At 65.6% G+C, this 56,023-nt stretch carries 52 protein-coding genes (1 of these 52 cut by a window edge); 22 read left to right on the top strand and 30 right to left on the bottom strand.

The genetic code is table 11. The annotated features are described in order from the left end of the window. Positions 1–50 precede the first annotated feature (50 nt). Positions 51–1,253, top strand: coding sequence for a DegT/DnrJ/EryC1/StrS aminotransferase family protein (locus tag KUG41_RS05625; protein WP_216901950.1), 1,203 nt, complete (start codon positions 51–53; stop codon positions 1,251–1,253). Between the two features lie 22 nt (positions 1,254–1,275). Here the strand turns inward: KUG41_RS05625 and KUG41_RS05620 are convergent, their stop codons facing one another. From KUG41_RS05620 to folK, 3 genes are read right to left on the bottom strand one after another with little or no spacing between them, the layout of a single operon-like run. Next, positions 1,276–2,790, bottom strand: a complete 1,515-nt coding sequence (locus tag KUG41_RS05620) for an FAD-binding domain-containing protein (RefSeq protein ID WP_216901948.1) — start codon at positions 2,788–2,790, stop codon at positions 1,276–1,278. Then, entirely contained in the window at positions 2,790–3,350 is a 561-nt protein-coding gene (locus tag KUG41_RS05615; protein WP_216901946.1) for an NUDIX domain-containing protein, read from the bottom strand. Before KUG41_RS05615 ends, KUG41_RS05620 begins: the two co-directional genes overlap by 1 nt. Before the next feature lie 52 nt (positions 3,351–3,402). Further along, positions 3,403–3,996, bottom strand: a complete 594-nt coding sequence (gene folK / locus KUG41_RS05610) for a 2-amino-4-hydroxy-6-hydroxymethyldihydropteridine diphosphokinase (RefSeq protein WP_216901944.1) — start codon at positions 3,994–3,996, stop codon at positions 3,403–3,405. Positions 3,997–4,283: 287 nt separating this feature from the next. On the opposite strand from folK, the gene KUG41_RS05605 reads away from it, so the two are divergent. Together KUG41_RS05605 and bchD are read left to right on the top strand one after the other, a co-directional pair. After that, positions 4,284–4,976: a class I SAM-dependent methyltransferase gene (locus KUG41_RS05605; protein WP_254216871.1), complete on the top strand. Its 693-nt coding sequence runs from the start codon at positions 4,284–4,286 to the stop codon at positions 4,974–4,976. Positions 4,977–5,021: 45 nt separating this feature from the next. Beyond that, entirely contained in the window at positions 5,022–7,100 is a 2,079-nt protein-coding gene (gene bchD / locus KUG41_RS05600) for a magnesium chelatase ATPase subunit D (RefSeq protein ID WP_216901942.1), read from the top strand. Here bchD and KUG41_RS05595 read toward each other — a convergent pair. Next, a complete protein-coding gene (locus tag KUG41_RS05595) occupies positions 7,087–8,109 on the bottom strand; it encodes an MlaD family protein (protein ID WP_216901940.1) in 1,023 nt (340 codons plus the stop codon). The two genes, bchD and KUG41_RS05595, sit on opposite strands and share 14 nt — an antisense overlap. Before the next feature lie 4 nt (positions 8,110–8,113). Further along, positions 8,114–8,872, bottom strand: coding sequence for an ABC transporter ATP-binding protein (locus KUG41_RS05590; protein WP_254216882.1), 759 nt, complete (start codon positions 8,870–8,872; stop codon positions 8,114–8,116). 272 nt (positions 8,873–9,144) lie between these two features. On the opposite strand from KUG41_RS05590, the gene yvcK reads away from it, so the two are divergent. Then, positions 9,145–10,461 (top strand): gluconeogenesis factor YvcK family protein, encoded by a 1,317-nt coding sequence (yvcK, locus tag KUG41_RS05585; RefSeq protein ID WP_216901930.1) that lies wholly within the window; start codon positions 9,145–9,147, stop codon positions 10,459–10,461. Positions 10,462–10,548: 87 nt separating this feature from the next. Here yvcK and KUG41_RS05580 read toward each other — a convergent pair whose 3' ends face one another. Both KUG41_RS05580 and KUG41_RS05575 read right to left on the bottom strand, forming a co-directional pair. Next, positions 10,549–11,400 carry an FkbM family methyltransferase gene (locus KUG41_RS05580; protein WP_216901928.1) on the bottom strand — a complete coding sequence of 284 codons (852 nt, stop codon included), beginning with the start codon at positions 11,398–11,400 and terminating at the stop codon, positions 10,549–10,551. Positions 11,401–11,621: 221 nt separating this feature from the next. Next, positions 11,622–12,542: a bifunctional 2-polyprenyl-6-hydroxyphenol methylase/3-demethylubiquinol 3-O-methyltransferase UbiG gene (locus KUG41_RS05575; protein WP_216901926.1), complete on the bottom strand. Its 921-nt coding sequence runs from the start codon at positions 12,540–12,542 to the stop codon at positions 11,622–11,624. A 708-nt stretch (positions 12,543–13,250) separates the two neighbouring features. Between KUG41_RS05575 and KUG41_RS05570 the strand changes: the two genes are divergently transcribed. Beyond that, positions 13,251–14,267 (top strand): glycosyltransferase family 2 protein, encoded by a 1,017-nt coding sequence (locus KUG41_RS05570; protein ID WP_216901919.1) that lies wholly within the window; start codon positions 13,251–13,253, stop codon positions 14,265–14,267. Positions 14,268–14,357: 90 nt separating this feature from the next. Here the strand turns inward: KUG41_RS05570 and KUG41_RS05565 are convergent, their stop codons facing one another. After that, a complete protein-coding gene (locus KUG41_RS05565; protein ID WP_216901917.1) occupies positions 14,358–14,654 on the bottom strand; it encodes a hypothetical protein in 297 nt (98 codons plus the stop codon). A gap of 643 nt (positions 14,655–15,297) precedes the next feature. On the opposite strand from KUG41_RS05565, the gene KUG41_RS05560 reads away from it, so the two are divergent. The 4 genes from KUG41_RS05560 to KUG41_RS05545 all read left to right on the top strand — a co-directional run bounded on the left by KUG41_RS05560 (position 15,298) and on the right by KUG41_RS05545 (position 19,581). After that, complete coding sequence (locus KUG41_RS05560; protein WP_254216870.1) at positions 15,298–16,536, top strand: glycosyltransferase; 1,239 nt, start codon at positions 15,298–15,300, stop codon at positions 16,534–16,536. Then, entirely contained in the window at positions 16,536–17,441 is a 906-nt protein-coding gene (locus tag KUG41_RS05555; RefSeq protein WP_216901913.1) for a glycosyltransferase family 2 protein, read from the top strand. Before KUG41_RS05560 ends, KUG41_RS05555 begins: the two co-directional genes overlap by 1 nt. A gap of 120 nt (positions 17,442–17,561) precedes the next feature. Then, positions 17,562–18,743, top strand: coding sequence for a glycosyltransferase (locus KUG41_RS05550; protein WP_216901911.1), 1,182 nt, complete (start codon positions 17,562–17,564; stop codon positions 18,741–18,743). After that, on the top strand, positions 18,736–19,581 hold the full coding sequence (locus KUG41_RS05545; protein ID WP_216901909.1) for a glycosyltransferase: 846 nt from the start codon (positions 18,736–18,738) through the stop codon (positions 19,579–19,581). The genes KUG41_RS05550 and KUG41_RS05545 overlap by 8 nt, the downstream gene beginning before the upstream one ends. Here the strand turns inward: KUG41_RS05545 and KUG41_RS05540 are convergent. The 3 genes from KUG41_RS05540 to ndhC are packed head-to-tail and all read right to left on the bottom strand — an operon-like array spanning position 19,578 to position 21,280. Beyond that, entirely contained in the window at positions 19,578–20,156 is a 579-nt protein-coding gene (locus KUG41_RS05540) for an NAD(P)H-quinone oxidoreductase subunit J (RefSeq protein WP_216901907.1), read from the bottom strand. The two genes, KUG41_RS05545 and KUG41_RS05540, sit on opposite strands and share 4 nt — an antisense overlap. Further along, positions 20,149–20,904: an NADH dehydrogenase subunit K gene (locus KUG41_RS05535; RefSeq protein WP_216901905.1), complete on the bottom strand. Its 756-nt coding sequence runs from the start codon at positions 20,902–20,904 to the stop codon at positions 20,149–20,151. Before KUG41_RS05535 ends, KUG41_RS05540 begins: the two co-directional genes overlap by 8 nt. 13 nt (positions 20,905–20,917) lie before the next feature. Beyond that, on the bottom strand, positions 20,918–21,280 hold the full coding sequence (gene ndhC, locus KUG41_RS05530; protein ID WP_216901903.1) for a photosynthetic/respiratory NAD(P)H-quinone oxidoreductase subunit C: 363 nt from the start codon (positions 21,278–21,280) through the stop codon (positions 20,918–20,920). Positions 21,281–21,393: 113 nt separating this feature from the next. On the opposite strand from ndhC, the gene KUG41_RS05525 reads away from it, so the two are divergent. The 6 genes from KUG41_RS05525 (at position 21,394) to KUG41_RS05500 (ending at position 23,663) form a co-directional block, all read left to right on the top strand. After that, positions 21,394–21,795: a rubredoxin gene (locus KUG41_RS05525; protein ID WP_216901899.1), complete on the top strand. Its 402-nt coding sequence runs from the start codon at positions 21,394–21,396 to the stop codon at positions 21,793–21,795. Next, positions 21,795–22,826: a photosynthesis system II assembly factor Ycf48 gene (locus tag KUG41_RS05520; protein ID WP_216901898.1), complete on the top strand. Its 1,032-nt coding sequence runs from the start codon at positions 21,795–21,797 to the stop codon at positions 22,824–22,826. The genes KUG41_RS05525 and KUG41_RS05520 overlap by 1 nt, the downstream gene beginning before the upstream one ends. Positions 22,827–22,931: 105 nt before the next feature. Then, positions 22,932–23,186: a cytochrome b559 subunit alpha gene (gene psbE / locus KUG41_RS05515; protein WP_015109700.1), complete on the top strand. Its 255-nt coding sequence runs from the start codon at positions 22,932–22,934 to the stop codon at positions 23,184–23,186. Continuing rightward, the gene (gene psbF / locus KUG41_RS05510; RefSeq protein WP_015109701.1) at positions 23,183–23,320 is read left to right on the top strand and encodes a cytochrome b559 subunit beta; all 138 of its coding nucleotides are present in this window, start codon (positions 23,183–23,185) and stop codon (positions 23,318–23,320) included. Before psbE ends, psbF begins: the two co-directional genes overlap by 4 nt. A 7-nt stretch (positions 23,321–23,327) precedes the next feature. Further along, positions 23,328–23,447 (top strand): photosystem II reaction center protein L, encoded by a 120-nt coding sequence (locus KUG41_RS05505; protein ID WP_015109702.1) that lies wholly within the window; start codon positions 23,328–23,330, stop codon positions 23,445–23,447. Between the two features lie 15 nt (positions 23,448–23,462). After that, positions 23,463–23,663, top strand: coding sequence for a photosystem II reaction center protein J (locus KUG41_RS05500; protein WP_216901896.1), 201 nt, complete (start codon positions 23,463–23,465; stop codon positions 23,661–23,663). Between the two features lie 115 nt (positions 23,664–23,778). Here KUG41_RS05500 and hisS read toward each other — a convergent pair whose 3' ends face one another. The 4 genes from hisS to KUG41_RS05480 all read right to left on the bottom strand — a co-directional run bounded on the left by hisS (position 23,779) and on the right by KUG41_RS05480 (position 28,501). Continuing rightward, positions 23,779–25,032 (bottom strand): histidine--tRNA ligase, encoded by a 1,254-nt coding sequence (hisS, locus tag KUG41_RS05495; RefSeq protein WP_371734044.1) that lies wholly within the window; start codon positions 25,030–25,032, stop codon positions 23,779–23,781. Between the two features lie 95 nt (positions 25,033–25,127). Beyond that, entirely contained in the window at positions 25,128–26,150 is a 1,023-nt protein-coding gene (locus KUG41_RS05490; protein ID WP_216901886.1) for an NAD-dependent epimerase, read from the bottom strand. Continuing rightward, on the bottom strand, positions 26,147–27,088 hold the full coding sequence (locus tag KUG41_RS05485; protein WP_216901884.1) for a UDP-glucuronic acid decarboxylase family protein: 942 nt from the start codon (positions 27,086–27,088) through the stop codon (positions 26,147–26,149). The genes KUG41_RS05490 and KUG41_RS05485 overlap by 4 nt, the downstream gene beginning before the upstream one ends. Next, complete coding sequence (locus KUG41_RS05480; protein WP_216901882.1) at positions 27,089–28,501, bottom strand: nucleotide sugar dehydrogenase; 1,413 nt, start codon at positions 28,499–28,501, stop codon at positions 27,089–27,091. Between the two features lie 140 nt (positions 28,502–28,641). Between KUG41_RS05480 and galE the strand changes: the two genes are divergently transcribed. Then, a complete protein-coding gene (gene galE / locus KUG41_RS05475) occupies positions 28,642–29,736 on the top strand; it encodes a UDP-glucose 4-epimerase GalE (protein WP_216901880.1) in 1,095 nt (364 codons plus the stop codon). Positions 29,737–29,744: 8 nt separating this feature from the next. Here the strand turns inward: galE and KUG41_RS05470 are convergent, their stop codons facing one another. Further along, a complete protein-coding gene (locus tag KUG41_RS05470) occupies positions 29,745–31,073 on the bottom strand; it encodes a CCA tRNA nucleotidyltransferase (RefSeq protein WP_216901878.1) in 1,329 nt (442 codons plus the stop codon). Positions 31,074–31,118: 45 nt separating this feature from the next. Between KUG41_RS05470 and KUG41_RS05465 the strand changes: the two genes are divergently transcribed. After that, on the top strand, positions 31,119–32,117 hold the full coding sequence (locus KUG41_RS05465; RefSeq protein WP_216901876.1) for a KpsF/GutQ family sugar-phosphate isomerase: 999 nt from the start codon (positions 31,119–31,121) through the stop codon (positions 32,115–32,117). Positions 32,118–32,217: 100 nt separating this feature from the next. Here the strand turns inward: KUG41_RS05465 and kdsB are convergent, their stop codons facing one another. Together kdsB and KUG41_RS05455 are read right to left on the bottom strand one after the other, a co-directional pair. Next, positions 32,218–32,994 carry a 3-deoxy-manno-octulosonate cytidylyltransferase gene (gene kdsB, locus KUG41_RS05460; protein ID WP_216901874.1) on the bottom strand — a complete coding sequence of 259 codons (777 nt, stop codon included), beginning with the start codon at positions 32,992–32,994 and terminating at the stop codon, positions 32,218–32,220. Between the two features lie 42 nt (positions 32,995–33,036). After that, the gene (locus KUG41_RS05455; RefSeq protein WP_254216869.1) at positions 33,037–33,528 is read right to left on the bottom strand and encodes an HIT family protein; all 492 of its coding nucleotides are present in this window, start codon (positions 33,526–33,528) and stop codon (positions 33,037–33,039) included. A gap of 74 nt (positions 33,529–33,602) precedes the next feature. On the opposite strand from KUG41_RS05455, the gene KUG41_RS05450 reads away from it, so the two are divergent. Beyond that, the gene (locus tag KUG41_RS05450) at positions 33,603–34,175 is read left to right on the top strand and encodes an HAD family hydrolase (protein WP_216901872.1); all 573 of its coding nucleotides are present in this window, start codon (positions 33,603–33,605) and stop codon (positions 34,173–34,175) included. Between the two features lie 31 nt (positions 34,176–34,206). Here KUG41_RS05450 and KUG41_RS05445 read toward each other — a convergent pair whose 3' ends face one another. Next, positions 34,207–34,911: a hypothetical protein gene (locus KUG41_RS05445; protein ID WP_216901870.1), complete on the bottom strand. Its 705-nt coding sequence runs from the start codon at positions 34,909–34,911 to the stop codon at positions 34,207–34,209. 65 nt (positions 34,912–34,976) lie between these two features. Between KUG41_RS05445 and kdsA the strand changes: the two genes are divergently transcribed. Next, positions 34,977–35,786 carry a 3-deoxy-8-phosphooctulonate synthase gene (gene kdsA / locus KUG41_RS05440; protein WP_216901869.1) on the top strand — a complete coding sequence of 270 codons (810 nt, stop codon included), beginning with the start codon at positions 34,977–34,979 and terminating at the stop codon, positions 35,784–35,786. Positions 35,787–35,828: 42 nt separating this feature from the next. Here the strand turns inward: kdsA and KUG41_RS05435 are convergent, their stop codons facing one another. The 5 genes from KUG41_RS05435 to KUG41_RS05415 all read right to left on the bottom strand — a co-directional run bounded on the left by KUG41_RS05435 (position 35,829) and on the right by KUG41_RS05415 (position 43,252). Next, positions 35,829–36,668, bottom strand: coding sequence for a sulfotransferase (locus KUG41_RS05435; protein ID WP_216901868.1), 840 nt, complete (start codon positions 36,666–36,668; stop codon positions 35,829–35,831). A gap of 29 nt (positions 36,669–36,697) precedes the next feature. After that, complete coding sequence (locus KUG41_RS05430; protein ID WP_216901867.1) at positions 36,698–38,209, bottom strand: glycosyltransferase family 39 protein; 1,512 nt, start codon at positions 38,207–38,209, stop codon at positions 36,698–36,700. Further along, a complete protein-coding gene (locus KUG41_RS05425) occupies positions 38,210–40,606 on the bottom strand; it encodes a UvrD-helicase domain-containing protein (protein WP_216901866.1) in 2,397 nt (798 codons plus the stop codon). Beyond that, positions 40,603–41,076: a hypothetical protein gene (locus tag KUG41_RS05420; RefSeq protein ID WP_216901865.1), complete on the bottom strand. Its 474-nt coding sequence runs from the start codon at positions 41,074–41,076 to the stop codon at positions 40,603–40,605. Before KUG41_RS05420 ends, KUG41_RS05425 begins: the two co-directional genes overlap by 4 nt. 691 nt (positions 41,077–41,767) lie before the next feature. Continuing rightward, positions 41,768–43,252: a hypothetical protein gene (locus KUG41_RS05415; protein ID WP_216901864.1), complete on the bottom strand. Its 1,485-nt coding sequence runs from the start codon at positions 43,250–43,252 to the stop codon at positions 41,768–41,770. Between the two features lie 232 nt (positions 43,253–43,484). Here KUG41_RS05415 and KUG41_RS05410 point away from each other — a divergent pair, with 232 nt between their 5' ends. Beyond that, positions 43,485–44,363 carry a glycosyltransferase family 2 protein gene (locus KUG41_RS05410; RefSeq protein ID WP_216901862.1) on the top strand — a complete coding sequence of 293 codons (879 nt, stop codon included), beginning with the start codon at positions 43,485–43,487 and terminating at the stop codon, positions 44,361–44,363. Between the two features lie 114 nt (positions 44,364–44,477). Continuing rightward, positions 44,478–45,761: a hypothetical protein gene (locus KUG41_RS05405; protein ID WP_216901860.1), complete on the top strand. Its 1,284-nt coding sequence runs from the start codon at positions 44,478–44,480 to the stop codon at positions 45,759–45,761. Here KUG41_RS05405 and KUG41_RS05400 read toward each other — a convergent pair. Genes KUG41_RS05400 through KUG41_RS05380 form a run of 5 tightly spaced genes read right to left on the bottom strand, consistent with a single transcriptional unit; the run spans position 45,664 to position 53,325 of the window. Then, complete coding sequence (locus KUG41_RS05400; protein WP_216901858.1) at positions 45,664–46,854, bottom strand: glycosyltransferase; 1,191 nt, start codon at positions 46,852–46,854, stop codon at positions 45,664–45,666. The genes KUG41_RS05405 and KUG41_RS05400 overlap by 98 nt on opposite strands. Beyond that, positions 46,851–48,128 carry a glycosyltransferase gene (locus KUG41_RS05395; RefSeq protein ID WP_216901856.1) on the bottom strand — a complete coding sequence of 426 codons (1,278 nt, stop codon included), beginning with the start codon at positions 48,126–48,128 and terminating at the stop codon, positions 46,851–46,853. Before KUG41_RS05395 ends, KUG41_RS05400 begins: the two co-directional genes overlap by 4 nt. Continuing rightward, positions 48,121–49,272, bottom strand: a complete 1,152-nt coding sequence (locus tag KUG41_RS05390) for a glycosyltransferase (protein WP_216901854.1) — start codon at positions 49,270–49,272, stop codon at positions 48,121–48,123. The genes KUG41_RS05395 and KUG41_RS05390 overlap by 8 nt, the downstream gene beginning before the upstream one ends. Then, positions 49,269–51,500: a glycosyltransferase gene (locus tag KUG41_RS05385; RefSeq protein ID WP_216901852.1), complete on the bottom strand. Its 2,232-nt coding sequence runs from the start codon at positions 51,498–51,500 to the stop codon at positions 49,269–49,271. The genes KUG41_RS05390 and KUG41_RS05385 overlap by 4 nt, the downstream gene beginning before the upstream one ends. A gap of 7 nt (positions 51,501–51,507) precedes the next feature. After that, complete coding sequence (locus KUG41_RS05380; RefSeq protein ID WP_216901850.1) at positions 51,508–53,325, bottom strand: ABC transporter ATP-binding protein; 1,818 nt, start codon at positions 53,323–53,325, stop codon at positions 51,508–51,510. 429 nt (positions 53,326–53,754) lie between these two features. On the opposite strand from KUG41_RS05380, the gene KUG41_RS05375 reads away from it, so the two are divergent. Continuing rightward, positions 53,755–55,833: an acyltransferase family protein gene (locus KUG41_RS05375; protein ID WP_216901848.1), complete on the top strand. Its 2,079-nt coding sequence runs from the start codon at positions 53,755–53,757 to the stop codon at positions 55,831–55,833. Between the two features lie 75 nt (positions 55,834–55,908). Here the strand turns inward: KUG41_RS05375 and KUG41_RS05370 are convergent, their stop codons facing one another. Beyond that, positions 55,909–56,023, bottom strand: partial view of a glycosyltransferase family 1 protein gene (locus KUG41_RS05370; protein WP_216901846.1) — the 3' end only. The gene runs 944 nt beyond the window's last position; the window shows 115 of its 1,059 coding nt (coding positions 945–1,059); its start codon lies beyond the right edge, outside the window; its stop codon occupies positions 55,909–55,911.

The raw sequence follows: 56,023 nt of genomic DNA, 5'->3' as shown, positions 1-56,023 counted from the left end.
GGCGGGCGGCGGGCTCCCCAGACCGAATCCGCAGGCTTAATGTTGCCGCCATGCATGTGCCCCCCTTCAGTCTCAGCGAGCAACTGCGGCAGCTCGGAGACGCCCTCGATCAGGCCGTTCTGGAGGTGTTGCGCAGCGGCCAGTACATCGGGGGCACCACCATCAGCGGCTTCGAGGCCGCCTTTGCCGCCGCCTGCGCCGTGCCCCATGCCATCGGCTGCAACAGCGGCACCGATGCCCTGGTGCTGGCCCTGCGGGGCCTGGGGATCGGGGCCGGCGATGAGGTGATCACCAGTTCGTTCAGCTTCTTCGCCACCGCCGAGGCGATCAGCGCCGTGGGGGCGACGCCGGTGTTCGTGGACGTGGACCCGGACACCTACCTGATCGATCCGGAGGCGATCGATGCCGCCATCACCCCCGCCACCCGGGCCCTGATGCCGGTGCATCTGTTCGGCCGGCCGGTGGACATGGAGCGGATCGGCGCCATCGCCGCCACCCACAACCTGCGGGTGATCGAAGACTGCGCCCAGGCCAGTGGCGCCAGCTGGGCCGGCCGGCCGGTGGGGGGCTGGGGGGATGCCGGCTGCTTCAGCTTCTTCCCCACCAAGAACCTCGGCGCCGCCGGCGACGGCGGCATGGTGGTCTGCCGCGACCCGGAGCTGGCCCAGCGGATCCGGGAGCTGGCGGTGCACGGCATGCCCCGCCGCTACCTGCACACCGAGCTGGGCTACAACAGCCGACTCGATGCCCTGCAGGCGGCCGTTCTCTCGGTGAAACTGCCCCACCTTGCCGGCTGGGTGGAGCGCCGCCGGGCCATCGCCGAGCGCTACCAGCGGGACCTGGCGGGGCTGCCGGGCCTGGTGCCTGCGGCTCCTGGCCCGGAAGGTCACAGCTGGAACCAGTTCGTGGTGCGGGTGCCCCGCTGCCCGGCGGCCGGCAGCGCCTGCGCGGGGGGCTGCATCCCCGCTGCCGACAGCGCCAGCTACGGCCTGCCCGAAGCCTGCTGCCGCGACTGGCTCAAGCAGCAGCTCCAGGACGTGGGCGTGACCACGATCATCTACTACCCGATTCCCATCCACCGCCAGCCGGCCTACGCCGACCTGGGCTATGGCCCCGGCAGCCTGCCGGTCACCGAGCGGCTCTGCGCTGAGGTGCTCAGCCTGCCGATCTTCCCCGAACTCAGCGCCGAGCAGCAGGACAGCGTCATCGCCGCGGTGCGGCAGCTGGTGGGGGCTGAGGCGGTCGCCGCCTGAACGGTTCGGCGGCCCCGCCCGACTAGCCCTTCGGCAAGCCGGCGTGGAGGGCCTTGAAGCGGGCCTGCTGCAACTTGTGGCTGACGATGACCTCGGGGTAACCGCGCCGTTCCAGGGGGGCGATCTCCCCGCTGATCAGATCGGCGGTGGCCACATGGGCCAGTTCCGGCAGCCAGCGGCGGATGTAGACGGCCTCCGGATCAAAGCGGGCCGCCTGGGTGGAGGGGTTGAAGATGCGCAGGGGCTTGGGATCCATGCCGCTGCTGGCACTCCACTGCCAGCCGCCGTTGTTGGCGGCCAGATCGCCGTCCACCAGGCGGGCCATGAAGGCCCGCTCGCCGTGGCGCCAGTCGACGATCAGATCCTTGACCAGATAGGAGGCCACCACCATGCGGCAGCGGTTGTGCATCCAGCCGCTTTCATTCAGCTGGCGCATGGCGGCGTCGATGATCGGCAGGCCGGTGAGCCCCTGCTCCCACGCAGCCAGCCGCGCCGGGTCGTTCTCCCAGGGGAAGTGGCGCCACTGGGGCCGGTAAGGGCCGTCGGCCAGCTCGGGGAAATGGAACAGGGCCTGCTGGTAGAACTCGCGCCAGGCCAGCTCCTGCTCCCACACGCCGATGGAGGTGAGGGCCTCCTCGCTGCGGGCGAGCTGGCGGGCGGCCTGGGCGGCAGCCCAGGCCTGGCGGGGGCTGAGGGTGCCGAACTTGAGGGCGGCCGAGAGTCCGGAGGTGCCGGCCTCACCGGGGAGATTCCGCCCGGGCTCGTAGGCGGCCAGGGCCCCGCCGTTGACGCCGCCATCGGCGAAGGCCGCCAGCTGGGCGGCGGCGGCCGCCTCCCCGGGGCGGCAGGGGCAGAGGTCGGCGCCGCCGAAGGTGAAACCCAGGGCCTCGGCCGTGGGCACGGCCTCCAGCCGGGGCAGCTCGTTCCAGAGGGCCGCCCGTTCCGCAGGGAAGGCGGCGGGATCCAGATCCTGCAGGCCGGTGGGGGCCGCCACCGGCTCCAGCCCCCCGGCCGCCGCCGAGCCGAGCCCCGCGCGCCCCTCCAGCTGGCCGCGCCAGTTGCGCAGGAACGGGCCATAGACGCGGTAGGGCTCGCCGGCTCCGGTGCGGATCGCCTCCGGCGCCACCAGCAGCTGGTCCCAGTCGACCAGCACCCGGGTGGCCTGGCCGCGCAGGGCCGCCGCCACCCGCCGGTCGCGCTCGCGGCCGTAGGGCTCCACATCCCGGTTCCAGGCCACCACGGCGGCTCCGGTGGCCCGGGCCGCCAGGGGCACTAAAGCCTCCGGGTCGCCCCGCAGCAGCAGCAACCGGCTGCCGGCCGCCTGCCAGCGGGCCGCCAGTTCCTGCAGGCTCTGGCAGAGGAACCAGATCCGGGCCGGCGCCATGGCCGGATCGGCCAGGAGCGCCGGGTCGAGCACGAACAGGCCGGTGACGGCGGGGGTGGCGGCGGCGGCGGCGGCCAGGCCCAGGTTGTCGGCCAGGCGCAGGTCGCGCCGGTGCCAGAACAGCCAGCGCTCCAAGGACCCCGGAGCGGCCATCAGAGGGCCAGCAGCTGGCGGGCGCGGAACCAGGCGGTCACGGTCTTGCCGTCGAGGGCCTCATCGCCGCTGGCGATGGCCGCATCCAGGGCGGCCGGCTCCAGCAGCAGCACCTCCATGTCCTCGTCGTCGTCCCCGGGGGGGCGGTCCTGGAGGAGGGTGAGATCCCGGGCCAGGAACAGGTGGATCAGCTCGTCGGAGTAGCCGGGGCAGGGGTGCATGGCGCCCAGGGGATCCCAGCGGCTGGCGCTGTAGCCCGTCTCCTCCTCCAGCTCCCGCTGCATCGAGCCCAGGGGCTGCTCCCCCTCCTCCAGGGTGCCGGCCGGAAACTCCAGCAGCCTGCCCGCCACGGCGAAGCGGTACTGGCGCAGGATCACCACCCGGCCATCGGCGAGCACGGGCACCGCCAGGGAGGCGCCGGGATGGCGGATCACCCCGTAGGTGCCCTCGATGCCGATGGGCAGCACCACCCGGTTGAGCTCGAAGCGCACCTTGCGGGCCTGGAGAGCGGCGGTGGTTTCCAGGTGGGTGGGGGGCTCGGGGGGCGGCAGGGGAGCCATGGGGCAGGCGGTTCGGGCCCCCAGTGTGCCCGGCATGCGCCGCCGGCGCGGTTCAGGGCCCCTCGGGCCAGCCGGGGCGGCCCGGCAGGGGCCGCGGGGGGATCTCGCCCGGCCGGGCCAGCAGGGCCGCCAGCCGATCGTCCGCGTTGACCTCCTCCCCCGGCAGCCGGAGAGTGGGATCGATCGCCGCCAGGGGAGCGAGCACGAAGGTGCGCTCGCCCAGGCGCGGGTGGGGCAGCACCAGCTCCGGGCCGGCACAGGTGAGGTCGCCGCACCAGAGCAGGTCGAGATCGAGGCTGCGCGGTCCCCAGCGCTCGCGGCGCACCCGGCCGAAGCGGGCTTCCAGCCGCAACAGCTCCTCCAGCAGCGCGGCAGGGGCCGAGGCCACCGCCGCGCTGCTGGGGAGAGTGGGAAGGGTGAGCAGCAGTGCCCCATTGAGAAAGGGGGGCTGCCCCGGCGGACCGCCGACCGGAACCGTGCGAAACAGAGGCGACCATCGGAGGCTCATGGCGCTGCCGCGCCGCGGCGCATCGGCCCAGGCCTCCGCCCAGGCGCCCAGCCGGGCGCTCAGCAGGGGCCGCACGGCCAGCAGGATGGCGAGCGAATCGCCGAGGTTGGCCCCCAGACCGATGGCAATGGATGGCATCAGCGAAGCAGCCGGAGACTGGCGCCGACGGGGATCCCGGCGGGTCGCTGATCAGCCGGACGAGGGTGCCGGCCACCGGCCTCCCTGATCGGGCCGAGATCAATGGGCTGCACTCTTTCGCCGCACGCGTTGCCCTCCACGGTTGGTTTCCAGATATCGCGGGCCTTCGCGGGCGGCGAGGACGCGATCAGAGCGACCCCCAAACGGGTGTGCAGACTGATTCCGTCTGACGGGGAAGCCATCTGGTGAGACTGAGAAACAGCCTGCGGCGGGTCAAGAACTCTCTGATGCGATCCCTTGTCGATCAGATCCTCTGGCAGCTGGCGGAAGAGATGCCGGAGAGCCTCCCCCAGCTTCTGGCCCCGCACATCCGGCTGGCCATGGGGATACCGAGGCCCCTGGGATCTCCCCTGGTCGGTGCGAAGCATGACCAGACGAGCGACGATTTTCTGCAGCAGCATCAGCAGGCACAGGAGCCACTGGCCGAGGCCAGCACGCTGGATCTGGGTTGCGGGACGGTGCCCCGCAACCCCTTCAAGGCGGGGCGGTCCCACGGGATCGACATCCGCAACATCCCGGAGCATGGGGTGGTTTCGGCCGATCTCAGCAATGGACCGATTCCCTTTCCCGATTCCTGCTTCGACTTCGTGACGGCCTTCGACTTCATCGAACACGTTCCCCGGGTGGTCTGTACCGCCGGGAGCACCCGCTTCCCCTTCGTGGCGCTGATGGATGAGATTCACCGCGTGCTCAAACCGGGCGGCATCTTCTTCTCCAAGACACCGGCCTTTCCCTCCCAGGAAGTGTTTCAGGATCCCACCCATGTGAACCCGATCACGGAGAACACCCTGCCGCTCTACTTCTGCCGGAAGGGGCAGGAGCACCCCTGGGCCCGGATGTACGGCTTCTCCGGAACCTTTGAACTGATGGCCCAGGGCCACAGCCTCCACGACCTGCTGACACTGATGCGGAAGGCCTGACCCCCATCGGCGAGACTGACCTGCCCCCACCCTGCCTCCGCCCCCATGGTCGTCAGCGGCAGCTTTCCCCTGGCGGCCATCACCGGCCACGGCACCCTGAAGCTGGCGCTGCTGCTGGCGGCGGTGGATCCGGGTCTGGGCGGGGTGGTGATCGCGGGGGGGCGCGGCACGGGCAAGTCGGTGCTGGCGAGGGGGCTGCATGCGCTGCTGCCGCCGATCGACGTGATCGACCTGGCGGACGGCCCCGGCCTGCTGCAGGCCGACCCCACCCGGCCCGACGAATGGGACGCGGCCACCCGAAGCCGCATCACCGAGTTGGGCGGCGATCCCAGCGGCGCCGATCCGGCCGCCCTGCTGCCCACCAAGGTGATCCCGGCCCCCTTCATCCAGGTGCCCCTGGGGGTCACCGAAGACCGGCTGATCGGCTCGGTGGACGTGGCCGCCTCCCTGAACGCCGGGGCGCCGGTGTTCCAGCCGGGGCTGCTGGCGGAGGCCCACCGGGGGGTGCTCTATGTCGATGAGCTCAACCTGCTCGACGACGGCATCACCAACCTGCTGCTGGCGGCGGTGGGCTCGGGGGAGAACCGGATCGAGCGGGAGGGGCTGAGCCTGGCCCACCCCTGCCGCTGCCTGCTGATCGCCACCTACAACCCGGAGGAGGGGGCGGTGCGCGACCACCTGCTGGATCGCTTCGCCATCGCCCTGTCGGCCAACCAGCTCCTGGCCACCGAGCAGCGGGTGGCGATCACCCGTTCGGCCCTCGACCACGGCGAATCCAGCGGCGCCTTCCGGGCCCGCTGGCAGGAGGAGACCGAGGCCCTGGCGACCCAGCTGCTGCTGGCCCGCCAGTGGCTGCCCGACGTGGCCATCGAGCGGGAGCAGATCCGCTACCTGGTGCTCGAGGCCCTGCGCGGCGGCGTGGAGGGGCACCGGGCCGAGCTCTACGCGGTGCGGGTGGCCCGGGCCCATGCGGCCCTGTGCGGCCGCGACCGGGTGGAGGCCGACGATCTGCAGGTGGCGGTGCGGCTGGTGATCGCCCCGCGGGCCCTGCAGCTGCCCCCGCCGGACCCGGACCAGCCGATGGAGCCCCCACCGCCGCCGCCGCCCCAGGGGGAGCAGCCCCCCGAAGAGCCGGAGCCCGACGAGAACGAGTCCCCCGAAGACGAGTCCCCCGAAGAGGAGGAGCCGCCCGAAGAGGACGACAACCCCGAAGACCAGGCCCCGCCCCAGATTCCGGAGGAGTTCCTGCTCGATCCGGAGGCCACCGCCATCGACCCGGACCTGCTGCTGTTCGCCTCGGCCAAGGCCAAGAGCGGCGGCAGCGGCAGCCGGGCGGTGGTGTTCAGCGACAGCCGCGGCCGCTACGTGAAACCGATGCTGCCCCGCGGTCCCGTGCGCCGCATCGCCGTGGATGCCACCCTGCGGGCCGCGGCGCCGTATCAGAAGGCCCGGCGGGCCCGGGAGCCCCACCGGCGGGTGATCGTGGAGGAGGGCGACCTGCGGGCCAAGCAGCTGCAGCGCAAGGCGGGGGCCCTGGTGATCTTCCTGGTGGATGCCAGCGGCTCAATGGCCCTCAACCGCATGCAGAGCGCCAAGGGGGCCGTGATCCGGCTGCTCACCGAGGCCTACGAAAACCGCGACGAGGTGGCCCTGATCCCCTTCCGCGGCGAGCAGGCCGAAGTGCTGCTGCCCCCCACCCGCTCGATCACCGCCGCCCGCCGGCGGCTGGAATCGATGCCCTGCGGCGGCGGATCGCCCCTGGCCCACGGCCTCACCCAGGCCGCCCGGGTGGGGGCCAACGCCCTGGCCACCGGCGACCTGGGCCAGGTGGTGGTGGTGGCGATCACCGATGGCCGCGGCAACGTGCCCCTGAGCCGATCCCTGGGCCAGCCGGTGCTGGAGGGGGAGGAGCCGGTGGATCTCAAGGAGGAGCTGCGCCAGGTGGCAGGCCGGTACCGGGCCCTGGGCCTGAAGCTGCTGGTGATCGACACCGAGCGCAAGTTCATCGGCAGCGGCATGGGCAAGGAGCTGGCCGAGGCGGCCGGCGGCCGTTATGTGCAGTTGCCGAAGGCGAGCGACCAGGCCATCGCCGCCATCGCCATGGAGGCGATCAACGGTTTCTGACGGTGGGGGCGAGCCGGTCCTGGGCCGCCTGGCGGGCCGCCTCGGCCTCCTTCCGCCGCGCCTCCTGGCGGGCCTGCCGATCGCGGGCAGCGTCGACCCTGGCGGGGTAGAGCTCCTCGAAGAACTTGCCGAGGCCGATCGAGACGCTGCGGATGCCGTCGAGGAACTTCGGGTCGCCGGTGAGCTTGCTCATATCCCCGCCTACGGCCGACCAGCGATCGGTGAGCTGCTTGGCGTTGGCCAGGGTGGCCTGAAGGTCGGCGAGGGTCCTGGGGTTGTCGAGGGCCGCGGCGAGGTTGCTGACGTGCTTGCTGGCCTTGGCCGCGTCAGCGCTGGCGAGGTTGAGGTTGCTGAGGATGGGATCCACCTTGCCCACCGAGCGGTTCAGATTGAGCACCAGCTTCTGGGCGTCGCTCAGGAACACCTCGCCGCTCTTGGTGAGCTTCTCGGTTTCCTTGGCCGTCTTGGCGAAGGCGGCGGTGGCCGCCACCATCTGGGTCACCAGCTGTTCGCGTTCGGCCTGTTCAAGCAGGTTCTGCACCGTCTGGGTGACGGTGTCGAGGTTGGCGGCGGCGATGCCGCTCACCTTGCCGCCGTCGCAGACCATGCGGCTGTCGTTGCAGCCCGGCTCCCGGGGGCCGGGCAGGCTGGCCGGCAGGGGGCCGCCGCCGGCCAGCAGCGACACCTGGGCATCACCCCCCAGCAGGGAGGCGGCAGCGACCCTGGCCACCAGGGGCCGGGCCAGGCGCAGGCGCGGGTCGGTGATCTCGAGATCGGCGACAACCGCGGAGTCGGTGACCCTGATCTTGCGTACATTGCCCACCAGCACGCCGCGATAGCTGACCGGCGAGCGCTCCGCCAGGCCGGCGGCATCGGCGAAGGAGGCCCGGATGGTCCAGGTGTTGCGGCTCAGGGAGATGCCGCGCAGCCAGAACCACAGGCCCAGGCCGCTGGCGATGGCGGCGAGCAGGGAGAATCCAACCAGGGCTTCACGAACACTCCGGCGCATGGGCTCAGTTCTCGGCCGGCTGCATCGGTCCGTGCAGACTACCGCTCCGGAACTGAACCACATAGGGATTGTCGCTGGCGCGGAAGTCCTCCACCGAGCCGGTCCACTGGAAACGGCCGTCGTAGAGGAGGGCCACCTGCTCGGCGCAGCGGTCGATCGTGCTCATCACGTGGCTCACCACCAGGGAGGAGGCCTGCACCAGCTCGGAGGTGCGCACGATCAGGTCTTCGATGCGGGTGCAGGCCACCGGATCCAGGCCGGCGGTGGGCTCATCGAACAGCAGCAGGGGCTTGCGGGAGGGTGGGGCGGTGGGGTCTTCGATCAGGGCGCGGGCGAAGCTGACCCGCTTCTGCATGCCGCCGCTGAGCTCGCCGGGCATCTGCTCCTCGATGCCCGCCAGGCCCACGGCCTGCAGGGCCTGATCCACCCGCTCGGCGATCTCCCGCTCCCCCAGGCGGCTGAAGCGGTAGAGCAGGAAGCCCACGTTCTCCCGCACGGTGAGGGAGGCCAGCAGGGCGGGGTTCTGGAACACCATGCGCACGTCCGGGGGGTGACGCTGATCCAGGCGCAGGTAGGTCTGGGCTTCGCCGTGGATGCGCACCAGGCCGGAGGTGGGCAGCTGCAGGCCCGCCAGCAGGCGCAGCACGGTGGACTTTCCCGACCCGGACGGCCCCACCACCACCAGTCGCTCGCCGGGGCGAAGGCTGAGATCGATGCCGTCAAGAACCCGGTTGGATCCCCAGCGCATACCGACGTTCTCCATCTCGGCCACCGGGGTTGCGGAGACAGGGGCCGGCAGGGTGGAGGGGCTGGAAGCCAAGGAAGCGTCGCGAACAGGCCCCGGGGGCCGGGCGCCCATCCTGGCGGGTCAGGGCGGACTTTTCATCCGTACAGTTCGGGTGGTATCTGCCGCGTCGCGACGCCCTGCCCTTGACCGTTCGAGGCCCCGCTGCGAACGCACGGCGTCGCCGAGGCGTCCCCCGCCCCGGCCGCCCCCGCTGGGTGGGCCGGGGGGATCTGCGTCAGCAGGATCTGATGAGCCGCTCGCGGCGGGCGGCCCGCTGGCTGCAGCCGGGGCTGGTGGTGAAGCGCTGGATGATCACCTCGGGCCTGGGGCTGGTGATCGCCCTGCTGGGGGCAGCGGTGTGGGCCGACCTGCAGCCGATCTACTGGACCCTGGAGACGATCCGCTGGGGCCTGAACCGCCTCACCCAGGTGATGCCCCGGGGCATCACCGGACCGTTGGTGCTGCTGATCGGCGCCGGCCTGGTCTGGCTGGGCCAGAGCCGCAGCTTCGGGGCGATCCAGCAGGCCCTGGCGCCGGAGAAGGACACGCTCCTGGTGGATGCCCTGCTGGCCCAGCGGCGCCTGAACCGGGGGCCCAACGTCGTGGCCATCGGCGGCGGCACGGGCCTGGCGACGCTGCTGAGCGGCCTGAAGCGCTACAGCAGCAACCTCACCGCCATCGTGACCGTGGCCGACGACGGCGGCAGCAGCGGCGTGCTGCGGCGGGAGCTGGGGGTGCAGCCCCCGGGCGACATCCGCAACTGCCTGGCGGCCCTGGCCCGCGAGGAGCCCCTGCTCACCCGCCTGTTCCAGTACCGATTCAAGGCCGGCAGCGGGCTGGAGGGTCACAGCTTCGGCAACCTGTTTCTGAGCGCCCTCACCGCCATCACCGGCAGCCTGGAATCGGCGATCATCGCCAGCAGCCGGGTGCTGGCGGTGCAGGGCCAGGTGGTGCCCGCCACCAACGCCGACGTGCGGCTATGGGCCGAACTGGAGAACGGCGAACGGATCGAAGGGGAATCCCAGATCGGCCACGCCCCCTGCCCGATCGTGCGCCTGGGCTGCACGCCGGAGCGACCGCCGGCGCTGCCACGCGCGCTGGAGGCGATCGCCCATGCGGATCTGATCGTGCTGGGCCCCGGGAGCCTCTACACCTCCCTGCTGCCGAATCTGCTGGTGCCAGAACTGGTGAGCGCCATCAGCGCCAGCAAGGCGCCGCGGCTCTACATCTGCAACCTGATGACCCAGCCCGGCGAAACCGACGGCCTCGACGTGGGCGGCCACCTGCGGGCGATCGAAGCCCAGCTCGCCAGCCTCGGCATCGAGCAACGCCTGTTCACTGCCGTGCTGGCCCAGGAAGACCTGGCCGATTCCAGCCTGCTGGACCTCTACCGAATGCGCGGCGCCGAACCCGTCACCTGCGACACCGTCCAGCTGCGCCAGCAGGGCTATGAGGTGATCCTGGCGCCGCTGCAGGGGGCCCGGCCCAGTGCCACCCTGCGGCATGAGCCGCGGAGTGTGGCGAAGGAGGTGATTCGGTACTTTCGGAGGCACAAGAGGGATTGAGCCGACGGGGCTGGCTCAGTCATCCGTGACGGATTCGACACCGACAACTCCAACCTCCTTCTTAGGGAACCAAACGAGATAAGAGTTTCACGCGAAGTCGCGATGAAGCAAAAAGACAATATTCTGAAAAGCGTATAGTTCAGTCATTACCAATGGCAAGCCGGCGAGAGGCAGGAGCTCTCCACCCGGAAGCAATCGATACGGAAGATAGTTGGGGCCGATTTCTTTTGAGATCATAAAGAAAGATGAGCCCGACAATGCATTCATCTCATTGAATTCAATCAGAATAGCCGGGGGCTTGTGAAGGCCAATTAATTTCCTTGACCCCTGAAGCGCCTTAAGCTCATGGCCCTCGATGTCATACTTCAACAAGCAGATCTTCATTCCCGTCGTGATTAGCTCCTGGTCAAGTGTGGATTGCTGGATGGCAATGGGAGCGGCCGCAGAACCATGTATCTTCTCAATGACATCTCTATACATGCTTGCATGGACACTTCCTGCATCTATCGAATAATCCCACAGAGTTGCTGCCTCCACGCTATCACCAATGGCTTTTTCAACCAACGACCATCTATCAGAATATGGTGTCAGGTTTATCTTGCACTTAGCGCATGACGATGGGCTAGGCTCATACGAAATGACTCTAATGGACCTGGAGGAACATAATACCCAGGAGGCAAAGTCACCAGCATTTGCGCCAACGTCAACAACCAGCCAGCCGTCACTATCGTATTCTCTCAAGAATCCAGAAAGAAAGCCCAGCTCACCAGAATCAATTGGGTTTTTATAATTAAGAATGCCAAGGCCCCGCAGTCCTACACGAAGAAGAAACTGATGATAGTCTCGATTTTTAAGGCTTCCATAGGTACGAGCATAATCATCAATGTGATACTCGCTTTCTTGGGCCTTCAGAATGGCAAGCCTAAGAAAGAATGGCATCATACGCAACACCGCCGTCAATACTCGTAGCCGTGTAATGATGCGAGGACCAAACAGTCTCTTTCGGCAAGAATTCATTTTCTTAGCCCAAGCGGCAGGATAAGAGAAGAATATAGTATGAGCAAGATCAGAACCAGCACTTAAGCAGCTGAAACGAGGTGACGTTGGCTTACCGTCACATATTCTCATGACAGAAGATTGGCAGTTTGCGGATAGAGATTTTAGGCCTGCTTCTCGAGGCAGGCAAGCAAAGTATGCCCTCGGACAAAGCGCCTCATTCCTGCGGATAGTGCAAACCGAAAGGAAGATGAGAAATGGCGACTCAGCATCACTTTTATGAACATCCTGGGAGTACGAGGCCGAGGCAGCTTCGCCCAAGAGTCTACAAACCAGTCAACATGATATGGGGCCAGGGGTTCGTAAGCACTTTCGAGGATCTTAAGGGGAAAGAGTTTCTCCAGGCTTTGAAAAACTGCGTTGTCCCAGTGACTCATATGATGAGGGGGCTGATCCAGCAGTACCTCACGGCAAGGGTCAAGCTGGCAAGAAATTTCAGCATTAGGAACTGAAAGAAGGAGCAAGCCTCCGGGTCTCAGCAATCTGACGGCATCTTCGAGGAACTCTCTTGGGCTTGGAAGATGCTCAATGACTTGAAACGCGCAGACGACATCCCAACATGATGGGTATGCTGTAGCTAAATCATGAAGACTCATCTCATGGATGGTAAAGCCGAGCCGCCTCGCAGAAGCAGCCGCATCTGGGTTGAGCTCCACGCCAGAAACGTCCAAGCCTTGAAGTTTCGCTTTTTGCAAGAAACTACCTTTACCGATACCAACTTCAAGCAGCTGTTGCTGGCTTTGATGACCAGCAAGAATTCTCAACGCGCTCGTGAACTCCCATTTTTCAGACATATAATACCAAGGCAGTCTCTGCAGCTGAAGATAGATATCGGCCTCGCCAGCCGCTTCAGGCGGCGAGTAGAATAGTAAACCTGTTGTATGATCCCGCCAATATTGAATGCGATCCATGTTGTCAGCAGGCTCCCAGTGAATACCAAGCTCATCTCTCCATCGCTTGGAGATTAAAGCCGCATCTACTTCATGTAAGAGCTCAACATCAGCTGATCCGGAAAGAGGGCTCAACATACGCCGTAGAGTAAGGCCACTTTGGACAAAGGCTGAGAATACGTTCGCCGCATTATCATACAGCTAGATGCCTTTGGAGCCAAACCTTTCGAAACTGCTACGCCACTTAAAACACGCCGATGGGTATTTCACAGATCATCAGAGGCCAAGCCCTCATCCACAGCCAATCCAGAGCTGGGAGAATTGGTTGATTGCCCTAGAGCAGGAAGTTACCGTTGGATGGGAACTACAATGCTGTTGAGAGGTTGCAGGCAGAAGGCTAATGGGAAGCTATCCACAGCTGTAGACCCTGCACTCCAAGAAATTCAGACAAGAAAGATAATTAGCACAGCGCCGAGGAGAGCAATAGAATCTTAAAGGTCATTGACGAGATTCAACCAGCAGGTAATCCGTACGGAAGCAATTCGGGGGTAAAGCGGCAAAGGGTTAGATCCGACTGCAGGGACTTCTTGCCATAGTCTGGACAAGTTTTGCATAGGGGTCAGACAGAGGTCATTAAGCCACATGGAGGCAAAGCAGCAATAGTGGGATAATGAGTAAGGTGGGCTAGAAAAAGCGAATGTGCCAGCAGATCCAGAATTCCTCGCAATACCAATGGGGCACCCAACTCAATGCAGAGGTCGAAAGAAGAACAAGGAGATAAGATCGAAGCAAGCATATTCCGAGAAACCTGCTACCATCCTGATATAACGGTGGCCCACTAACATGTCTTTCAACACGCCAATCCTGTTAATCGCCTGGCGCAGGCCTCAACAGACCCAACGAGTAATTGAATCAATCAGGCCGATGAGACCTAGCCACGTCTTTGTTGCTTGTGACGGGCCGCGGCCAGATCACGCCGAAGACATTGAACTTGTTGAAGCAGTTAAAGAGGTTTGCAGATCTGAAATCAATTGGCCATGTACGATCGAGAAGAGATATAGCAAAGCCAATCAAGGCTGCAGAATCGGAGTGAGTGATGCTGTAAGTTGGTTTTTTAGCAATGTGGAAGAGGGGATCATCCTAGAAGACGACTGCCGACCCAGCCAAGAATTTCTTCCTTTTTGTTCTGAACTTCTTGAACGATATCGAGATGATAGCAGAATTTGGGGAATCGCCGGAAGCAATTTCCAAGGTGGAACGTGGCGGGGAGACGGGAGTTACTATTTCAGCCGCTACCCGCACTGCTGGGGTTGGGCTTCATGGCGAAGGTGCTGGAAGCATTACGACAGTGAGCTGAAAAGCTGGCCCGCTCTGAAGAAGTCCGACCTCATGGAAACCATTTTTACTGACCCAACTGAGAAAGCGTTTTGGAGCAACACGTGGGACCTGCTCCGGAATGAGGGAGAGCCCGACACATGGGATTACCAGTGGTGCTACACCGTCTTCGCTAATGGTGGCTTGATAGCTCTTCCCAACCAGAATCTGGTCGAGAATATAGGCTACGGAGCTGATGCCACCCACACCAAAACAGAGCAGTATTCAACCAAGATCGATAGGAGTCTCGGTGAAATCGTCCACCCATGCTGGATCCTGCGTAATTCGATGGCGGATCGCTCAACTTTTAAGACAGTTTTTTGTTATCAGGATGCTGATGAAAATAGGCCTCCGCAGGAGCAAAGCCATCGAAACCATTGGCGGGCAACAGTTCGTGCACGGCTGCTCTCCACCATCCCGAAGAGATTCAGAACGCTAGCTAGAAAGTCTCTCGAGAGAACCCCCCATAGCATAGAAGATCGATGACAATCAGTATCAATCTTGGTTGTGGAGCTGTATATGTCAATCAGCCAGGCTGGTTGAACGTGGACTACAACTCGGATGATCCCGCGCTAATCAGGGCAGACTTGCTGAAGAGGCTTCCCTGTGCTGACCAATCAGCAGACTTGGGATAATCATCTCACCTGCTTGAGCACGTACCAGGCCCGAAGGTGCCGGCATTCTTGAGAGAGTGCCATCTCGATCTGAAACCGGGGGAAACCCCTCGGCTAGTTCTGCCAAACTTTGAAAATATTTGCTGGGAATACCTACGCCACCGTTCAGAGAGAGAGCGAGAAGGCAGAGCTTCTCGTACTTGAGAGTATCGACCAGTGTGTGCGTAGAGAACCTGGAGGCGAGCTTGGCAAAGTCCATGAAAAGTACAACAAGGATCCGACCAACCATGAAAAGAGGCGGGCCTTTCTTTAAGAGAGAAGTCGGAAAGAACTTTCATCTTTTTCTCACTACGCTGAATTCGTCGGCATGTATGAAAAGGTGACTGAGAGTTCATCAGTATTCCATTGGTTACGCTGGGTTTTGAAACACAGAAATAGCCGCATGGCATGGCGATACAGCCTGCAGAAGGCTTGGCACTCATGGCTTCTCCGCACGCTGCCCCACCCATCCGTCAACCAGAATGTCAGCCTTTCCACCGTGGGAGCACTGCATCACCGGCTCTGGGATTTCGAGCAATTGCACTCCTATTCTAGAGATCTGTGGCTTCGTAGATGTAAAAAGAGAAACCTTCCAATCAAGCCGAAAGGCTGGGCTTCCTTTCTCACCTCTCTGGATATCGAGACGGCAACGGAAGACCTCAAAAAGGCCTTTAATCGATGTATGTGCAAACCAGCAGAGATGATAGGGTATGAGTTGTCGCTTCAAGAACGGCAACAGCCGACATTCGCCCACCCTGCAGGACGAGGCCCAAACTTCATGAGGATTCTTGAACATACTCGTCGTTAATCCCTACGACACCTCGGGAGGAGCAGCAAGGGCCGCTTACCGCATTCACCGATGCTTGGTCGATCACAGTAAAGACCATGACATCAAGTCGCGCATGCAAGTGTTTGTAAAACACTCAAACGACCCGACGGTGTTAGTAAGCCCTATAAGGGAATGGGATCGCTTCAATGATCGCATCCGACTGGGTATTGCCAGAATGCGGAACAGTAGCTTCCGCACTAATAACCCGGTGCTCCACTCGCCAGCCCTGCGCAGAAGCGGATGGGCTGAAGAACTCAACGCCTCCGATGCTGACTTGCTACACCTGCAGTGGGTTGGGCAGTGGCAAGGTCACGTTCCTACCCTTTCCGTGGAGGAGATCGGCTGTCTTCGCAAGCCCATCGTGTGGACCCTGCACGACCAATGGGCCTTCTGCGGAGCTGAGCACTATGTGATGCCTCCACCGGCTGTGGATGAACGATTCATATTCGGGTACACAAATTTCAATCGGCTCTCCCATGAACGGGGGGCAGACTTGAATCGCAGAACCTGGAATCGCAAGCGCAAAGCATGGCAACAGCCACTCCAGATCGTTTGCCCAAGCCACTGGATGGCCGATTGTGTGCGGCGCAGTGCACTGATGCAGGAATGGCCAGTTGAAGTCATTCCAACCCCCATTGATCTCAACACGTTCAAACCCTTTGATCCAAAGTATGCCCGGGATCAGCTTGGGCTGCCACAGAATGTCCCGCTGCTACTCTTCGGTGCCGTCGGGGGTATCTCAGATTCGCGCAAAGGATTTGATTTGTTGCTGGCTGCGCTGGCTTACCGCAGAAGCGATTCCGAACTCCACGACCTGTCAGAATTGCAGCTGATCGTGCTGGGTGAGGAGGGTCAAGCTGGGGAAGCCATGAAGCTCGGCTTTCCTATTCATAATCCCGGGCACATTAGCAATGATGCAAAACTCAGTATGTACTATTCGGCTGCCGATGCCGTTGTGGTGCCTTCAAGATTGGACAATCTTCCTAATATTGCTATCGAAGCTCACGCCTGCGGCACTCCGGTGGTGGCCTTTCGCACATCCGGCCTCCAGGACATCATTGATGATCGCATCACTGGCGCCTTTGCGAAGCCCTTTGAAGTGGCCTCACTCCGCCAGGAAATCGCCTGGGTTCTTGCCGATCCCGATCGCACCCGTAGACTTGGTGAACAGGCAAGGAGCCGTGCCGAGTTGCTCTGGGCCCCTGCAAGAATTGCGTCCCTCTATGCCAATGTCTACCGAATGACCTTGGCATCAAACATGAGAGGTAGTTAATGAGACTCACAAACGTCCCAAAGATATCGGTTGTCACTCCTTCCTTCAACCAAGCACCCTATCTAGAAGCGTGTCTTTCCTCAGTCCTCAATCAGAAGTATCCAAATCTGGAATACATCGTAATTGATGGAGGCAGCACAGATGGGTCAGTGGAGATTATCCAAGCTCACCAGTCAAGTCTTTCTTACTGGATCAGCGAACCAGACTCTGGCCACGCCGATGCTCTCAACAAGGGATTCAGTCGTTGCTCTGGAGATATTCTCTGCTGGCTCAATAGTGACGATATGCAGACACCGTGGACTCTTAGCACCGTGGCTGATATCTTCATGGAATTTGAGGATGTCGAATGGATCCAGGGATGGAATGGCTTCTGGACAAAGGGCGGCGTGATGGTTCATCCCATGAGAAACCCAAAGAATATCTATAGTTATCTCACATGGAACTACCATTGGATACAACAGGAATCAGTTTTCTGGAGCAGAAATCTTTGGAGGAAAGCAGGCTCTCAGATCAACCCCGACTATAAGCTAATGGTAGACGTGGAGCTTTGGTCACGATTCTTTCTTTATGCAGACCTTTACCATGTAGATGCACTCCTAGGTGGATGGAGGAACACAGGCGAGAACAGGGCTTTGATGAACAAGGAAGAGTGTCATATCGAAGCGCTCAAGGCCATAGCAACAATGGAGGATCGAATTGACCGAAAAACATTGAGATGTGCGAAAACGTTCCGACTGCTATCGCTTCTGCGAAATAACACACTCACCAGAATGCTATGTCTTGCAAATCTTTTGATCTCTTTTCCATCTGTGAAAAACCTGATCAACGCTGCAGGCTATCGAGAAATACGATGGAATGATGAAGTTCATCAGTGGCAAAGAATGCGATCTCCCTTTCATTCTTAGCTCGTGGATAACACTCTAAGACCTAAACCCTCAACATTCATCTCTTCTCATCAGCATTCAGAAGCTCTCGACGGAAAAACCATAGCCTTGATCGAATGGCATTGGATGGGTCACCACCCCATGTATGCCATTCGCCTCGCTCTCGCCCTAGCTGAGTTGGGAGCTCGCGTTATACCTCTCTGCAACCAGCCAAAGGATTTCCAGGAAAGACTTAACGAGACGTTGAACCTAGCTGAGCCGGCCAAAGGGAGGGGCTATAGAGAAAGGATTTGCCAACCCCAACCCGTCCACCTGGTGCCCATTGGGCGCGGCCCGAACAGGCGAGTCAACCGACTCGTCAGGGCGAACCGACACTTCGGCATCATCGGCAAACAGCTCCGCCGCTGGCAGAAGCAGCATGGAAAGAAGATCGATCAGGTGTTCTTCGCCTGGATGTACGACGACGACTTCCGCGATTTCCGCCACGCCCAGCACCAGTTCGGATTCCCCTGGACCGGCCTGTACTACAACTCCCGCCCCTTCCGAATGCCAGGCAAAGCCATCCCCTACACGGGGGGCCTCTCCTGTCCGGAGCGTTTCGTGCCCCTTCCTTCCTGCAGGGGAATCGCCGTTGCCGACCCGTGGATCATCCCCGCGCTTCAGTCCCTCGCAGGCCCCGACAAGCGGGTGGTGGCTTTCCCGGATTTCACTGATCTTCAGCTGGAGCCCCCCAGTGGCCTGCCCGCCAAGGTGAAAGCCATGGCCGGAAATCGGCGCATCATCTCCCTGGTGGGGCACCTGCAGCGGACCAAGGGACTGGTGGAGTTCACCGCCGCCCTGCAGCGCTCTGAACTGAAGGAGGCCTTCTTCTTTCTGGGTGGAGAAATCTACTGGGGAGAGATCGACACACCGACCCGAATGGCACTGCAACGTTCCTGGGAAGATGCACCGAACCTCTACTGTCACCTCCAGCGCCTCTCCAGTGAAGCCTGCCTGAATCAGATGATTCAGATTTCAGATGTGATCTATGCGGCCTACAGCGATTTCCCCAACACCAGCAACATCATGACCAAGGCTGCTCTGCTGAAGAAGCCCATCCTCGTGAGCGATGGCCATCTGATGGCTGATCTCGCCAAACAGTATTCTCTCGGGGAAGTCGCTCCGGAAGGCGATGTGGATACCATTGCCGGAACACTGCACCGGATGATCCAGGATCCCTATCTCGATCAGGCCGAAACAAACAGCGGCTGGCAGGCCTTCGCGGAGCAACACACCCCTGAGCGACTGCGTTCGGCATTGATCGAACTGCTGGCCGATGGCTGATCATCCCACCAGAGGCGATCGCGTCAGCATCGTGATCCCCTGTTTCAACTGCAGACCGTTCATTGAAGAGACGATCACATCGGCCTTCCACCAGACCCTTGCTCCTCACCAGGTGATCGCCGTTGATGATGGTTCCACGGATGGAACATGGAAAGAGCTGCAAAGGCTGAAAGCCGATCACTTCCCATCCCTTGAACTCCTCAGCCATCCGCACCATGCCAACCTCGGCCCCAGTGCCACCAGACAAAGGGGCGTACGCGCTGCGACCGGAGACCATGTGGCTTTTCTCGACGGGGATGACACCTTCTATCCCGAAAAGCTTGAAACCCAGGTCAGGGCATTGAACGCCCACCCCGATGTGGTGCTGTGCCACTCAGCCATCACCGTGATCGGTGATCGGAACCGGGCAGAGAGCTTCGAAGGCTACTTCCGCCACAATCCAAGAGGCCCTTATTCACTAAGGAGGCACAAGGAATATCTCGTCAACAACTACATCAATACCTCATCAGTGATGGTGAGGGCGCGAGTCATCAAATGCATCAACTTTGCGATTCCCTATCGTCCCCATCAATACGAGGACTTGTTGTGCTGGTGTCTGCTGGCTGGAAAAGGACGGTTTCTTTATCTTGATCTTGCCCTCACGGGTTACAGAGTGCACTCAGCGAATACAACATCAGCTATTGATGCCAATCGTTTGATCAGACTTCATGCCATTCTTGAGTGCAGGTTGGCCCTGCTGACAAAGACTGGCTGGAATCCGCATTGCTTCAGGCTGGCGGCTTCCGTTCTCAATAGCCTGAGAGAAATGATACAGGAATACCGCAAATCAGGCCTTTAATACGCATCCTGCATCTCATAAAAGTCCGGCTGCACATAATCCTTCCGCAGCGGATACCCCTTCCAGTCCTCCGGCATCAGCAGCCGCTTGGGATGGGGATGGCCCTCGAAGCTGATGCCGAACATGTCGAAGGTTTCCCGCTCCTGCCAGTCAGCGCCACGGAACAGACCGTAGAGGCTGGGGATGCTGAGGGCCCCGTCGCGAGGCAGGAACACCTTCAGGCGCACCTCCTCCGGATGAGCCTCCGCCGGCAGGGGACCGTTGCCGTCGGCCAGGGCCGCCAGCTGATCCACCATCGTGGCCATCTTCACCAGGTGGTAGAAGCTCACCAGCCGGCCGCCGGGACCTTCGTCGTAGCCGCCCTGGCACTGGAGGTAGTCGAAGCCGGCGGCCTTGAGGGCCGTGGCGACAAGGGGCAGGGCGGCCGCTTCGACCCCCAGCATCTCCACGCCCTCATGGTCGGGGCCGAGATCGGTGGCATCGAAACCCTGGCCGGTGAGCCAGGTGGCCACGGGGCCGGGCGCAGGCCCTTCGATGGCGCCGGCGGCCGTGGTGGCGGGAGTCTCCTCAGGCATCGGTGCTGGGGGCGGTGGGGGCGGAAACGGCTTCGGCCTGGGTGCCGGCAGCCATCGGCAGGCCGGCGGCGGCGGCCAGAGCGGCCTGCTGGGTTTCAGCGCGCAGGTAGGCGCCGGTGACGATCGGCTCCACCCGCTTCATCTGGTGCGGGATCGTGCAGTAGCGGTGGGTGGGACGCAGATTGCCGCGCTCGGCGAAGGTTTCGTTGCCCACCTTCTTGCGCAGCTTGATCACCGCGTCGAAGATCGCTTCCGGCCGCGGCGGGCAGCCGGGCAGGTAGAGATCCACCGGGATCAGCTTGTCGACACCCCGCACCGCCGTGGTGGAGTCGGCGGAGAACATGCCGCCGGTGATGGTGCAGGCTCCCATGGCGATCACGTACTTCGGCTCAGGCATCTGCTCATAGAGCCGCACCAGGGCCGGCGCCATCTTCATCGTGACGGTGCCGGCCACGATGATCAGGTCGGCCTGCCGCGGGCTGGAACGGGGCACCAGGCCGAAGCGGTCGAAGTCGAAGCGGGAGCCGATCAACGCTGCGAACTCGATGAAGCAGCAGGCCGTGCCGTAGAGCAGGGGCCAGAGGCTGCTCAGCCGCGCCCAGTTGTGCAGGTCGTCGAGGCTGGTGAGAATGATGTTCTCAGAGAGATCAGCCGTGACGCCGGGGGCGCCCACGGGGCCGCAGCTGGCCTCGCGCAGGTCGCGCAGGGCGGCGGCGGACAGCGAGTCAGGGGTGGGGGTGAGGGTCATGGTGGGGGTCCGGTCAGCTCCACTCGAGGGCGCCCTTGCGCCAGGCATACGCCAGGGCCAGCACCAGGATGGAGATGAAGATCAGGGCCTCGATGAAGGCCAGCAGCCCCAGTCGGTGGAACGCCACCGCCCAGGGGTAGAGGAACACGGTCTCGACGTCGAAGATGACGAAGACCAGCGCAAACATGTAATAGCGGATGTTGAACTGGATCCAGGCGCCGCCGATCGGCTCCATCCCCGACTCATAGGTGAGCTGGCGCTCCCCTGCACGGCTCTTGGGGGCCAGCAGCTTGTTGGCCACCAGCGCCAGCACCGGCACCGCCGCCGAAATCAGCAGGAACCCCAGAAAGGAGTCGTAGCCGGAGAGCACGAACATGCGGCAGAGCCAACCAGGCGCGCATTCTGCCACCTGTCTCCGGGCGCAGGGGGTGGCCGCGACGACCGGCGGCACCGCCGTCGATAGAGTTCCCTGGCACGGCGAGGCAAGGGATGAGCACGGAACCGCCCAGTGAACCGCTCATCGAGGAGCCCAAGGAAACCCCTGAGCCCCCTGCGGCAGCCGCCGTCGAGGACGACCCGGCCAGCCACCGCTTCGAGTGCCGCAGCTGCGGCTTCGTCTACGACCCGGGCGAGGGGGTGAAGAAGCTGGCGATCCCGCCCGGCACCCCCTTCGTGGAACTGGATCCGGTGGGCTTCCGCTGCCCCGTCTGCCGCAGCCGGGTGGGGGCCTTCAAGGACATCGGCCCCCGCAACAAGCCCAGCGGCTTCGAGGAGAACCTCAACTTCGGTCTGGGGGTGAACCGCCTCACCCCCGGCCAGAAGAACGTGCTGATCTTCGGCGGTTTCGCCCTGGCGTTCGCCTTCTTCCTCTCCCTCTACTCCCTGCGTTGATGTCTGCGCCCCGCCCTGCCCTGCCGGCCTTCCTGCGCCCCCTGCTCACCCTGGCGCTCTCCCTGGTGCTCGCCCTCGGGCTCTCGGGCTGCGTCACCACCGGCCTGCCCACGGCGGCGGCCAGCCCCTGGCAGGAGGTCCCCCTGGACACCCGCTCCAACCCCCTCGATGTGGCCTTCACCAGTGCCACCCACGGCTTCCTGGTGGGCAGCAACCGGCTGATCATGGAAACCGACGACGGCGGCGCCAGCTGGGAGGCCCGCTCCCTGGATCTGCCCGAGGAGGAGAACTTCCGCCTGATCAGCATCGACTTCCAGGGCAACGAGGGCTGGATCGTCGGCCAGCCCGGCCTGCTGCTTCACAGCGACGACGCCGGCAAGAGCTGGAGCCGGCTGCTGCTCGACACCAAACTGCCCGGTGAGCCTTACCTGGTCACGGCCCTGGGGCCGAAGAGCGCCGAGCTGGCCACCAACGTGGGCGCTGTTTACCGCACCACCGACGCCGGCTCCGACTGGCAGGCCCTGGTGGGCGATGCGGCCGGCGCCATCCGCGACCTGCGCCGCAGCCCCGAAGGCGACTACGTGAGCGTCAGCAGCCTGGGCAATTTCTTCGCCACCTGGGAGCCCGGCCAGAGTGCCTGGGCCGTGCACCAGAGGGTGAGCAGCCAGCGGCTCCAGTCGATGGGCTTCCAGCCCGACGGCCACCTCTGGATGGTGGCCCGCGGCGCCCAGCTGCGCTTCGACGGCGATCTCAGCATCGCCGAAAGCACAGAGAGCGGCGACTGGAGCAAGCCCGTGATCCCGATCACCAACGGCTACGGCTACCTCGACATGGCCTGGGATCCCCGCGGCACCATCTGGACCGGTGGCGGCAACGGCACCCTGCTGGTGAGCGACGACGCCGGCGCCAGCTGGAAGAGGGATCCGGTGGGCAGCGAGCAGCCCACCAACTTCTCCCGCATCGTCTTCTCCCAGGACGGCAAGGGTTTCGTGCTCGGCGAGCGGGGCGTGCTGCTGCGCTGGGTGGGCTGAGCCCCGGGGCCCGGTCCAACTGCATCCCTCTGTAACCAACCCCCCGCACCGCTCCCATCGGCCGCAGGCCGACCCCTAGGATTGCCGGGCTGAACGCTTGTTGCTATGGCTGCCGGCTCCACAGGGGAACGTCCGTTCTTCGAAATCATCACAAGCATCCGCTACTGGGTCATCCATGCGGTGACCCTGCCAGCCATCTTCCTGGCGGGCTTCCTGTTCGTGTCCACCGGCCTCGCCTACGACGCCTTCGGCACGCCCCGTCCGGATGCCTACTTCCAGGCCCAGGAAACCAAGGCTCCGGTCGTGAGCCAGCGGTACGAGGGCAAGAGCAGCCTCGACCTGCGCCTCCAGGAACCATGACCCAGTCCACCGCCCCCACCACGCCGCGCAACTACCCGATCTTCACGGTGCGCTGGCTCTCCGTTCACGCCCTCGGCATCCCCACGGTCTTCTTCCTGGGTGCCCTGGCCGCCATGCAGTTCGTCCGCCGCTGAACCCTCCATGCAGCGCAATCCCAACCCCAACAACCTGCCGGTCGAACTGAACCGCACCAGCCTCTACCTGGGTCTGCTGTTCGTGTTCGTCATCGGCATCCTGTTTTCCAGCTACTTCTTCAACTGACGGGAGGACCCACCCATGAGCGGCAAGAAATCCACCATGCCCGACGGCCGGATCCCCGACCGTCTGCCCGATGGCCGCCCGGCCGTGGCCTGGAAGAGCCGCTGGACCGAAGGGGTTCTGCCCCTCTGGATGGTCGCCACCGCCGGTGGCATGGCCGTCATCTTCGTGGTCGGCCTGTTCTTCTACGGCGCCTATGTGGGCGTCGGTTCGGCCTGAGCACCCTCTGCCCGGGCCGTCACCTCCAGTGGCTTGAGTTCGGGCTGGCACGGGTTGCTCAGCTCGATCATGGCCTGCACGTCGCCCACAGTTCGAGAGATCGAGCAGGTCGAGGCTAGCCATTGAGACGATCGGCGGCCCCCAGCACATCCGCGACAGCCCCGGGGGCCAGGCGCTGCTCCGCCGCGGCGTCGCCACTGCGCAGATCCCTGAGGATCACCACCCCTTCGCTGGTTTCCGCCTCCCCCAGCACCGCCGCCCAGCGGGCGCCGCTGCGGTCGGCCCGCTTGAACTGCTTGCCATAGGCGGCGCCGCTGAGATCGAGCTCCACCGCCAGACCCTGCCTCCGCCAGCCGCGGGCCAGCGCGAGGGCCTGGGCTTCGGCCGTTTCGCCGCGGCTGACCAGATAGAGATCCGGCGGTGGAGCGCTGCCCTGCTCGCCACCGCTGGCCTGCACCAGCAGCACCAGCCGCTCCATGCCCAGGGCCCAGCCGACCGCCGGGGTGGGCGGGCCACCCAGCTGCTCCACCAGGCCGTCGTAGCGGCCACCGCCGCACACCGTCGCCTGCGCCCCCAGCTGGCTGCTGGTGATCTCGAAGGCGGTGTGGCCGTAGTAATCGAGGCCGCGCACCAGCCTGGGGTTGAGCTCGAAGGGAATGGCCAGGGCCTCGAGGCCCTGGCGCACCCGCAGGAAACGCTCGTGGCTGGCCCCGTCCAGGGCGTCGGCCAGGGTGGGAGCTCCGGCCAGCAGCTCCTGGGTGTCGGGATTCTTGGAATCGAGCACCCGCAGGGGGTTGGTGGCGATGCGCTGCTGGGAATCGGGATCCAGCCGTTCCCGGTGGGCCTCCAGCCAGGCCACCAGTTCGGCCCGATAGCGCAGCCGGTCGTCGGGGCTGCCGAGGGAATTGAGCTCAAGGCGCAGGCCCCCCAGCCCCAGATCCATCAGCAGATCCCAGGCGATGGCGATGGCCTCCACATCGCTGCGGGGATCAGCGTGGCCGAGGAACTCCAGGCCGATCTGGTGAAACTGCCGCTGCCGCCCGGCCTGGGGCCGCTCGTAGCGGAACATCGGCCCGCCGTACCAGAGCCGCTGGGGCCCCTGGGCCACGAGCCCGTGCTGGATGGCGGCCCGCACCACCGAGGCCGTGCCTTCGGGCCGCAGGGTGCAGCTGCGGGCGCCCCGGTCGTCGAAGCTGTACATCTCCTTGCCCACCACATCGGTGGCCTCGCCGATGCCGCGGGCGAACAGCTCGGTGGCCTCCAGCAGCGGTGTGCGGATCTCCTCGACGGCGGCCCGGCGGAAGTGATCCCTGGCGGTGGCTTCGATCCGCTGCCAGAAGGGGGTCTGACCGGGCAGCAGGTCAACCATGCCCCGCAGGCTCTGGAGCGGTTTCAAGGCGGTCGGGCGCGCACAGGTTCCCCAGTGTGCATGGCGAAGTGACGCGGCAGGCGTGGCGCCCCGGTTCAGACGCCGTGGAAGGTGCGGTACCAGGCAGCGAAGCGGCCGATGCCCACCTCGATGGGGGTGGAGGGCCGGAAGCCCACCCAGGCCTCCAGGGCCGTGGTGTCAGCGGCGGTGGCGGGCACGTCGCCCGGCTGCATCGGCTGCAGGTCGCGGATCGCCGGCCGTCCGAGGGCCTGCTCCATCAGTTCGATGAAGTGCAGCAGGGGCACCGGCTGGGAATTGCCGATGTTGAAGAGCCGGTGGGGCACCGCCGCCGTGGCGGGATCGGGATGGAGGGGATCGAACGCGGGATCGGCCGTGGCCGGTTTGTCGAGGCAGCGGATCACCCCCTCCACGATGTCGTCGATGTAGGTGAAGTCCCGCTCCATGTGGCCCTGGTTGAACACCCGGATCGGTTCACCGGCCAGGATCGCCCGGGCGAACAGCATCGGCGCCATGTCGGGCCGGCCCCAGGGCCCGTAGACGGTGAAGAAGCGCAGTCCCGTGGCCGGCAGCCCGTAGAGGTGGCTGTAGGTGTGGGCCATCAGTTCGTTGGCCTTCTTGGTGGCCGCGTACAGGCTCACCGGGTGGTTCACCGGATCCTGCTCCGAGAACGGCATGTGGCGGTTGCCGCCGTAGACCGAACTGCTCGACGCATAGACGAGATGCTGCACGGCCCCGTGGCGGCAGCCCTCAAGGATGTGGCCGAAGCCCACCAGGTTGCTCTGGATGTAGGCCGAGGGGTTCTCGATCGAGTAGCGCACACCGGCCTGCGCGGCGAGGTGAATCACCCCCGCAGGCCGTTCGGCGGCGAACAGGGCCGCCACCGCTTCGCCCTCCACCAGATCAAGGCGGTGGAACCGGAAGGCCCCCGGCGGCGCCAGGCCCTCCAGCCGCTCCAGCCGTGCCCGCTTCAGGGCCGGGTCGTAGTAGGCGTTGAGGTTGTCGAGGCCGATCACCCGTTCGCCACGGGCGAGGAGCTGTTCGGCCACGGCCGCGCCGATGAAGCCGGCGGCGCCGGTGACGAGGATGGCGGCGCTCATCGACCGGCCTGAAGGCGCTCGCGGAAGTAAGCGATGGTGGGCTCCAGGCCCTCCTCCAGGCTCACCTTCGGTTCCCAGCCCAGCACGTCCCTGGCGAGATCGATCACCGGCTGGCGCTGCAGGGGGTCGTCCTGGGGCAGGGGCTGGGTGGTGAGCGCCAGGTCGGGCTGGATGCGGTCCCGCACCCGTTCGGCCAGCTGGCGGATGGTGAACTCCCCGGGATTGCCGATGTTGATCGGGCCGGTGTGATCGCCGTTCATCAGCCGGATCATGCCCTCGATCAGATCATCCACGTAGCAGAAGGAGCGGGTCTGGCTGCCGTCGCCGTAGAGGGTGAGGGGGTGCCCCTGCAGGGCCTGCACGATGAAGTTGCTCACCACCCGGCCGTCATCGGGGAGCATGCGGGGGCCGTAGGTGTTGAAGATCCGCATCACGCGGATCTCCGTGCTGTGCATCCGCTGGTAGTCGAAGCAGAGGGTTTCGGCGATCCGCTTTCCCTCGTCGTAGCAGGAGCGGATGCCGATGGTGTTCACACAGCCCCGGTAGCTCTCCGGCTGGGGATGGACCTCAGGGTCGCCGTACACCTCGCTGGTGCTGGCAAGCAGCAGCCGGGCCCCCACCCGCCGTGCCAGGCCGAGCATGTTGTAGGTGCCGAGGAAGCTCGTCTTGGCCGTCTTGATCGGGTTGAACTGGTAGTGCACCGGCGAGGCAGGACAGGCCAGATGCCAGATGCGATCCACCTCCAGCCGGATCGGATCGGTGACGTCATGGCGGATCAGTTCGAAGTTGGGATGACCCAGCCACTGACGGATGTTTTCCTTGCGACCCGTGTAGTAGTTGTCAAGGCAGATGACTTCTTCATCGGCCTCCATCAGCCGGTCCACCAGATGGGATCCCAGGAAACCGGCCCCGCCGGTGATCAGGTTGCGCCGTGCCACTCAGCCCTCACCGACACGCCAGACGTTAAGGCCCGCAGCCCGGGCTGCGTCGGCATCGGCGATGGCCCGGGCATCGAACAGCCAGGCGGGGCGTCGCATCACCGCGCCGATCGCGTCCCAGTCGAGCCGGGCATATTCGCGCCATTCGGTGAGGATCAGCACGGCATCGGCACCGGTGGCCGCCTCCAGCGGCGACGCCGCCACCTGCCAGCCGCCTTCGGCCGCGGAAGGAGGCTGGCCCAGATCGGCGGCGATCTGGGCGGAAGACACCTTGGGATCGACGATCACCAGCCGGGCCCCCTCCTCGATCAGCTCCCGGCAGATGCGGATCGCCGGGGCCTCCCGGGTGTCGTTGGTATCGGCCTTGAAGGCGAAACCCAGCACCGCCAGCCGCTTGCCGGTGATGGTGCCGAACAGCCGCTGCACCACCATCCGGGCGATGCGGTCCTGCTGCCAGGTGTTCAGGGTCACCACCTGCTCCCAGTAGGCCGCCACCTCCTCCAGCCCGTAGTGGCGGCAGAGGTAGACCAGGTTGAGGATGTCCTTCTGGAAGCAGCTGCCACCGAAGCCTGGGCCGGCCTGCAGAAACCGCGAGCCGATCCTGGAATCGGTGCCGATCGCCCGGCCCACCTCCCGCACATCGGCGCCGGTGGCCTCACACAGGGCCGCGATGCTGTTGATCGAGGAGATCCGCTGGGCCAGGTAGGCGTTGGCGGTGAGCTTGGAGAGCTCGCTGCTCCAGAGATTGGTGCGCAGGATCCGCTCATCCGGTACCCAGGTGGCGTAGATCCCCGCCAGGCATTCGATCGCTGAGGCGTCCTCCCCGCCGATCAGCACCCGGTCCGGCGACTCCAGGTCGCCGATGGCCGTGCCCTCGGCGAGGAACTCGGGGTTGGAGAGCACCGAAAAGGTCTTGGTCTCGCCATTCGCGGGGCCTGAGCCGTTCTGCTGGGCGGCCCCCAGGATCGCCTTCACCGCCTCGGCGGTGCGCACCGGCAGGGTGCTCTTCTCCACCACGATCGTGTGGCCCCGGGCCACGGCGGCCACCTGGCGGGCCGAGGCCTCGATCCAGCGCAGGTCGCTGGCCTGACCGGCCCCCACCCCGCGGGTCTTGGTGGGGGTGTTCACCGAGAGGAACACCATGTCGGCGGCGGCGATGGCGCCATCCACTTCGGTGGTGAAGTGCAGATTGCGGCCCCGGGCCCTGCCCACCACCGCATCCAGACCGGGCTCATAGACCGGCAGACGAGCCAGGTCAGGGTCGTTCCAGGCGTCGATCCGCTCGACATTGAGATCCACCACCGTGACCTGGATGTGGGGACAGCGATCGGCGATCACCGCCATGGTGGGGCCGCCCACGTAACCCGCTCCGATGCAACAGATGGTGCGAATCGGCGAACGGGCCGAATCCATGGGGCTGAAGGCTGCTGTCGGGAGGTTACCCCCCTTGAAGAATTTGTCCGCCGCCCGGTGAGCAGAGAGGCAAGAAGCGGGCCGATCATCAATAGCGAGGGCAGGTAATTTGGATCCCGCCCACCTGTCGGACCCGTTTCTTGACCAAGGTCCTGCTGACTGGGGGTGCCGGGTTCATCGGCAGCCACACCTGCCTGGCCCTGCTGGAGGAGGGCCTCAGCGTGGGGGTGCTGGACGACTTCAGCAACGGCAGTCCCGAAGCCCTTCGCCGCGTCGCCGAACTGGCCGGGCTGGGGGCGCTGCGGCAGGAGTCCCCGGGCCGCTGGTCGACGGGGGACAGCGGGCCGGCCGATCTCACCCTGCTCCGGGGAGATGTGCGCTGCCCCGGCGATCTGGATCGCGCCTTTGCAGACGGCATCGGCGCCGTGCTCCATTTCGCCGGCCTCAAGGCCGTCGGCGAGTCGGTGGCCCAGCCCCTGCGCTACTGGGACGTGAACGTCACCGGCAGCCTGCGGCTGCTCGAAGCCATGGGCCGCCACGGCTGCCGGACCCTGGTGTTCAGCAGCAGCGCCACCCTCTACGGCAGCACCGACCGGGTGCCGATCCCGGAAACGGCCCCGCTGCAACCGATCAATCCCTATGGCTACACCAAGGCGGCCGTGGAGCGGATGCTGGCCGATGTGGCCGCCAGCTCGCCGGGGTGGCGAATCGCGCGGCTGCGCTACTTCAACCCCGTGGGAGCCCATCCGAGCGGACGGCTCGGCGAGGATCCCAGCGGCAGTCCCAACAACCTCTTCCCTTACCTCTGCCAGGTGGCCGCCGGTCGCCGTCCCCGCCTCGATGTCTTCGGCGGTGACTGGCCCACCCCGGACGGCACCGGCGTCCGCGACTACCTGCACGTGATGGATCTGGCCGAGGGCCATCGCCGCGCCCTGGCGGTGCTCGAGGCCGAGCCCCCCCAGCTGCTCACCCTCAACCTCGGCAGCGGCTCCGGTCACTCGGTGCTCGATCTGGTGCGGGCCTTCGAGACCACCAACGGTCTGGCGGTTCCCTTCAGCGTGGTGGGCCGCCGGCCCGGGGATTCCGCCGTGAGCATCGCCGATCCCCAGGAGGCGGAACGGCGCATGGGCTGGCGCACCCGCCGCTCCCTGGCCGACATCTGCCGTGACGGCTGGGCGTGGCAGAGCGCCAATCCCGGCGGCTTCGGCGAAGGGGAATCCTCCCTGGACGGTTGAGGCGGCCCTCAGGCCCGTTCACGGTCCAGCCGCTCGGCCCGCAGCTGCCGCAACCGCTGCCCCAGGTCAGGACCAGGAGGCTGCCCGGCCGCGATCAGGCTCTGGGCACTGACGGCTGAGCGCAGATGGCGCCAGCGCAGCCACCAGCGCAACAGCGGGCGCCGGGGGCCGCCACAGGACGCCAGGGTCAGGGCCACCGCCTCCGGGGAGATGCCGGGTGCCTCCAGCAGGGCACACCAGCGTGAGGGGGGCCAGCGGCGGAGATCCTCCTCGCGACCCACCGCATCCAATCGGTCACGAAGGGACAGGAACTGCACCAGGTGGCGCTGCTGGCGATGGGGCAGCTGCAGACGGACGGCCAGGGCCATCGGATCGGCAGCCCCGGCCACGAGGGCAGGCAGCAGATCGAGTCCCAGGCGCCGGGCCCACAGCAGGCGCCGCCGCCAGCACCCGTCGGCCTGCAGCACGGGGTCCAGCAGCGTCAGCGCCCCCCAGCGCTGCAATTCCCCCAGGGCCACCGTCCAGTTCTCCCGCTGAAGCATGAGCTCCAGTTCCATGCGCAGGCGGGTGCCCAGAGCCGAGGGCGCCTGGCCGGGGGGGTCGCCGGCTCGCCAACCCCAGGGCCAGCGGGCCAGCGTCTCCCTGATCTGATCCAGGCTCGCAGGCGCGAGCCGGAACCCCAGCCGCGCGGCATAGCGGGATGCCCGCAGGACGCGGGTGGGGTCATCCCGGACGCTGCAGGGATGGAGGAAACGCAGCTGGCGCAGGGCCAGGTCCGCCTGGCCGCCATGGGGATCCAGGAGCGTCGGCCCGAGTCCGCCGGACGCCATGTCAGCGCCGGGATCGCCATCGAGCAGCACCGCCATCGCGTTGATCGTGAAGTCCCGGCGGGCAAGATCGTCCTGGAGTGAACCGGGGCTCACCACGGGATTCTCCCCCGCCACCGGGTACGACTCCCGACGTGCACTGGCCAGATCGAGCAGCAGCGGACCCTCCTCCAGCTGCAACTCCAGCTCCACCGTGCCGTACTGGCCATGCTCCAGATAGACCGTCACACTGCCCGGCCCCACCAGGCGGCGCAGCCGGCGGGCCACCCCATGGGCCGGTGCCACCACTGGAGGGGTGGCACCGGGGGGCATCGGCAAAGGCCCGATGGGTTCCACCACCAGGTCAAGATCGGGCACACCTCGCCAGGGGTCGTTGTGGACCCGGTGCAGCAGCAGGTCGCGCACCGCCCCCCCCACCAGCGCCAGCCGATGGCCGGCGGCCACAAGCTGGAGCCGCTCCAGAAGCGAAGCAGGAATGCCGGGCAGTGCGGCAGCGGAGGGCGGGCCCAACGGAAGGGGATGGGGAGAATGGCCGCATCATCCTGAATCCACTCCGTGTCTGCCCTCACGCGCTGCCTCGTCGAGGAAGCCGCCGCCATCGCCGCCAGTGCCCTTCGGCTGGACCATGGCCAGGTCGAGGCCGCGCTGCAGCTCCTGGAGGACTGTGCCGATCGCCGCGCCAAACTCGTCATCACAGGCGTGGGCAAGAGCGGCATCGTGGCCCGCAAGATCGCCGCCACCTTCTCCTCCATCGGCCTGATGGCGATCTACCTCAACCCCCTCGATGCCCTGCATGGCGACCTGGGCGTGGTGGCGGCCGACGACGTGGCCCTGCTGCTCTCGAACAGCGGCGAGACGGATGAACTGCTGGCGATCCTGCCCCATCTGCGTCGCCGGGGCACCGCCCGCATCGCCCTGGTGGGCCGCGCCGAGTCCACCCTCGCCAGGGGCAGCGACGTGGTGCTGGACGGTTCGGTGGACCGGGAGGTGTGTCCCCTCAACCTGGCCCCCACCGCCAGCACGGCCGTGGCGATGGCGATCGGGGACGCCCTGGCCACGGTGTGGATGGAGCGGCGCGGCATCTCACCCCAGGATTTTGCCCTCAACCACCCTGCCGGCTCCCTGGGGAAACAGCTCACCCTCACCGCCGCCGAGCTGATGGTGCCGGTGGCACGCCTGGCCCCCCTGAGGGCCGAGGCCCCTCTGCCGGAGGTGATCGCCCATCTCACCGCCGATGGGGTGGGGGCCTGCTGGGTGGCGGATCGGATGGCGGGCGAGCGCATCCATGGCCTGATCACCGATGGTGATCTGCGCCGTGCCCTGCAGCAGCACGGAGCACAGGAGTGGAACCTGCTGACGGCCGCCGATCTGATGACGGCCGATCCGATCACGGTGGGCGCCGAAACCCTGGCGATCCATGCCCTGGAGCAGATGGAGCGCAACCGCCGCAAGGCCATCGCCGTGCTTCCGGTGGTGGACCTCAACCAGCGCATGCTCGGTCTGCTGCGACTGCACGACCTGGTCCAGGCCGGGCTCACCACGGCGAAGCCATGAGCGGGCACCGGCGGGACAGGCCCGTTCCCGCCGGGGTGCTGGCCGCAGGCGATGCCAGCCGCTGGAGGGATCCAGCGTGATCTCTGGGTCCGTGTTCTCTTCAGCCCTGGGCAGCGGCGATGCGACGGGCCTCCTCCAGCTGCTCGGGTGTGTCCACTGACAGCGATTCCCCCTCCACCGGGAAGGTGCCCATGGTGATCCCGGCCTCGATCAGCCGCAGCTGTTCCAGTTTCTCGGTGTGCTCCAGCGGCGAGTGGGGCAGGCTGGCCCAACGGGCCAGGACGTCGGCCCGATAGCCGTAGATGCCCACATGCCCCCAGTAGGGCGCGTGGCGATGCCAGTCGTCAGGATCCTCGCCGCGCACATGGGGCAGCGCCGAGCGAGAGAAGTAGAGCGCCCGGCCATCGGCCGCCAGCAGGGTCTTGACGACGTTCGGGTCGTGCACGTTCTCCGCCCCCATCCGGTAGACGGGAGTGAGCACCTCCGGCGGCGGCCGGCGCCGTTCGAATTCGGCCGCCATCGCGTCGATCACGGCGGGATCGATGAACGGCTGATCTCCCTGAACGTTGATGATCAGCGTGTCCTGAGCCACAGCCCCATCGCCCGCCAGGCGCACCAGCTGGTCCGCCACCGAGGCCAGCCGGTCACTGCCGGAGCTGCAGTCGGCCGCCGTCATCAGAACCGGAAATCCCCAGCCCGTCGCGGCCTGCCGCAGTGCCTCACCGTCGGTGCAGAGCACCACCACCCGGGCGGTCCGGGCCAGGCGGCAGCGCTCCAGCACCCGCCGCAGCATCGGCCGGCCGCCGATGTCGGCCATCACCTTGCCTGGCAGCCGCGAGGATTCCAGCCGTGCCGGCACCGCCACGACGACGTGCATGGGGACCACTTCACCGGTGAGGGAGCCTAAGGCGTCTGCCGCTCAGGACTGGTCAGCGGCCAGCCAGGCTGCCGCCAGGGGTCTGGCGCGCCGCACGAGGTCGCCCACCAGGGCCGGATCGGCCGGCGCCCGCTCACCGGCGGCCACGGATCGGTAGAGATCGGCGATGCGCCAGCTCTCGCTGGCCGGTTCCGCCGCGGCCCGGGGAATCAGATGCAGATGGAAGTGGCGGGCCCCTTCCCCGAAAGCGATGGCGTACACCCGCTCGCAGCCCGCCAGCGCGCGCACCAGTGCCGAGCTGCGCTGGAGCATCGAGCCGAAGCCGGCACACTCGAGCGCGTCGAAATCGGCGGCCCCACCGATGTGCCGCCGGCTGTCCAGCAGCAGCCAGCCGGCCAGCGGAGCGGGATCGGGATGGTGCCGCAGCAGCCAGGGTCCATGGCGCACGATCTGATAGGCCTCCCGGAGGGGGTCGCTGGCATGGAGGGCACAGACCGGGCAGTCCGGCTCGACGGCGGGGGAGGGGGACGTCATGGCGGCGTGGATCGCTCGGCACCACCCTGCCCCCGCTCGAGCCACGGGAAGAAGCCGTCGGGGAGGATGGGCGCATGGACCCCCTCCGTTCCCTGCCCCGGCGGCTGCGCTGGTGGAGCCAGCGCCACCGCCTGGCCGAGGTCCGGCTGGTGGTGCTCGATGTGGACGGAGTCCTCACCGATGGCGGCCTCTGGTACGGCCCCCAGGGCGAACTGATCAAACGCTTCGATGTGCGTGACGGTCTCGGCATCCGCCTGATGCAGCAGGCGGGGCTCGAGGTGGCCCTGCTGAGCGGCGGCCGCGGCGGTGCCACCGAGCAGCGCGCCGCCCATCTGGGCATCCGCCACTGCCTGGTGGGGGCCGCCGACAAGCCGGTGGCTCTCGCCGCCCTGCAGGCGACGGTGGGACTGCCGGCCTCGGCCACCGCCTTTGTTGGGGATGACGTCAACGATCTGGCGGTCCGCCCCGAGGTCGGCCTGCTGATCGCGACGGCCGATGCGGCACCACCACTGCGGCGCCGGGCCGATCTGGTGCTGGGACACCCGGGGGGCCGGGGGGCCGTGCGCGAGCTGGCCGAGCACCTGCTGCGACCCACCCCGCTGTGGCACGACCTCAGCACCCATGGCTGGCGCGACCGGAACGACTGAGGCCGGGAAGGACGCCGAGGCCGAAGCGCCCTCAGTCCCAGAGCCGCATGGCATCGTCGCGGGCACCGAACCATTCCGCCGCCAGTGGCCCGCCCATGGTGCGCAGATCCCGGAACCACGGCCCGCCCAGGGTCCAGTGCAGCAGCGCGGGGCCGCCTTCCGAGGCCGGGGCCTGCGGCGCCGGCTGCACGTCGACCAGATGATTCCAGCGGTCGGGGACCGCACCGATCTCCTCATCACCGGACAACCAGTGGAAACGGTGCAGATCGAGCCCTGAGGCCGTGTTGACGTACTCGGGGGTGAGGGCGGTGCAGCGGCTGCAGTTGAGCAGCATCAGCGAGCTCCAGTTCTTCTTGGGATAGGCGCTCTGCACTTCCCCGAGGAATTTCACCTGCTCGCCGGGCACGTGTTCATGCTGGGTGCACATCACGGCGAAGCGATCGTCACGCAGCGCCCAGAGGGCGGCGATGTCGCCGCGGCAGAGCATGTCGCAGTCCATGAACATCGCCCAGCCCTGATATCCCATCAGATAAGGAACCAGAAACCGGGTGAAGGAGAAGGCGGTGCTCTGGCGGGGATCGCGCTGGCGGGTGAAGGTTCCTGTGAGCTGTTCCGCCACGATCGGCGTCACGGCGATCGGCTGGCTGCTGTGCTGGTACAGGCTGTCAATGAGCACATTGGTGGCCGCCCGTTCCCGTGGGTCGTACCCGATGAAGATGGGGATGAGCTGCGTCATCAGGCGCGACCGCAACGGCTCAGGCATGCTGGCAGCTGCCCGGATCTTCGCCCACCAGCACGCCCATGAGCTTCACCCTGATCGCCGGTCCTTGCGTGATCGAGAGCCGCGACCTGGCCCTCTCGGTGGCTGAGCGGGTGAAGGGCTGCTGCGACCGCCTCGGCATCGACTACGTGTTCAAGGCAAGCTTCGACAAGGCCAACCGCAGCTCCGGCGGGACCTTCCGGGGACCGGGGCTCGAGGAGGGCCTTGCCGTGCTGGCCGAGGTGAAGCGCGATCTGGGGGTGCCGGTGCTGACCGACATCCACGAGAGCTCCCAGGCCGCCATCGCCGCCGAGGTGGTGGACGTGCTGCAGATCCCCGCCTTCCTCTGCCGCCAGACCGACCTGCTGCTCGCCGCCGCCGAGGCGGTGCGGGGCACCGACAAGACGATCAACGTGAAGAAGGGTCAGTTCCTGGCCCCGTGGGACATGGCCCAGGTGGTGACCAAGCTCCGGGAGGCGGGGCTGGAGAGGCTCTGGCTGACCGAACGGGGCAGCAGCTTCGGCTACAACACCCTGGTGGTGGATTTCCGCAGCCTGCCCCAGCTCGCCGCGCTCGGCTGCCCGGTGATCTTCGATGCCACCCATTCGGTGCAGCAGCCGGGCGGGCGCGGTTCCAGCAGCGGTGGGCAGCGGGAGTTCGTGGCCCCCCTGGCCAGGGCCGCCATGGCGGTTGGGGTGGACGGACTGTTCATGGAGGTGCATCCCGACCCCGATCACGCCCTCAGCGACGGCCCCAACATGGTGCCCCTGCACCGGCTCGAACCCCTGCTGGAGCAGCTGCTCACGATCCGGGCCGCGGTCGCCGGCGCCCCGGCGCCCAGCACCCTCTGATCGGTCGCGCCACCGCGCGGCGCCTTCAGTACGGGGTGGGCCTCACAGCAGCCGGTTGCCGTACACCAGGCGGCGCTGCATTGCCGCCACCGGTGGCAGCAGCGGGATCAGCCGCGGCAGCCAGGCCTGCGAAGCCAGCCAGGCGCCGTCGTAGCGGATGCGCGCCCGGCGCTCGGGATCGAAGCGCATGCGGTTCCCGGACAGCACATGGCTGCGGCTCGCCTCGCCCGGAGTGAGCATGGAGGGAGCGAAGGGCAGATCCAGCCAGTCGCAGAGCCGCGCCAGGGCCGCCTCCGGTGCCAGAGCCAGCTCCTCGTAGCCGAGCACGAACAGGGGTTTCGCCGCCCCCCGCAGCTGCGCCTCGATGCGGCGGTTCACCCGCCACCACCGCGCCAGGGGCCGGCAGGAGGCCAGCGGGCCGCCTGCGCCGCGGCTGCGGGAATGCACCCAGGAGCGGGCATCCCGCACCAGGAAGAGCAGCCGGATCTCCAGGCCGGCGAGGGTCCGCCGCGGCAGCAGCAGATCGTCCTGAAAGGAATCCACCAGCCACTCGATCCCGGTGGCCTCCGGGAGCCGATTCACCTGCTCCACGAGCTGCAGCACCTTCGCCTCGAGCGGCAGATCGTCGTGGGCCGGCAGCCACTCCAGCAGCGGCCCCCACACCGGACAGGAATCGGCCACCTCCCCACAGGTGCACCGACGCTCATGGCGCAACTCCCCGCGCAGCTGCGCCGGTCCCCGCCGCTCCTCGCCCGGGGCCGGCCGGCGCAGCAGGCGCACCGCCTCCCCCAGACCGATCACGGCGGGATGGGATCCCAGGGCAAGGTCGAGAATGGTGCTGCCGCTGTGGCCGAGGCCGCGGATCAGCAGAAGGCCACGCAAGAAGCCAGGGCGCAGGAGGCTGCCCGAGGCTAGGGGGCCCCCTCCGGCTTGCACACGAGCAGGCGGATATGGGGTCTGTCCGGCAGGCGGCGGCGGCAGCGGTAGCCCAGCGCTTCCACCTGCTCGAGCGTTGCGGCGACACGCCGCTGCACCGAGCGCGGACCGCTGGTCGCAGCCAGGACGAAGTGGGCCGGCGGATCCTCTGCCGCCAGCAGCGCCTCCAGTTCGCTGTTGTGCCGCCAGGGACTGCCGGGCCGCGCCAGCGTTCCCCGGTTCACCAGCAGCTGTTCGGCGGTGCGGAAGTGGTGGGGACGGGGGGAGAACCGCAGCGGCTCCTCCCGGGTGAGCAGCACGATGCTGCGGAAGTCGTTCTGCTCGCGGGAGCCGCGGAAGACGCCGGCGGGGTCCAGGGTAAGAAAGGCGTCATGCCAGAACAGCACCACCGTCAGCACCACTGCCGCGACGGCGGCGCGGCGGGGCCAGCCGGGCAATGGCACCGGCTGCACTGCCAGCCCCACGGAGACAGCCACCACCAGCGCCGGCAGCACCACCACGAAGTAGCGGGCGAAGGCAAGCGGCTTGAAGAAGGACACTCCCACCACCCCCACGACCAGCAGGACGGCCGGGAGGACGCCGCCGGCATCGAGCCAGCCCGGCGGCGGTGCCAGCGCCTCCTCGCCGCCGGGGCGGCGGCACAGGCGCCGCCAGGCCCAGCAGCCGAGGGCGATCACGGCCAGCTTCAGCAGGGGAGCGGGCCCGAGCAGCCGGGCCAGGGTGTCCTCCACCAGAGCCCAGTCCGGGCGGCCGATCCAGCTGCCCGCCTCGCCGCCGGAGAGGAGATATCGCCTGCTGTACCAGATCCAGCCGAGGCTGGGCAGCACCCCCACCACCGCGGTGGCCACCAGGGGCGGACGACGCCGGTCACCGGACCTGAGGAACCGCCAGAGGTCCCAGCCCGCCAGGCAGAGGCCGTGGAAGAGGCCGTAGTAGTGGGTCAGGGACGCCGCGGCGATGCTGCCGCCATAGGCGAGCAGACCGAGGCGCCGCCCACCGTCCAGCCAGCGGCAGCGGCACAGCAGCGAAAGCGCCACGCCCAGCACCAGCAGGGAGTACCCCTTCCCCTCGATCGAAAAGCGGACAGGGAAGGGGCTGCAGAAGGCCAGCAGGACGGCGCTGCCGATCGCCAGCCGCCTGCGTGCAAGGGGCAGGGGAACGGCGATGCGCGCCACCAGGGCAGTGATCGTGATCCCCCCCAGCAGGTAGGCGATCCACGAGAACGCCCGCAGCGCTGCTGCGGTCTGCGGGCCGATGCGGCCGCAGGCCCACAGCAGCAGGTAGTAGAGGGGGGGATGGGTGTCCTCGCGCAGGTAGTCGAGCAGGAAGCCCAGGGAGGGCTGGAATGCCTTGCGGGCACTGCTCAGCTCATCGCCCCAGAGGCTGGTGGCATCAATGAGCGCCAGGGCGCGCAGCGCGAAGAGGACCGCCACCGCGATGGCCAGCAGCAACCACCAGCGGTTTCCCTCGAGGCGTCCGGTCGTCATTCAGGCCAGCGGCTCGATCGGCGCCAGGCGGGGGTCAAGGATCTTCGGCCCCATGCCGGCGAACTTGACGGCGATCGAGACCCGCTCCCCGGAGCCGAACAGGTGGGTCACCTCGCCCTCACCGAAGACCGCATGGCAGAGCCGGTCCCCCACGGCCCAATCGCGGGCGGGGATCCGCCGGCGCACGGCGTTGGCGGGACTGCCGCCGGCGCCTCCGGCCTGGACGCGTCGGCTCTCCTCGCGATCGACGCGGGTGAGGCGCTCAAGCCGCTGCTCGCGCCTCAGGGCCGCGCCGCCGCTGCCGGGCACGTCACCCTGGAGCAGTTCGCCGGGGAGCTCGGAGAGGAACACCGAGGGCACGGCGGGCTCTCGCATGCCCCCCCAGAGACGCCGTTCGCTGGCGTGGGAAAGAAAGAGGCGCTCCTTCGCCCGGGTCAGGCCCACGTAGCAGAGCCGCCGCTCCTCTTCCAGGGCGGCCGGGTTCTCGAGGGAGCGATAGCTGGGGAAGAGGCCCTGCTCCAGACCCACCAGGAAGACCACCGGAAACTCGAGCCCCTTGCTGGCATGCAGAGTCATCAGCGTCACCCGGTCGGCGGCGGTGTCCTTGCTGTCGGCATCGCTGGCCAGGGCGGCGGTGGCCAGGAACCCCTCGAGGCTGCCCTCCTCGTTCTCCTCCTGGTACTGCAGTGCGGCGTTCACCAGTTCCTGCAGGTTGCGGCGACGCTCCTCAGACTCGTCGCTGGCCTCGGCGATGAGTTCCGCCACGTAGCCGCTCTGCTCCATCACCCGCTGGACCAGTTCGGCGGGGGGAGCCTCCTGGGCCCGGCGGGCGAGGTCGTTGATCAGTTCACAGAACTGCAGCAGGCCCCTGGCGCTGCGCCCCCCAAGGGAGCGCACCGCCTCCGGGTCGCTCACCACTTCCCAGAGCGGCACCCCCAGCTGGCTGGAGGCATCGGTGAGGCGCTGCACCGTCGTCTTGCCGATCCCCCGGCGCGGCACGTTGAGCACCCGCAGCAGGCTCACCGTGTCGGCGGGATTGACGAGCAGCCGCAGGTAGGCCAGCACGTCCTTGATCTCGCGGCGGTCATAGAAGCGCAGTCCACCCACCACCAGGTAGGGCAGGCCCCAGCGCACCAGGGATTCCTCGAGGGCGCGGGACTGGGCGTTGGTGCGATAGAGCACCGCCATGTCGCCCCAGCGCAGCTCGGGGTGGGCCGCCTCGAGCATGCGCATGCGATGCACCACCGCCTCGGCCTCGGCGATCTCGTCGTCGCAGCGGGTGAGCATGATCGGCTCGCCCTCACCCCGGGTGGGGCGCAGCACCTTGTCGATGCGCTCGCTGTTGTGGGCGATCAGGGCATTGGCCGCCTCGAGGATGGTGGCGGTGGAGCGGTAGTTCTCCTCGAGCTTCACCATCGTGCGGGTCTGGTCATCGGTGGCACCGTCGCCGAAATCGTCCTGGAAGCCCATCAGGATCGTGAAGTCGGCAGCCCGGAAGCTGTAGATGCTCTGGTCGGCATCGCCCACCACGAAGACGGAACGGCCCTCCCAGGCCGTGAAGGCGGCGGGGTCACGGCCGTCGGTCACCAGGAGCTTGATCAGGTCGTACTGGGTGCGGTTCGTGTCCTGGTATTCGTCGACGAGCACGTGCCGGAAACGGCGATGCCAGTAGTTGCGCACCTGCTCGTTCTGCTGGAGAAGCTGCACGGGCAGGAGCAGGAGATCGTCGAAGTCGAGGGCGTTGTTGGCCGCCAGGGCGCGGCGGTAGAGCCGGTAGGCCTCGGCCACCTTGCGGTCCCGCTGGCCCTGGGCCTCAGCTTCCAGCTGCTCGGGAAGCCACCCCTGGTTCTTGGCATTGCTGATCGCCCAGCGGACCTTCTTCGGATCGAAGCGCTTGGGATCAAGCTGCAGATCCTGAGTCACGATCTCCTTGACCAGGCTCTGGGCGTCGCTCTCGTCGTAGATCGAGAACTGCCGGGTCCAGCGGAGGCCATCGGGGTCCCGGAACTTGTCGATGTCGAAGCGCAGCAACCGGGCGAAGAGGGCGTGGAAGGTACCGATCCACAGCTCCCGTGTCACCTCCCGGTAGATGCGGCTGCGCAGCTGCTTCTGCTGCTGAGGCGACAGGGTGCCCCAGGGCTGGCCGAACTGGCTCTCCGCCAGCCGCCTGGCCAGGAGCAGCTCCAGCCGCTCCTTCATCTCCCGGGCGGCCTTGTTGGTGAAGGTGACCGCGAGCAGATCGGCGGGGTCGACCCCGTGGTGCCCGATCAGATGGGCGATGCGGTGGGTGAGGGCCCTGGTCTTGCCGCTGCCGGCGCCGGCGACGACCAGCAAGGGGCCGGCGTGGTGATCCACCGCCTGGCGCTGGGCGTCGTTGAGACCGGCGAGAAAGCTCATCGCTCAACAGTCTTGCGCACCACCCCTGGCAGGCGGCGCAGTGGATGAAGGAAGGTCAGCAGGGTGAGCGAGAGCAGGGCAAGGGAGATGAGCGGGGCCGAACAGCGGGTGAGGGAGGCATGGAAGATGAAATCGCCCGCCCCCACCAGGGGAATCAGGACCCAATCCGGCCCTCGCGACCACCAGTCAAGAGCCGCAAGAACCCGCAGGGAGATCATGGCCAGGCCATCAACAGAACCTTCCTCCAGTCGTCGAGACCAGCAGCTGGGAGAGGGGGAGGAGCACATCATGAGACTATCGGCGCCATCACGGGCGAAGGCGAAATCGTGGAAGAGGGGGTAGTTGGGGATCGCCCTGGCCAGGAGAAGAAGGCACAGACCGAGGAGTGAAGAGCCGGCCCGGGCAACGGCGGCGCGAAGCGGACGATCTTCCACCCTGAACAGCAGCTCCAGCAGAATCGGCACGGCCACCAGGAGAACGTCCTGTCCAGATGCGTTGGTGAAGGTGACAAGGGAGGCCCCCCAGCCGCCAAGGTGTGAGGAAGCAAAGTGAAGCGCCGCAGGAGGATCAGCAGCGGCACCACAAAGCCAAGGAAGACCCCAAAGGAACCTCCGCCTTGAAGCTACCGAGTTGTTGGAAATGAAGGGACTTCGACGCTCCGAAGGCGAGCAGGGAAGCGATGATCTACGAAAGCCAGAAAGGCCAACCAGAAAGCTGCAGCTCAGCCAGAGAGCAACAGGAAGGAAGCTGACAAAAACCAGATTGAAAAGCAGCGCAGCAACAATTCAGGAGAGGCTGGGAACGAACTGATCGAAGGAATCCGCAAGTCAGCCTGACCTCGCAAGGATAACTCTCTCAAGGACAACCCTCACAAGGACAACAGGTCCGCAGCAACCCAGATCGGAATTGGCACTCTACTTTAGCTGAAGAAATGGGAGTCGGCAGTGAAACCATAGACGCCCCCACAGGGAGATTAAGGTCAGCCTGAAGATTCGCTCATGCATCGCCATCAACCACTTCCGCGTGGATCTCACCTAACGCCATGGTTGGGGCCACGATCGGAATTCCCACGCTGAAGGCCAAGAGGAGCGACAAGGCAGCGCGTCCATCGGCGCGTCAGCCAGGAAAAAACAGCAGAAGAACTGCAGAGAAGAGGACTCACTACGAGGGAACCACGCCACGGTCAAAAAAGTACACGCCAAGCCTGCGAAGAATCGCCAGCAACAGTACACTCAGACAGACCAGCGAAAGAGGGATGAGGGGCTCAGAATAGCGGGTGATGAAGTGCGTGAAAAGCCCATAAAACAAGAAATAACCCACCCCCACGATAGATATCAACACCCAGTCGAACTTTCGCATAAAGATACCGAGAAAAGGCATGGCCAGAAGACTGAACATGGCAAGCCCGTTGATCAAAACACCGAACCAGGTTCTCCGATTGTCGAACGACCACATCCCACGCCAGGACAGAGGGACACTCACCAGCACATGCTTCAGAGGCATCGACTGAATCCGGCGCAGCGCAGCCGCCTCGAGAAAGTCCTCGCTGGAGCTGTCGATATTCTTACGGGCAACCTCCTGATGGAGCATCCGCGGCAGACCGCGTTTACCAACTTGATAGAAACTCCTGAGGTTGTCGAATCGACCTTCAGCCATGGCTTCTTCATCGCAGGAAAGATCCCGTTGAAGGCGCTCGAGGGAACCTCCGCATTTTAATTGCGTTTGCGAAAAACCAAGATAGGGCTCAAAGATAGCCTTGCGCAACGGCTTAGGAGCAAAGGAGTAAAAGGAGCCAGCATATTCATGGGGTGTCATTTCGTCGTAAACTGACCGAATGAGCAAGACGACACCTCCTCCCTTGGCGATGGCAGGCTTGCCGAACTCGACAAGATTGCGGCCCATCCATGGGAGGACAGCCAAAGCGAAACCGAGAGCCACGCACAAGCCGAGGGCCACAGATCTGCCTCTGCAGCGATTCAGAAATAATGGTAGTGCTGGAAGCAGAAACACCGCAAAATAGGCACCGGAAGCCTTCGTCAGAACAAGACATCCAAAAATCAAGCCCGCCAGAATTGCCCAACGAATCCTGCACTTCTGGCGAAGGAGCAGAAGCCCAAGGCTTGTGAGAACGATCAGGAACGCCGCCGGCAATTCGGTATTCAGCGAGCCCAGTTCATCTACGGCAAAGGCATTGTAACTGAAATAGATGACAACCATCGCGACCAGATGAGCCACCCACCGAGGGCTGATCAGCCGGATGCACAATCCCCAAAGGGCAAGAAACAGTCCGATCAGATAGAAGAGGTTCACCGCCATCGACCTCTTCAACAGCTGCGGGTCGGCAACGAGCTCTTGGAAGCGGATGCCCGCCGGCACCCCCGCCAGCCACTTCAGATGGGCCGCCAGGATCCAGTTGGGGAATGGCTCCCGGCGGTAGCCAGCCCGGACTGCGTCGGCAGACTCTCCATAAATGCCGTGCTGCCACAGGTTCATGGCACTGCGAAGATTCTGGCCGGCATCGTCGCCGATCGAATCCACCTGCAGAGCGGACCAGCCCTGCCAAACGAGGGCGGCACTCAGGGCCAGCACGAGGAACGAGAGGATCGTGACTGGCTTTGGCAGAGACAGACGCAGTCGAGCAGACATGGCGTAGATTCCCAGGATCCCCACTACAAACCCCGAACAATTTCAATCTACAATGAGGGGTTGTCTGCCTGGCAGGAGCATGCAGGCGGCATCTCTCCAGCAGACAATGAATGAATCAGTAACGGATCTGGAGAGCTCAGGGCTGAGAGAGAAAAAAAGAAACTTCACTATTCGGCCAGAGCCAATCCCCCCATGCTTATGTTGAAGTGATTCCAGGGAGAGCCCTCCTGCCATGCTGGCCAGCATTGTCATACCCTGTTACAACGAAAGGGCCGCTTTGGTGAGCACGGTAGAGGAGATCCTGAACCAGCTGGTGCAGGAAGGGTCTGAGGATGTGGAAGTCATCGTGGTCAATGATGGATCATCGGATGGTTCGGATCGGGTTCTCGAGGAACTCGCCCATGCTCACTCCGGTCAGCCCCTGCGGGTCGTCCACCATCGCCGCAATCTCGGCTACGGAGCGGCCTTGAAGAGCGGGATCAGGCGCTCTCATGCCGAATACATCTGCATCACCGACGCCGACGGCACCTACCCGAACCACCGGATTCCTGAGCTTCTCAGACTGGCCAGAGAGCACGACATGGTGGTGGGAGCACGCATCGGCGAAGACGCGACCTACTCGAAGCTTCGTTCGATCCCGAAGATGATCCTCATCCCCTGGGTCTCCTTTCTTTGCGGAGGCAATGTTCCCGATATGAACTCGGGCCTGCGCGTCTTCCGCCGCGACGTCGCCCTGAAATTCCTGAAGCTTCTGCCCGACGGCTTCAGCTTCACTACAACGATCACGATCTGTCTGATGCGCAACCGGCATGACGTATTGTTTGTGCCAATCAGCTATACCCATAGAATCGGCAAGAGCCATATCCGACCAATTCGCGATACACTTCGCTTCGTGCAGTTAATTGGTCGCACTGGCATGTATTTTGCACCCATGAGGCTACTGACTCCGATCGTGATTCTACTCGTCATTTTATTCGTGTTCAGTGCACTCTATGACGTGCTGGTTCTTGGGAACCTCACGGACAAGACAATCCTTCTCGCAATGTCAAGCCTCAACACTTTCATCTTCGCCATGCTCGCGGATATGATCGACAAACGCAGTACTGCCTGAACGCCTTTCCTAGACATAAGTCTCCCTGCCGATCGTTCCCACGCTGCTAACCGTGCCAAGCCGGGCATGAACTCTCCCCTTCGTTTTCAAAGAATCCACGCCTGGATGGCACGGGTGCAACCTGTCGACGGGCTGCTTCCGATCATCTTCGCTCTGCACGTCTATAAAAAGACGCGGGAGACGGGGCTGGCCCTGCTTGTCATCTGGATGGCCTGGCGCCTGCTGGTTCCCCTGATCGAGCGATATGCCAACGGTGGTCGCAGGGGGCCCGTGCTTCCCCACGTGGCCCTGTTCCTGGGGCTGCTGCTGGTGAACGCAAGGCCGATCGCGCTCCGCGACGATGTGCAGGGGCCCACCCAGTTCCTGCTGATCGCGCTGGGCTTCGTGATCGGAACTCTGCTCGTTCCGAAGACATGGCGAGCCACCATGGGCTGGCTGGCCCTCTCCACCATTCCCCTGGTGGTCCTCTTCATCCAGGAAGCGTCCGCCTCTGGATATCCCTTCAGCCTGGATTCGATCGCAACGATCTACCTCAGCACCATGCGGGGGGATGGCGGTATCAGCCGCTTCGCCACCCTGGTGATGATGCTCACCATCAGCTCCTGGTACTTCCTGCTCCTCAGCCGCTCCCTGCTGGCACGGAGTCTGGGTCTGACCGGAGTGATCTGCGGCGTTATCCTCTGTGCAGGCAGCGCGTCGCGCACAGCCCTGGTGGCACCACCGCTTTCAGCCGCACTGGCGTGGGCGGCGCTGCGGCTGAAGGGGAGATCGCGGAAGCTGCAACTGCAGGTCGGTCTCCTCGTGGCCACCATCCCCTTTCTATCTGGATTGTGGTGGTTCCTGCTGTCCCCCGAGGCAGCCAGGAACCGCATTTCCGACTTCAACCGGTTGGCGGCGACACGCTGCTGGCTTGGGATCATGTTCTCCAACAAGGACCGCTTCATCTTCGGGATCGGTTACGGCAGCGACAAGCCCAATCAGATCTGCCGCCACATTCCGGATTACCGAGGCGAGCTGGGAACCATCGGCCATGCCCACAACACCCTGGCCCATATCGGCGGCCAGCATGGCATTCTCGGGATCATTGCCCTGCTGATTCTGGTGGCCATGGTGCTGCTGGGCCTCCGAAAGCAGTTCGCTGGCGTGCGTGGAATCCTGCCCCTGGGCCCCAGAGGCACAACATGGGCGGAGGCCAGTCTGGGGATCAATCTGGCCCTCGGACTGAATGCGATCGCCACGACGATCCATATCGCCAGTCATGTGAACCAGGTGCTGATCGGCCTGCTCGCCGCCACAGCGCTCAGCTCCCTTCCTTCGGCAGCCGTCGAAGGGCCGAACGATCCTTCGCCACCCTCTCCAGCAGCCCTGCCACCTGCTCCAGGTGATGGCGCACCGTGAAGCTGGCGGTGATGCGATCCCGTGCCGCGGCCCCCATCCGCCCGGCCAGAGCCTGGTCCACCGCCAACCGACCGATCGCCGCGGCCATGGCTTTGATGTTCCCCTCCTCCACCAGGAAGCCGGTGCCCCCCTCCACCACCACCTCGGGAATGCCGCCGTGCAGGGTGGCCACCACGGGCAAACCACTCAGCTGCGCCTCCATCACCGCCACGGGACTGCCTTCGCTGTCGCCATCGGGCGCCACAAGCGAGTGCTGCAGGAAGGCCCGTGCCTGACGCATCAGCTCCGCCACCTCCTGCTGGGAACGGGTGCCGGCCAGGGTGACCGCATCCTGGAGATCGAGAGCATCCACGAGATGGCGGGCCTCGCCGACCAGGGGGCCGTCGCCCACCATCACCAGACGGCAACCGGCCGCAAGGGCCCCGGGAAGATCGCTCCGCATCCGGGCAAAGGCCCGGATCGTGTGCAGCGGCCCCTTCTTCGCCACGAACCGCCCGACCGCCACGAACAGCGGGGGGGCCTCGGCGGGCTGGGCTCCGTGGAAGAGCCGCTCATCCGCCCCCGAGGGACTCACGATCAGCCGATCCACCGGCGCCCCGAGGTCAAGCAGCACGCGGCGCATCGGCTCGCTCTTGACGATCACCCCTGAGATGAGGCGCATCAGGCGCCGGTAGCGCTCCCTCAGCACCCTGACCCGGCGGTCGGCGGAGGCATCCGAGCCACGGAAGTGCACCACCAGCGGCACCCCGCTCCAGGCGGCGGCCTCCATCACCCGCACGGCATGGAAGCCGAACTCCACCATCACCACATCGGGGCGGTGACGGCGGATCAGCAGCCAGGCCACCAGCGAGCCGGGCAGCGTCGCCAGGCGCAGCAGGCCGAGGCGGGTGAGGGCCTTGCTCAGGAGGATGGCGAGGCCGTAGGCCAGCCGCAGCGGCTGCCGCCAGGGGCGCTCGTCTCCGAAGCAGGCGATCGTGTCGAAGGGAAGGCGCTGCAGGTTGGCACGCACGAAGGTCTCGGTGGCGGCCCGCCGGCTGGGTGCCAGCACTAGCAGCCGCAGGTGGCCGGCAGCTCCACCGCCGGAGGCCGTCATGGCAGCGCCGGCAACGCCAGCACCGAGCGCCAGTGGGGTTCGACCACGTCCCAGTCGAGGGACCGCAGGCGCTGCCGGGCCGCCGCCCCGAGCCGCTCACGCAGCGCCTGATCCGCCATCAGCCGGCCCAGGGCATCGGCGAGGGCCTCCACATCCTCGCTGGGCACCACCAGCCCGTTGACGCCAGGGTCCACCATCTCCAGCGGGCCCGGCGAGGCATCGCTCACCACCACAGCCAGTCCCGATGCCATCGCCTCCAGCAGGGCGTTGGGCATCCCCTCGAAGCGGGAGGGCAGCACGAACACGGAAGCCCGGGCCATGTACCGGACCGGATCGCTCTTGAATCCCTCGAACAGCACCCGATCGGCCACGCCCTCCCGTGCGGCCAGGGCCGCCAGGGCGGCCCGCTCCGGCCCATCCCCCACCAGCACCAGCCGCCAGTCAGCGCAGGTCGAATCCCCCCCCAGGCTGGCCAGGGCGCGGATCAGCAGATCCAGCCCCTTCTGGTGCACGAGGCGGGCCACCGCCAGAAGCTCGCGCTGTTGCGGCACCGCCTCGATCGCCCCGCCCCGACCGACACCCGCCGGCAGTGGATTGGGCAGGAGTTCGAGGCGCCGCCAGTGCCCCATCGCCTGCAGCGCCCGCAGCACCCCCTCGGTGTTGGCGGTCACCACGTCGGCACGGCGGTAGTGAACGAGCCGCAGCCGCGCCCAGAGGCCCTCGAGCTTCTGGCGGCTCGGATCATTGCGCTCGGACACCACCAGGTGAATCGGCAGGTCCCAGGCGGCGTTGCAGCAGAGGATGTTCGTGCGGGTGAGCAGCGCCAGCACGCGGCGCGGCCGCTCCTGGACGAACAGCTCCCTCAGGCGCAGGAGCTTGTGGCCTCCGATCCTGGCCATGCCGGCGTGGAGGAGCCGCAGCGGCAGCCCCGTCTCCCCAGGCCAGGCGCGGCGCTCGATCCATGGCCAGAGCAGCCAGAGAAGCCCCTTGATCACCCAGCGGCGGAGCTTGATCAGCTGGGCAATGCAGAAGCGGCGGCCACGGGCCGGCAGCGAACGGTTCCAGTAGTCGCCGAGCCACGGGTGGAGCAGATCCGGACCGATGTCCATATGCTCCACTCCGGGGGGCAGCCGATGGGCGACGGGGTGGCCGTGCGTCAGCGTCAGCACCCGCACCCTGTAGCCCTGGGACGCGAAGTGGTCGGCCGCCAGCAGAGCCACCTTCTGGGCGCCGCCGGCACCGAGGTGGGGCAACACCACCCAGAGGTCATCCATCGGCAAGCAGTTCCTCCATCCGGCCCAGAAAACGGAGCCGCAATGCTGACGCATCGAAACGCCGCCGCACCTCCCTGGCCCTGCTGCCGAGGCGCCGGCGCTCGTCAGGGTCCCTGAGCAGCCGGACCATTGCATCGGCCCAGTCCTGCGCATCGGCATCCACACCGAGCAGCACCCCGTCGACGCCGGGACGGATGAGTTCAGCCGGCCCGGTGGGGCAGTCGGACGCCACACAGGCACAGCCGGCGGCCATCGCCTCGAGCAGCACGTTGGGAAACCCCTCGTAGCGCGAAGGCAGGGCGAACACGGTGGCCCGTCCGTACCAGTCGGCGATGTTGCCGACCGGACCGGGCATCACCAGACGCTCCTGCGCGGGATCCTCACCGAGCAGGCCCCGGAGCAAGGCCTGCTGATCCACCCCGTGGTACGGGTTGGAGGGAAGACCGAGAATCACCAGACGCAGCTCCGGAACGTGGCGCAGCAGGGCCGGCAGGGCCCGCACCAGCCGATCGAAACCCTTCTGATGCGCTTTGGTGCCGGCAGCCAGCACCACTGGCGCATCGGCCGGCAGCCAGCGCTCAGGCTCCAGCATCGGCGCACCGCGGGGCAGAGGCCAGACCACCGGGTTGGGGAGGAGCAACTGGCTGCGCACGCCACAGTGGCGCCGCAGCCACGAGGCCGTGGTGTCCGTCTGAACCAGGTGCAGAGCGGCCCATGGATACGTCAGGCGGCGCAGCCAGCGCCATGGCAGGGAGGGGAGTTTGGCGGGCGGGTAGTTCCGCTCCGACACCACACAGGGGATGGCGGTGCCGCGGCAGGCCAGCAACAGCTTCACCGCCGGCAGGGTGGTGACCCCCACGGCCAGACGGACGCTGCCGCGCTGCAACCGCCGCCGCAGGCGCCAGACCCGCCAGGGGAAGGCGCCCCATCCGAGCCGGGAGAGCCAGGCGGGGTCGGCACTCTCCACCCAGCGCTCCACCCCGGGCGGCAGGGGATAGGCGTCCAGGTCGGCTCCCCGCCGCGTCAGCACCACCACCGCCCAGCCGGCCTCCCGGCACCAGTGGGCCCACTGGAGCAGAACCCGCTCGGCGCCCCCGAGTTTCAGTGAATCGATATAGAAGGCGATGCGCCGGCCTGAGCTCATGCGACAGCCGCCAGGCCACCGAAGGTGCGCCTGGCCTTCTCGGTCTTGCTCCAGTCGAGTCGGGGTTCGAGCACGAGGATCATGGCTCCGACCAGTTGTTCGAAGGGGGGCCGTGAGGCGGGAGACGACGCCTCCCAGCGGCAGGGCTCGAGATGGCGCAACAGCTCGGCCGCGAAGCCGGGGTGGTCCTCCTGGGCAGAGGCGATGTAGGGCTGCAGCGCCGGAAGCTCACAGGCGCGAGCGAGACGGTGGATCTGGTCGATGGCCCGGTCGTAGCGGGACGCATCGCAGGCGCCCCAGGCCAGCAGGGCCTCGATGGTGAGGCAACGGAGAATGTTCCTGGTCATGCGAGCCGCCGTGTTCGGATCGATGCACTCCGGCCGGTAGCGCTCCACGCAGCGCATCAGCCGCCTGCCGCAGGCATCCAGAGCCCGCCAGTCCTGCAGGCCGAGTTGGGCACGGAGAAGGGCCAGCTGGGCCGAAATCAGCAACTTGGCACGGTTCTCCCGGTTGGAGCGCAGACAGCGGAACGTGCCGGGATCCTGCTCCAGCGCATCGAGCAGGCACTCCAGGGGCGAGAGGCTGGCACGGATCGCCTCCTCGTCCTTCACGTCGACGGCCCGGTAGGTGGACACCACCCGGCAGTAGCCGGTGTAGTGCATCGGCAGCACCTGGCTGGACGCCAGGGTGGCGAACAGGCGGAGCTGGTCGGCCTTGACGGCGGGCCGGGCGCCGCGTCGGAACAGCAGACGATGCAGGAAATCGATATCGGCGGTCTCGCCCCACAGGAGCTCGATCAACTCCAGGGCCTGGCCGTACTGCCCTGCCGCCAGCAGTCGCGGCTCCAGTGCCGACAGCAGGGCGGGATTGCGGGGCCAGCGCTGTTGCAGCCGCTGCAGCAGGGAAAGGGCCTGACCATGCCGCCCCAGTCGATCCAGCAGGCCGGCCAGCGCAATGGGGATCTGGGCCGCCAGGGTGCCTGGCAGGTGCTGGTACGTTTGGCGCCGCCTGCCGATGGTGGCGTCATCGGCGGGCAACAGCCCATGCAGATCCAGCACCTCGAGCATGCTCAGGGTGCGGCGGCGGTAGGTGTGGAGACCGGCACGCTCCAGACGCTGCCTCAGGGCCGGCCCGCCCCCAGCCAGCACCAGGGCGATCGCCCGCTCGAACTCCTCCGCCCTGGGGGCGCAGAGGAGCGCCACATCGGCCTGATCCTCGAGGGAGGGGATCGCCGTGGCCACCACAGGACATCCCGCCGCGAGATATTCGAAGAACTTCATCGGAAACATGTGCCGGGTGTAGTCGTTCAGCTGCAGGGGAAGAAGCGCCACATCGGCCCGAGCCAGGTAGGAGGGCAGATCCGCGTAGGGCCGCCTGCCGAGCAGACGCACATTGGAGAGCCGCCGAAGGGGGGCCACATCGGTGGAGGGATCGGTCTCCCCGACGGGGCCGATCAGCACGTAGGTCCACTGGGGTGTGCTGCGCGCCAGTCGCTCGAGCATCAGGAGATCGAGCTTGTAGGCATCGATGGCGCCCACGAACATCACCAGAGGGCCTTCCAGGCCAGCCAGTTCGCTCGGACAGGACTGCGAACCCTGCTGCGCCTTGGCGAAGTGATCGGCGTCGGCCACGTTGCCGAATAGGTAGGTGGCGAGATTGAGAGGCGCAAGAGCCTCCTGCAGGCGCGGGGCGGAGGTGAACACCACATTCACCGTGCGACAGAGATCTTGTTCGGCCTGATCGATCCGCTGCACCGGCATGCCCGGCTGGGCCTGAACCCGGTCGACACAGTGGTAGATGGAGCCCCGAAAGGATTTCAGGGACAGGAAATACTCCGCTGTCAGCGGATTGAAGGTCCAGAGCAGGGGGCGGGGACGTCGGGGACCCAGCCGCAGTCCGAAACCGACGAGAAAGCTTGCCAGACCGAGGCCGAAGCGGAGACTCCGGCGGTTGAGCTTCAGCGCCAGGCCCGTGGTCCCACCGGGCAGCACCAGCGGTGACCACACCCAGAGTCGCTCACGCACCCGGCGAGGGGGGCTCAGGCCGCGGAGGATGCGCCGCAGGATCCTTGCAACGTCGGTGCGATCGGCCCGAACCCCACGAAGACCGAGCGATTCGACGTAGAGCACCCGGTGGCCAAGTTCGCTCAGGGCAATCGCCACATGCTGCTTGTTGGTCCAGAGCGGATGGTCCCAGTCGGCAGTGGCCAGAAGAATGAAATCGGCCATCGAGGACTCAGAGGCGTTCCAGCATCGTCATCTCACGGAAGCTGGGTGAAATGTCGAGCAGTGTGCTGAAGTCGCCGTCGGCCTTGATGCGACCCTGGTCGACTTCATAGATGCGATCGCACTTCTTGACTGTCGAGAGCCGGTGGGCGATGACCATCGTGGTGCAGCGACGGCCGATGAGATCGAGAGCCTGGAGAACATCGTGTTCGGTCTTGTTGTCGAGGGCGCTGGTGGCTTCATCGAGAACCAGCACCCTGGCCTGCCGATAGAAAGCCCGTGCCAGGCAGAGTCTTTGACGCTGCCCGCCGGAGAGCTTGACCCCATTCTCGCCGATCATCGTGAACAGCCCATAGGGCATCTCTGCGACGTACTCATGGAACTGGGCCGCTTCCAGAGAGGCCCAGACCTCGGCATCATCAATGGAGTCGGGGTCCTGGCCGAAAGCCACGTTCTCCCTGACGCTGGCATCAAGCAGACGGATGTCCTGGGGGACAAGGGCGCAATTGGCCTGCCACGCCGGCAGTTCCTCCTCGGTGACAGGCACCCCATCCAGGGTGAGGTTGCCCTGGGTGGGGCGGAACAGTCCGAGCAGCAGATGGGCCAGGGTGGTTTTGCCGCTGCCGGTGCGGCCCACCAGAGCGATCCGCGAACCCACCGGAATGGTCAGATTCACATCGGTGAGCACATCGCGGTCGCTGCCGCTGTAGCGGAACCCCACGTTCTCCAGCTGAATGAAGCGGCGAGGCATCATGCCATCAGGACTCGGAACACCTGGAGAGGAGAGGATCAACCGGTCCGGACGGATCTGAAGCAGCTGCAGGGCATCCTCGATTTCGGGCAAGCCACCTCGCAACTTGTTGATGCTCTTGAACATCGTCTGGAGGGGGGAGGAGATCCTCAGCAGGGCGACGAGAATCGCCGCCAGCACCGGCAGCGCCTGGCGTACCCCATCGCTGTCTTGGGCCATGATCGCCGGTGCGAGGCCAACGAGGAAGAGAATGGTGATTGCAGCAGGCTCAATGATGTAGCGAGGTACATCGGGGAGAATTTTGTCCAGTCGCTCGAACTTCTTGGCCACAGCCCCGTCTTTTGAGAAGCGACTGAGAAAAAAGTTTTCGGCCGAATACAGCTGAACATCTCGCATGGAGCGCAAGGACTCCATCAACACCATGTTGATTCGTCGGGAATAGCGGATCTTCTGCTTCGAAGCGAGGCGGAGGTAGGGCGTGATCAGCCTGGAAGCGAGCAAATAGGCGCCCATCAGCAGCCCGAAGATCAGCACGGCCTCCCAGCCCAGGACAACAAAGACACCAACGATCAACACCATCAACGAAAGAGCATTTCCCGCAATGGTGATCATCGGCGCCACCACAGTAGATGTGATGCGATTCAGGATTCTGTTGAAACGGGCGGATAAGTGTGACGTGCGCTGGCGCGTGAAGAACTCATAGGGCTGCAAGAGCAGGTTTGCGTAGACCTTGTTGACCAGATCCGTCCAGATCTCCGCACTCAGGATGCCTTGCATCATCGCGACGCCGAACCTCACCGCGGAGGTGAACCAGAAGGCGATGATCAGCAGAGCGAGGAGCCAGCCCGTCTGATCAAGAAAGCCACCACCGAAAAAGCGGATGGCGGGAATCTGATCCTGAAGCTTCACCCCCGCCAACAGGCCGACAAGTCGGGCCATCAGACCCACCAGCAACATGTCGAGCAGACCCTGGAAGACGGAGGCCAGCAGCACCAAGCTCAGAAGGCGAAGGCGCTTGGGAGGCAGCTCCCGCAACAGCAACCGGAGCTGATCCCAGGTCTTGCTTCGAAAGGGCATGAGCACACAGGAGGTCCGCGCGGATGGTGTTGGTGCGCAATGATCCCCGGCTTGGAAACCTACTGGCGCACGGGCTGCTGTCAGTGCGGCGCACAGGCCAGAGAGAGAACCGTTTGCCCACCCGCCTTGCCCGCCTGCACTCCCGGGAAGCGGTCTGGCGAGCGAGGGCATGGCGAGGTCGGGGTGGCGACGGCAGCCCTGAAGGATGGGAGGGCAGCCGGCCTCCGGAAGGGCCATGCCCAGTGCCTGTACGGGCGCGTTGGGGGCTGCACCGGCATGGAGCATCGCTGCCGGAACACGCCACGGGCCTTTCTGTCAGGCTGGCCGCTCTCGTGGAGGTCCAGGGCAGGTGCGAAGAGTGTTCCGATCCCCTTTCCTGCCAGGTCGCCGGGACGTCTCTGGGTGCGGAGACGGCGGAAGGTGGTCCAGATGAACTACAGAGCTGAGCTTGACGGCCTCAGGGGACTGGCTGTCTCGGCCGTTGTCATCAACCACATCATGCCCGAGTGGCTGCCAGGAGGCTTCCTCGGGGTGGATATCTTCTTCGCCATCTCCGGCTATGTGATCACCGGATCGATCCTGCGCAGCGCCGGAGAGCGACTTCATCCCAGCCCGGGCCATTTTCTGGCCGATTTCTATCGCCGTCGAGTGCAGCGGTTGATCCCCGCCCTTGCGGTTTTCGTGGCCGTCACGGCAGCACTCACCTGCATGGTCGACCCGGAACCGGAGGCCTCCCTGCTGACGGGCCTGAGCGCCATGTTCGGCGTTTCCAATCTCTTTCTCTATCAGGAGTCCGTTGACTACTTCGGCAGCGATGCGCTTTACAACACCTTCACCCACACCTGGTCCCTTGGCGTGGAAGAACAGTTCTATCTGTTCTTCCCACTGCTGGCCTGGTTCCTCCTGGGCATGGGGAGAAGCGGGTCGCTGACGATTCGACGCTACATGGCAGGAATCGGCCTGATTGGGCTGCTTTCCCTGGGCTGGTTCGTGATGCAGGAGCCAGGAGATGTGGCCGCCTACTTCCTCACCCAGGGACGACTCTGGGAAATCGCTGCCGGCTGTCTTCTGCACATCATGCTGCATGGCACCGGGAACGACGGTCCCCATCGGCATCGACTGCCGGCAACGCTGGTTCGCTGTCCGGCATGGGCACCTCTGCTGGTGCTGATCTCGGTTCAGTTCCTCCCCGCCAGTTCAGCCACCGTGGCCACGATCCTCACGATCGCGGCCAGTTGCGTTCTGATCGGCGCGCTGATGCAGAAGTCCCTGGTGAAGAATCTGCTGCTGATCGGGTGGATCCGCCACATCGGCCTGATCTCCTACTCGCTCTACCTGTGGCACTGGAGTGTGCTCACCCTGAGCCGCTGGACCATCGGCATCCATGGCTGGACCATTCCGCTGCAGCTGGTGTTGATGGTCGTGCTCGCTGATGCGTCCTGGCGCTACCTCGAAAACCCCCTGCGGCGCATTCGCTGGGCGGGGACGGCATGGCAGACCATCGCGCTGGGGGTGGGGGTCAACGGCCTGCTGGCCATTCCCCTGACAGTGGCGGCGGCAGGCGAGCAGGGGCGTCATCTTTTCCTGGGTGAGCCCGCACAGTCCTCAGAGCTGAAGGCCCTTTCCCAGAGCATTCCAGGGACCTCCATCGACCGTCGCACCTGCCTGATCCCAAACTCCAGACCCATCGATGCCGGCGTCCTCGAGCGCACGCTGCAGAGCTGTTCAACCGCTGAGCTCGACACCCCCCAGCCAGGGGTTCGCCGCATCTTTCTTCTCGGTGACAGTCATGCCAGCAGCCTTCTGCCCCTGGCTCGCCGGCTGCACCAACGTGGCTTCGCCATCACGATGCTGGCGCGCCAGGGGTGCCCCTTCCCTGAGGTCGGCACGGACCACGACCAGCAGGGTTGCCGGGAGTTTCACACCTTTTCCGAGCAGACGGTGCTGCAGCGCGGCCAGGCCGGCGACATGGCGATCATCGCGGGCTATCACCTCTCCCATCTCGGCGATACCACCACCCCGGACCAGCGGAACGAATTCCTCGATCGCGCCGGACGGCCCATCAGAGGTGGGGAGGCGAAACTGGCGCTCTACGCGGATGCGGTGCGCCGCTTCCAGGCGGCTGCGGCCAGGCGAGGGATCCAGGTGGTGCTTGTCGGCGCTGGCCCCAGATTGCTCGACCGGGATCGATGCCTGCCGGAATGGTTCCGGCCCGAAGGTGTGCTGAGGGACTGCAGCGCCAACCTCGCGCAGGATCTGGAGCGGGCGCGTCGACTCAACAGCCAGCTGCAGGAACGCCTTCCTCAGGTCGACATCCTCGATGCGGAGAAGCTGATCTGCCGGCAGGGCTGCTCTCTCTCCGCCATGCGCGAGCTTCTCCAAGACGACGATCACCTTGCGGAGGGGGCCATGGATCGACTGGAGCAGCCCCTCCTGACGCTGCTTGAGAAGGAAGGCAGGCTGTCGCCACGGGATCGACCTTCTCCTCCCCAGGGTTCGAGGCCCTGAGAGCCCTCCACACCGCCCCTTTTCCAAAGGCGCCGGATGCCTGGTGGGGCCCGACGTCAGCGATGCCGGCAGGCCTCATCCATCCCTTCCTGGGCGGACCATGCGTCGGCGCAGCCTTGCCAGAAGATCCAGCCAACGGCGGCAACGGAGCTGAAGCAGCTGCGGAGATCGCAGTGGCGTGCAGCCGGAG

The organism is Synechococcus sp. CCY 9618 (assembly GCF_019038415.1).
Lineage (GTDB): Bacteria > Cyanobacteriota > Cyanobacteriia > PCC-6307 > Cyanobiaceae > Cyanobium.
The sequence above is the reverse complement of the archived record's forward strand: the minus strand, read 5'-3'. Positions and strand labels throughout refer to the sequence as shown.

What these genes read in the sequence shown, in the direction of transcription:
- KUG41_RS05450 (WP_216901872.1), top strand. Translation starts at nt 33,603, where the DNA reads ATGGACCCCCTCCGTTCCCTGCCCCGGCGGCTGCGCTGGTGGAGCCAG.
- kdsB (WP_216901874.1), bottom strand. Translation starts at nt 32,994, where the DNA reads ATGCACGTCGTCGTGGCGGTGCCGGCACGGCTGGAATCCTCGCGGCTG.
- KUG41_RS05430 (WP_216901867.1), bottom strand. Translation starts at nt 38,209, where the DNA reads ATGACGACCGGACGCCTCGAGGGAAACCGCTGGTGGTTGCTGCTGGCC.
- KUG41_RS05550 (WP_216901911.1), top strand. Translation starts at nt 17,562, where the DNA reads ATGTATGCCATTCGCCTCGCTCTCGCCCTAGCTGAGTTGGGAGCTCGC.
- KUG41_RS05395 (WP_216901856.1), bottom strand. Translation starts at nt 48,128, where the DNA reads ATGGATGACCTCTGGGTGGTGTTGCCCCACCTCGGTGCCGGCGGCGCC.
- KUG41_RS05580 (WP_216901928.1), bottom strand. Translation starts at nt 11,400, where the DNA reads ATGCCATTCTTTCTTAGGCTTGCCATTCTGAAGGCCCAAGAAAGCGAG.
- KUG41_RS05620 (WP_216901948.1), bottom strand. Translation starts at nt 2,790, where the DNA reads ATGGCCGCTCCGGGGTCCTTGGAGCGCTGGCTGTTCTGGCACCGGCGC.
- KUG41_RS05400 (WP_216901858.1), bottom strand. Translation starts at nt 46,854, where the DNA reads ATGACGGCCTCCGGCGGTGGAGCTGCCGGCCACCTGCGGCTGCTAGTG.
- yvcK (WP_216901930.1), top strand. Translation starts at nt 9,145, where the DNA reads ATGAGCCGCTCGCGGCGGGCGGCCCGCTGGCTGCAGCCGGGGCTGGTG.
- KUG41_RS05410 (WP_216901862.1), top strand. Translation starts at nt 43,485, where the DNA reads ATGCTGGCCAGCATTGTCATACCCTGTTACAACGAAAGGGCCGCTTTG.
- KUG41_RS05535 (WP_216901905.1), bottom strand. Translation starts at nt 20,904, where the DNA reads ATGACCCTCACCCCCACCCCTGACTCGCTGTCCGCCGCCGCCCTGCGC.
- folK (WP_216901944.1), bottom strand. Translation starts at nt 3,996, where the DNA reads ATGCCATCCATTGCCATCGGTCTGGGGGCCAACCTCGGCGATTCGCTC.
- KUG41_RS05590 (WP_254216882.1), bottom strand. Translation starts at nt 8,872, where the DNA reads ATGGAGAACGTCGGTATGCGCTGGGGATCCAACCGGGTTCTTGACGGC.
- kdsA (WP_216901869.1), top strand. Translation starts at nt 34,977, where the DNA reads ATGAGCTTCACCCTGATCGCCGGTCCTTGCGTGATCGAGAGCCGCGAC.
- KUG41_RS05540 (WP_216901907.1), bottom strand. Translation starts at nt 20,156, where the DNA reads ATGCCTGAGGAGACTCCCGCCACCACGGCCGCCGGCGCCATCGAAGGG.
- KUG41_RS05390 (WP_216901854.1), bottom strand. Translation starts at nt 49,272, where the DNA reads ATGAGCTCAGGCCGGCGCATCGCCTTCTATATCGATTCACTGAAACTC.
- KUG41_RS05570 (WP_216901919.1), top strand. Translation starts at nt 13,251, where the DNA reads ATGTCTTTCAACACGCCAATCCTGTTAATCGCCTGGCGCAGGCCTCAA.
- KUG41_RS05565 (WP_216901917.1), bottom strand. Translation starts at nt 14,654, where the DNA reads ATGGACTTTGCCAAGCTCGCCTCCAGGTTCTCTACGCACACACTGGTC.
- hisS (WP_371734044.1), bottom strand. Translation starts at nt 25,032, where the DNA reads ATGGTTGACCTGCTGCCCGGTCAGACCCCCTTCTGGCAGCGGATCGAA.
- KUG41_RS05425 (WP_216901866.1), bottom strand. Translation starts at nt 40,606, where the DNA reads ATGAGCTTTCTCGCCGGTCTCAACGACGCCCAGCGCCAGGCGGTGGAT.
- KUG41_RS05500 (WP_216901896.1), top strand. Translation starts at nt 23,463, where the DNA reads ATGAGCGGCAAGAAATCCACCATGCCCGACGGCCGGATCCCCGACCGT.
- bchD (WP_216901942.1), top strand. Translation starts at nt 5,022, where the DNA reads ATGGTCGTCAGCGGCAGCTTTCCCCTGGCGGCCATCACCGGCCACGGC.
- KUG41_RS05520 (WP_216901898.1), top strand. Translation starts at nt 21,795, where the DNA reads ATGTCTGCGCCCCGCCCTGCCCTGCCGGCCTTCCTGCGCCCCCTGCTC.
- KUG41_RS05445 (WP_216901870.1), bottom strand. Translation starts at nt 34,911, where the DNA reads ATGACGCAGCTCATCCCCATCTTCATCGGGTACGACCCACGGGAACGG.
- KUG41_RS05525 (WP_216901899.1), top strand. Translation starts at nt 21,394, where the DNA reads ATGAGCACGGAACCGCCCAGTGAACCGCTCATCGAGGAGCCCAAGGAA.
- KUG41_RS05490 (WP_216901886.1), bottom strand. Translation starts at nt 26,150, where the DNA reads ATGAGCGCCGCCATCCTCGTCACCGGCGCCGCCGGCTTCATCGGCGCG.
- KUG41_RS05605 (WP_254216871.1), top strand. Translation starts at nt 4,284, where the DNA reads ATGCGATCCCTTGTCGATCAGATCCTCTGGCAGCTGGCGGAAGAGATG.
- psbF (WP_015109701.1), top strand. Translation starts at nt 23,183, where the DNA reads ATGACCCAGTCCACCGCCCCCACCACGCCGCGCAACTACCCGATCTTC.
- KUG41_RS05625 (WP_216901950.1), top strand. Translation starts at nt 51, where the DNA reads ATGCATGTGCCCCCCTTCAGTCTCAGCGAGCAACTGCGGCAGCTCGGA.
- KUG41_RS05385 (WP_216901852.1), bottom strand. Translation starts at nt 51,500, where the DNA reads ATGGCCGATTTCATTCTTCTGGCCACTGCCGACTGGGACCATCCGCTC.
- KUG41_RS05555 (WP_216901913.1), top strand. Translation starts at nt 16,536, where the DNA reads ATGAGACTCACAAACGTCCCAAAGATATCGGTTGTCACTCCTTCCTTC.
- psbE (WP_015109700.1), top strand. Translation starts at nt 22,932, where the DNA reads ATGGCTGCCGGCTCCACAGGGGAACGTCCGTTCTTCGAAATCATCACA.
- ndhC (WP_216901903.1), bottom strand. Translation starts at nt 21,280, where the DNA reads ATGTTCGTGCTCTCCGGCTACGACTCCTTTCTGGGGTTCCTGCTGATT.
- KUG41_RS05415 (WP_216901864.1), bottom strand. Translation starts at nt 43,252, where the DNA reads ATGTCTGCTCGACTGCGTCTGTCTCTGCCAAAGCCAGTCACGATCCTC.
- KUG41_RS05480 (WP_216901882.1), bottom strand. Translation starts at nt 28,501, where the DNA reads ATGGATTCGGCCCGTTCGCCGATTCGCACCATCTGTTGCATCGGAGCG.
- KUG41_RS05595 (WP_216901940.1), bottom strand. Translation starts at nt 8,109, where the DNA reads ATGCGCCGGAGTGTTCGTGAAGCCCTGGTTGGATTCTCCCTGCTCGCC.
- KUG41_RS05375 (WP_216901848.1), top strand. Translation starts at nt 53,755, where the DNA reads ATGAACTACAGAGCTGAGCTTGACGGCCTCAGGGGACTGGCTGTCTCG.
- KUG41_RS05505 (WP_015109702.1), top strand. Translation starts at nt 23,328, where the DNA reads ATGCAGCGCAATCCCAACCCCAACAACCTGCCGGTCGAACTGAACCGC.
- KUG41_RS05455 (WP_254216869.1), bottom strand. Translation starts at nt 33,528, where the DNA reads ATGACGTCCCCCTCCCCCGCCGTCGAGCCGGACTGCCCGGTCTGTGCC.
- KUG41_RS05380 (WP_216901850.1), bottom strand. Translation starts at nt 53,325, where the DNA reads ATGCCCTTTCGAAGCAAGACCTGGGATCAGCTCCGGTTGCTGTTGCGG.
- KUG41_RS05545 (WP_216901909.1), top strand. Translation starts at nt 18,736, where the DNA reads ATGGCTGATCATCCCACCAGAGGCGATCGCGTCAGCATCGTGATCCCC.
- KUG41_RS05615 (WP_216901946.1), bottom strand. Translation starts at nt 3,350, where the DNA reads ATGGCTCCCCTGCCGCCCCCCGAGCCCCCCACCCACCTGGAAACCACC.